Source organism: Chryseobacterium sp. Marseille-Q3244, from assembly GCF_940807095.1.
Lineage (GTDB): Bacteria > Bacteroidota > Bacteroidia > Flavobacteriales > Weeksellaceae > Chryseobacterium.
In genome coordinates this window covers 622843-669399 of sequence record NZ_CALNWX010000001.1, presented here as the reverse complement: position 1 = coordinate 669399, position 46557 = coordinate 622843, and the positions used below count along the sequence as shown (strand labels likewise).

Genomic DNA, 46557 nt, shown 5'->3' with positions numbered 1-46557 from the left:
TATAAAATTAGCTAATAAGCTATACTTTTAAACTAAATATTTATGCAGGAGATAACCTGCGGGATTTCAAATAAAGTGCGGTACGGTTCAGATAGGGAAAAAGAATAATCAACAGTAAAACACCTGCAAAAAACATTGACGATTCAGAATCTCTAAAAAGCGAAATCATCAACCTCACCGACCCAAAGACTAATGAAATAAAACACACATTTTGGTTTCGTTCTATTGAATCAACCGGGCAAGTGATCTATTCCGGAGTGTATGGCATCAGCAATTTACCGTCAGGAAAAACTTGCGTAAAGGCTGTATTTCCTTTACCCAATGGGAATGCAACCGTGTTGATGACTCCTAGCATCGGAAAAAGTGGGGAACTGATTTTAGATTCTTCAGGAAAAAAATTTGGGGATGCAGGTTTCTATTTTTTACTTAAAGATTCTAAAGGTGAATATTGGTCACAATTTATACGTTCTTTCCGTGATCGTCTCATTATTGGTTCCGAAAATGATATTATATCAGCAGAACAAACTTTAACACTTTGGCATTTCAAGGTTCTTACATTTATTTATAAAATTGAATTAAAGAAATAGGTTTATTGATCCAGAATTCTTCACTAAAGAAAAGAGTAGGAATCGAATACTATAACACAATTAGAAAGTAATTTTGCGTAAATTTGCAATTCATTAATTTTTAAATATAAATTTTAAACAAATGTCAAGAATTCTTACCGGCATTCAAGCCACCGGAACACCCCATCTTGGAAATTTATTAGGGGCAATTATTCCTGCGATCGAACTTTCAAAGCAGGAGGGAAATGAATCATTTTTATTTATTGCGAATCTTCATACGCTGACTCAGATTAAAGATGCGCAAACTTTAAGACAAAATACCTACGAGATTGCTGCGGCTTGGCTTGCTTGTGGATTAGATACCGAAAAAACATTTTTCTACAGACAAAGTGATATCGCTGAAACCTGTGAACTATCTTGGCATTTATCATGTTTTTTCCCTTATCAAAGATTAACATTAGCGCATTCATTTAAGGATAAAGCTGACAGACTTCAGGATGTAAATGCTGGTCTCTTTACCTACCCTATTTTAATGGCTGCCGATATTTTACTATATGATGCAGAGATAGTTCCTGTTGGGAAAGATCAGCTTCAGCATTTGGAAATTGCAAGAGATGTAGCTTCAAGGTTTAATAACCAAATGGGCGAAGTTTTTGTACTGCCACAATCTGAACTTCAGGAAGACACTAAATATGTTCCTGGAACGGATGGCCGTAAAATGTCAAAATCCATGGGAAATATCATTAACATCTTCTTACCTGAAAAAGAACTGAAAAAGCAGGTAATGAGTATTGAATCTGATTCTAAGTCTTTAGAAGATCCTAAAGATCCTGAAACAGATAAAACATTCCAGATTTATGAACTAATCGCTACCCCTGAGCAAACTGAGGAATTAAGAGCAAAATATCTTGCAGGAAACTTCGGATACGGACACGCTAAAAAAGAGCTTTTAGATCTTATTTTGGTTCGTTTTGAAAAGGAGAGAGAAACGTTCAATTATTATATGAACAATCTTGATGAGCTGGAAGCGAAACTTCAGCAAGGAGCTGAAAAGACAAAGCCTATCGCTATGGAAACTCTTAAAAGAGTAAGAACAAGCTTAGGATTTTAATCCTGAGTTTTAAACATACAAAGCCCTTCAATTGAAGGGCTTTTTTATTTCACATTACTTTTTATTTTTCATAAGAATAAAGTAGTGCATAGTATCTTCAAATTCGTAAGAAATGTCCCAACCTGGATACTGTTTAATGATTGTCTTGATAATGGATAGTCCTAAACCTGTAGAGGTATGGTCTGAACCCTGTTTATAAAAGCGGTTAAAAATTCTGGTTTTATCCAGCGATTCCTGCATTCCGCTATTTTGAAAGATAATTCTGTTGTTCTCAATAAAAATATTTAAAGTTCCCTCTTCATTATTATATTTAACAGCATTTTTAAGAAGGTTAGACAGGAGAATATCTGCAAGATCCTGATTAAAATCGGCTTTAAATACACCTTTTTCAATAATATTAACCTTTACATTTTTAAAGGCAATAAAATCTTCATAATTCTGCACAAGCTTATTAACCATAGCATTAAAATCAACGTCTGATATTGCATTGAACTGGCTGTTCTCAATTTTGGAAAGCATTAACAGAGATTTATTCAATCCTACCATTCTTCTCAGATCATTTTTAACTTCAGTGAGAAAGGTCAGGTTCTTTTTATCCAGATTTTCATTCTGAATCAAAAGGTCTATTTTATTAATAACAATCGCAAGCGGCGTTTGAAGCTCATGAGAAGCGTTTTCAATAAACTGTTTCTGCTGATAGAAAACAAGCTCATTACGCTCGATCATCTCATTGATTTCCACATTCAGCTCTTCAAATTCTTTGATTGAATAATTCTGCTCTTCCTGAGAAAAAGGAATTCCAAACTGATATTTTTTCAGTTTATCCAGAATCAAATAGAAAGGACGCATTGCTTTATTCAACAGATAACCATTAACTGCAACAATACTTATCACCAAAAAAATATAGAGAACAATTAAAGCCGTTGTAAGATCATAAATCAGTTCATCTTCTTCAACGGTTGAAGTTCTGATGACAAGCCTTTGATGATTTTTATACTGATCGATAAAATCCGCTTCCAATACCCGGTAAGGCTGGTCTTTATCATCATACTCCATATAATACATCTTATTATAAAGCCTGCTTTTATTCTTATATTCCCCTGCAGTAATCGGCATGATCTTAAATTCATTGAATCCAAAATCATTATTTTTCAACAACTGTGGATTAAGATATACAGCCTTGATAATCTGTATTTTTCTATCCTTAAGTCCATCATCTACATTATCATGTACCTCATCCAGAATATAGGCATAGAATAATCCGGCCCAAACGGCAATAATTACCAGCAGGATCATAATAAGGTACTTTATCGTATAATATTTTAAGGAAACCTTCATCAGACGAATTTATATCCTATCCCGTATACAGCTTGAAAATCGGCTTCAGCATTGAGCGTTTTCAGTTTTTTACGGAGATTTTTAATTTGTGAATAAATAAAATCAAGGCTGTCTGCCTGATCGATATAATCTCCCCAGATCGCTTCTGCAAGAGTGGTTTTCTGCAAAGTTTTTTCAGGATGAATGACAAAGTAATACAAAAGGTCATATTCTTTTCGGTTAAGTATCAACTCTTCATTTCCTATCTTAACATCTCTGTTTTCCGGATCAATACTGATATTTTTATATCTAATGACATTCTCACCATCCTGATTTTTTCTCCTTATTACAGACCTGATTCTCGCCATCAGCTCTGCAAGATGAAAAGGTTTTGCCAGATAATCATCGGCACCTATTTCCAGTCCTGTCACTTTATCATCCACAGAATCCTTGGCAGAAAGAATGATCACCGGGTCTTTTTTGTGCATTTTTTTGATTTCCCGTAACAAATCTATTCCATTTCCATCCGGCAGCATAATATCCAGAAGGATACAGTCATATTCATAGGAAATAATCTTTTCCAACCCGGAACTGTAATTCTCAGCCTGTTCTACAATGAAATGTTCTGCTTCCAGAAACTTCTGTACAGTATCCCTTAAGTCCGGTTCATCTTCTACTATTAAAATCTTCATAGGTTCTGCTGCTTGGATAGCTTATATCAAATATATAAAATTACAAAATAATAAGAGGAAAGTATAGGAACTGAGGATGAAACAATTAATATCCAAACATCGTCAGAATAAGAACCATTTGATAAATGATACAAAGCAGATCAATGATATATACATACCCTCTGTTCCCTTCTTTCCAACTTTCTTTCATAAATCATTAACTCATTTTCACATAACGTCCATCTTCATCGAAAATAAGGCATAAGCCATTCATCAGGTGAATTTTATAAGCATTATATTTTTTCTCAATAGAATCTATAACACTGCACGGATGGTGCTTGGTCATAAAAGACACAATACTCTTTCTAATCTTAGCGGAAGACGCTTTTCTTCCTTCACTGTTTATGATGCTCCAGTTTACCATAATCTTAAAATTTTATTGTTACTTTTAAATAATTTTAGTCATCAATTTTTTTAAAATTCCCATTTCTATCAAATTCAAGCTCCAATCCGTTGGAAAGTTCCGCTTTATAAGACCATCTCTTCTTTTCTATCTTAACGATGTAAGTGTTTGGGAAATTTCTGCTGCTGTAGTTTTTAATGGAGGCAGGAATAAAACCGTAAGGTATTTTTTGATGTTTACCATCTATTTCCTTCCAGTTTCCTTTACTATCAAATTCTGCCTTCATTCCGTTATTCAGATACACTTTATATTCGTCAATCCCATAGATTTCTCTGTCTTCAATAGCAGATGAAACTGGAATTCCTTTAAAATGACCCGCAAGAAAAGTTTTGATAGTCTTAGGTAATTGATTAGGGTTAATTGCTCTGTCTTGTGCTGAAATCAAACCTCCTATCAATAAGAAGATTAAAATAAATATCCCTGTGATTTTCTTTACATTTTTCATAAGATTTAATTTTTCTGTCATTATTATGGAGCAAAGTTCCAAATCAATTTGGGAAAGAATTGGGAAAAACTTAATGTGTATAAAATAAGAGGGTAAATTGAGTATGTGAAAGAAATGAGAATAATATATTTCACACTTCTATCATTTTACACCATTGTTGTCATTCTGACGTAAGGAAGAATCTCACTTTATAATATTCAATAGATTCTTCACCCCACTTCTGAACTACAGTTTGATTCAGAATGACAAACCGAAAACTATATTTTTATTATCAGTATATTTTAAACAGAAAAGCCATTAAGATGAACTTAATGGCTTTCATTTCAGACTGAATCGTCTTAAAATTTTATAAGTATTCCTTAATCTGTTGAAGATGGGTAATAGCCTTTAATCCGGCTTCTTTTTTATCTTCTTTATACACATCAAAGAAGATCGCTTCCATTCCGAAATCTCTTCCTCCCAATGCATCAGCAATCCAGTCATCACCAATCATGATACTCTCTTCCTTCTTAGCTTCAGAAAGCCCAAGGGAATATTCAAAAATCTTTGGATTCGGTTTCCTTACTCCCACCGCATCTGCACTGGTAATGGTTTCAAAATAAGGCGCAATTCCGGAAAGGGTACATTTTCTTTCTGTTACCTCCTGAAAGCCGTTAGAAATAATATGGAGTTTATAATTCTTAGACTTCAGATATTCAAGGACATCTTCTGCCCCTTCTACCAGTTCATTATGACTTACAATATTATCCAGGAAGTTTTCCTCAAAATAAAGGGAAAGCTCCTTATTGTCTACTCCAAAATGCATGAAGGAGTCATAAAAACGGTGTTCTCTCAAATACTCTTTGCCTATAATTCCATCTCTGATTTTCTCCCATAATTCTTCATTGATATCATGGTAAACAGCATGAAACTCTTCAAAGTCGATATTATACTTCGAATTGATTTCCTGTTTTTCGAAAAGTTCTTTGATGGCCAGATAGGCATTTCTGCGATGATCCCAGAGCGTATTGTCCAGGTCAAAAAAAACGTGCTGCATTTTCATACAGCACAAAGTTAATAATTTTAATTTTTTGTAATAGGATAATTCTTGCTCTTGCTTTTCACAATTTCAATACTTTTAGAAAAATTGAGCAGAAAATCGATGGTTTGTTTTTTAGGTTTCAAAGTTTTCACTTTTAAGGAGTCATTTTTTTTCATAAGCGAAGTATGTTTTCCTTAAAACGTGAAATTTCATAGAATATTATCTATCTGGTTAATATTATGTTATTTTCTTCCATGATTTTTCTCAGGTTTATCAACGCATATCTTACTCTCCCTAATGTGGTATTAATACTCATATCGGTATGATCGGCAATTTCCTTAAAACTCAATCCGTCAAAAAACCTTAATTTAATTACTTCTTGTTGATTTAAGGGAAGAAATTGTAACATCCTCAGTAGGTCTTCCTGGATCTGATTGGTCACCAGCTGATCTTCAATATTTTCAGAAGGCTCTCTGATCAGGTCAAAAATAGAATATTCGTCCGACTCAAAAGTAGTCTCCGAAACTTTAATGTTTTTGGCTTTTGATCTGAAATGATCGATGATAAGGTTGTGAGAGATTCTTTTAGCCCAAAGGATAAATTTACCCTCTTCGTTGTAACGTCCTTCTTTTAGCATCACAATAATTTTCATGAATGTATCCTGAAAAATATCATTGGCTAAATCTTCATCATTTATTTTGTAAAAAATGAATGTAAACAGTTCTCTCTGATGACGATGAATAAGGGTTGATAATGCGCCCTCGTCACCTTTCTGGTAAAGCGAAATTAGTAAACTATCCGATTTTGATTTCATAACTCTTCTCAATATAATATTTGCAGCCCAGCTATCGCCCAGATACATTATCTGGTTTTTGCTGTATATACAAAACAGTTCTTCAGAGTAGAGTCTCTTCGATAGGCGGTACAATTATATTATGGCGTAAATATAATAATTTTTTAATAACTGTTAAGCAATTATTAAATTTTCACTATAAAAATTTAAAAAAAATCATTTAAACATATCATGAATGAATACAGTAGGGATATTTAATGTAAAATTAATATTTAACCCTTTCATTTCTTTTCCATTTAATCTGGCATCTCCAATAGGAAAAGCATACCCTCCGGTAAGATCAAGCATACCAAATAAGGTAACCCCTATCTTGGGAGCAATATATTTGTTGGTTCCTTCCGCCCCCATTAAAAAGTAATAAGAGTGGTAGAAATCCACATTCTTTTCAAAATTAAGTAAAACGTCTGCCTGCAATTTCGGCATAATGGCAAACTTTGAATCTGCTACTCCCATTAAAGCAGAGCCGCCCAATCTGTAAATTACATCATCATTTTTAAGAAAAAGCAACTTCCCACCTACTTCTCCAAAGCTTTGATTCTGGTAGGTATATCCTACACTGATCATTTTATGCATGGTATATTGTGCTTTCACCAATGTACTTAGCAAAAACAGGGATAGAATGGCAACTGCAGTTCGAAAATTCATCATCTTTCAATTTATTAAGCTGTAAAATTAAAAAAAACTGCCTTATCAGAAGATAAAGCAGTTCATAATATTTAGTCTGGAGAAAAAATTAAATTCCGAAAGCGGCTTTAATTTCGTCAACTTTGTCTAGTTTTTCCCAAGTAAAGAACTCAAGCCCCTCCAACGTAAGCTCATTCTTATGACCTTTGTTGAATGTTTTGTCAGCTACATAATGCTCTTTACCCATATGTCCGTAAGAAGCCGTTTCCTGATAGATAGGGTTTCTTAATTTTAAGTTCTGCTCAATAGCGTAAGGTCTTAAATCGAAAATAGTAGACACTTTTTTAGCGATATCTCCATCGTGAAGATCAATTTTAGCCGTTCCATAAGTATTGATGTATAAACCACAAGGTTCAGCCACTCCAATCGCATAAGAAACCTGCACCAAAACTTCATCAGCAACACCAGCTGCTACAAGGTTTTTAGCAATATGTCTCGTTGCATACGCAGCACTTCTGTCTACTTTTGAAGGATCTTTTCCAGAGAAAGCACCTCCACCGTGAGCTCCTTTACCACCGTAAGTATCTACAATAATTTTTCTCCCTGTAAGACCTGTATCTCCGTGAGGACCACCGATTACAAATTTACCTGTAGGGTTGATGTGATATTTGATCTGATCGTTGAATAGAGCTTTGATTTCCTCAGTCTGCTGAGCAACCACTCTAGGAACAAGGATGTTCTTGATATCTTCACGGATTTTGTTCAGCATTTCTTCTTCTGTTCCGAAGTCATCGTGCTGAGTAGAAACTACGATAGAATCAATTCTGATTGGTTTATGATCGTCAGAGTACTCAATGGTTACCTGGCTTTTTGCATCAGGACGTAAGTAAGCAATCTCTTTATTTTCTCTTCTGATCGCAGAAAGTTCTTTAAGGATTGTGTGTGCTAAATCCAAAGCAAGAGGCATATAATTTGCCGTCTCGTTTGTAGCGTACCCAAACATCATTCCCTGATCACCAGCACCCTGAGCATTTGCCTTAGCTTCGAATGACTCATCATTTACGGCTCTGTCAACCCCTTGGTTGATATCCGGAGACTGCTCATGGATCGCAGAGATTACTCCACAAGAATCACCATTGAACATGTATTCACCTTTTGTATACCCAATTCCGTTGATTACTTCTCTGGCAATGGTCTGTACATCAAGGTAAGCATCAGATTTTACTTCTCCTGCCAGTACTACCTGTCCTGTTGTTACAAGAGTTTCACATGCTACTTTTGAACTTTTATCGTATGCTAAGAAATGATCGATTAATGCATCTGAGATTTGGTCGGCGATTTTATCCGGATGTCCTTCTGAAACTGATTCAGATGTAAATAAATAAGACATATTATTCTTTGTTTTTTAGATTAAAAAATAGTGATGAAGAAAAATAAGAATAAAATTGCCCAGAAAAAAGAATACTGTTTTAGCATATTTTTATAGAGGTTGCAATCAGGTCAAATTTTTCCTCGTTAATAAACGTCAGCAAATTTAAGCACTATTTTCGTAATACTCAAAATTTTTGTTTATTAATTATAATTTTCTTTAAATTAATGATTTATATCATTGTAAAGCCTCTTGATTACTGAGGCTTGATGCTTACAAATTCTTTCGGACTTTCGTGGTAATTCAACTTAAGCTCCAAAGAATTTTTGATAGAGTGCGCCAATTCATCAATGATCTTTTGCTTAAAGGTTGGCTTATAGTAAATAATACTGATTTCTCTGTAAGGGAAAGGCTTCTTGAATCTGAAAACATTCTTTTTCTGCTCTTCAGAAAGTTGACTTAACGCCAATTCCGGAAGAATACTGATCCCTCCTACTTTGTCTACCATATGTACCAAAGTCTGAATATTGGAAGCTAAGAAATCTAAATTTTTAGGCTTCAGGGTATTTTCTTTCAGATGGCAGATATTTTCGAACTGATTTCTCAAACAGTTTCCTTCTTCAAGCAACCAAACTTTTTCTACATTCAATTCTTCAGGAATAATGTAAGAGTTCTTTTTATTTGCTTCCGTATTGGAACTGTAGATCATTAACTCTTCATTGAATAAGAAATCCTGGTAAAACTCATCAGCGGTATCGTATGGCGTAGAAATAATTCCAGCATCCAATTCTCCTGCTTTCAAAGCTTTAATAATATTATCCGTTGTCATTTCCTTTACATTCATCTGGATCTTCGGATTCGTCTCTAGGAATTTGAAAATCTCAGTAGGCAAAATAAACGAAGAAACAGTTGGAATAATTCCAAGGTTAATGGTTCCACCTAAAATGTTATTCAACAGGTTGGCTTTGTTTTTTAGCTCATTGACAGATTCTATAATCACCTTCGCCTGATCGATGATCTGAAGACCTACATCTGTAGTACGGATCGGGTGTGTAGTTCTGTCGAAAACCTTCACATCCAATTCATCCTCAAATTTCTGTATCATGGCACTTAAGGTAGGCTGGGTAATGAAGCACGCCTGAGCCGCTTTTCCAAAATGTTTATACTTATCCACAGCGATAAGATACTCCAATTGTTGAATGTTCATTTGATTAATATTATCTATTACAAAGATATAACGTTTTTGTTATTAGCAATTAAAAATTCAAGTAAATTTGATAATTAGTACCTTTACACTTCGATTTAGAAAATACGAGAATAATTATTCAAATCATCAATATATGGATTCTAAAAAATTAACGTTAAGCAACGGCGCACCTTATTTTGAGCATCAGGATTCCCAGACGGTAGGACCAAGAGGCCCGGTATTGCTGCAAGACTTTGTCCTTCAGGAAAATCTTGCACATTTCGTTAGGGAAAGAATTCCTGAAAGAATTGTACACGCCAAAGGAAGCGGAGCGTATGGAACTTTTACCGTAACGCATGACATCAGCCAGTATACTAAGGCTAAATTATTTTCAAAAGTAGGAAACTCCTGCAGAATGTTTGCCCGTTTTTCTACCGTTGGTGGTGAAAAAGGAAGCGCAGATACAGCAAGAGACCCAAGAGGATTCGCACTGAAGTTTTATACGGAAGATGGAAACTGGGATCTGGTAGGAAATAACACACCGGTATTCTTTATTAAGGATGCCAAAAAATTCCCGGATTTTATTCATACCCAAAAAAGGGTTCCAAAAACCAATTTAAAAAGCGCCACAATGATGTGGGATTTCTGGAGTTTAAACCCGGAATCACTTCATCAGGTTCTTATACTTATGTCAGACAGAGGAACTCCTTATGGCTACAGACATATGCATGGCTTCGGATCTCATACTTTCTCCATGATTAATGATAAAAATGAAAGAGTATGGGTAAAATTCCACTTCAAAACAAAACAAGGGGTGAAAAACTTCACCGATGGGGATGCAGTGAAAATGGCAGGAGAAAACCCGGACTTTGCGCAGGAAGATCTTTGCAATGCTATCGAAAATGGAGATTTTCCGAAATGGACCATGTACATCCAGGTCATGACTGAGGAACAGGCAAAAGATTTCAGATGGAATCCTTTTGATGTCACAAAGGTTTGGTTCCATGATGACTTCCCTTTGATTGAAGTAGGAGAAATGGAATTGAATGAAGTTCCTGTCAACTATTTTGCTCATGTTGAACAATCTACATTCTCACCAAGCAGTCTGATCAACGGAATTAGTTTTTCTCCGGACAAAATGCTTCAGGGAAGATTATTCTCTTACCCAGACGCCCACCGATACAGAGTAGGTGTAAACGCTCACCAATTAGAAGTAAACAGATGTCCTTTTGCTGTCAATAATTATCAGAGAGATGGTTATATGGCAGATTCCAGCCAGTATCAGGATAAACCGAATTATTATCCCAATAGTTTTGATGACATCAACCCCGATGTTTCTTACAAAAACTATGAATATGAATTAGATAGCGCTCATGTTGCCAACTACAACAGAAATGATAACGACAGCGATCATTATACGCAACCGGGGCTTCTTTATTCTAAAGCAATGAATGCAGAAGACAGGAATAATCTGATCCAAAATATCGTAGGCAGCATGAAGGGAATCAGTGGACCTAAAAGAGAGGAAATTATCAACAGACAATTATGTCACTTTTTCCGCGCCAACATTGAGCTTGGCATGAAAGTAGCTTCACAACTAAATATCAATATCGATGCAAATATGATGAATCACTCGAAATAATCATATTGAACAATAAATTAAAAAAAAGGAAAAAAAAATAATATTTTTTCCTTTTTTTTGTAAAAAATTCATAATTTGCAAGGGATGATATTTTAAAGTGGAAAAATGAGTTACGAAAATATATTATTAAAAAAGGAAGATAAATTATCTATCATTACCATAAACAGACCTGAGAGTTTAAATGCATTAAATGCAAAGACTATTCAGGAGATCAGTACCGCATTGGATGAGCTTAATTCTGATACTTCCTGCAGGGTAATTATCCTTACAGGTAGCGGAGAAAAATCATTTGTAGCTGGAGCTGATATCAAGGAGTTCAGTGACTTCGGACAGGAAAAAGCTGAGGAACTTGCAAGAAACGGACAAAATACATTGTTCAACAAAATTGAAAACCTATCCAAACCTGTCATTGCTGCCGTCAACGGTTTTGCATTAGGAGGAGGTTTAGAGCTTGCCATGGCATGCCACATCAGATATGCATCGGAAAACGCCCGATTAGGACTTCCTGAAGTAACACTGGGATTAATTCCAGGATACGGAGGAACCCAAAGGCTTCCCAAACTTGTCGGAAAAGGTATTGCCAACGAAATGATCTTCTCTGCCAAAATGGTCCCTGCTCAAAAAGCAAAAGAGATTGGATTGGTCAATGAAGTATACCCTATTGAAGAATTATTAACCAAAACGAAAGAATTAGCGAGTACTATTGCCCATAATTCACCAATGGCAATATCGAAGGCGATCAACGCCGTAAATTTATCGGATACGGAGAAAGGTTTTGAAACTGAAATTAAATATTTTGGAGAACTTTTCGAAATGGAAGATAAGAAAGAAGGAGTAGCTGCTTTCCTAGAGAAAAGAAAGCCGAGCTTCTAATCTTTCTAAAAGATTTTAATCCAAATTATTTCGAAAACTAATGCTGCGGTATGAATAAGTTTGATAAAGCTTATCTAAAAATGGCCCAGGAATGGGCGCAACTCTCCTACTGTAAGAGAAAACAAGTAGGGGCTCTTATCGTAAAAGATAGGATGATTATTTCAGATGGTTACAACGGAACTCCTATGGGGTTCGAAAACTGCTGTGAAGATGGAGAGGGAAAAACGCACTGGTATGTATTGCATGCTGAAGCCAACGCAATTTTAAAGCTGGCAGCTTCAACACAATCTGCAAAAGGAGCAACGTTATATTTAACATTGTCACCCTGCAAGGAATGCAGTAAGCTGATCCTGCAGGCAGGTATTACAAGACTGGTGTATATTAATGAGTATTCGGACGACGATGGAATATCGTTCCTGAGAGGCCATAATATTGAAATAGAACAAATATCGGAATGTGAACTAAAAAAATAAGCACAAATGACTTGGGATGAAAAGATCAAAGATTTTGAAATATTTCTTCGTTTCGAAAGAAATTTTTCAGACAACACGCTCGACGCCTATGTTCGGGACATTAAGAAACTAAAAGATTACGCAGAAGAAGATCTGGCAAACATCGGTCCAGATTCTATCGGATACGAAAACCTGCAGGAATACATTTTCAATCTTTCCAAACAGAAATTCAGTGAGAGATCACAGGCAAGATGGATATCTTCCATCAAAGCCTTCTTTAAATTTCTACTGGAAGATGAATATCGTGAAGACAACCCTGCAGCGTTACTTGAAGGCCCTAAACTGGGACTATACCTGCCGGATACGTTAAGCCTGCCGGATATTAATAAAATCATTGCTGCCATTGAGGTCAATACAGATCTCGGAAAAAGAAACCAGTGTATTATAGAGGTACTGTATGGTTGCGGACTCCGTGTATCTGAACTTATTGATCTGAAAATCTCCAATATCAACTTCAAGGAGCAATATATTAAGGTACACGGAAAGGGAAATAAAACCCGCTTTGTGCCTTTAGCAGATTACACTGCTGAGCTTCTGGAAAGTTATATTAAGGAGGTACGCTCTAAAGGAAAGATCAATAAGAAATATGAAGATACTCTGTTTTTGAACAGCCGTGGAACTTCCATGTCAAGAGTGATCGTATTTCTTATTATTAAAGAACTCACTGATAAAGCAGGCGTTAATAAGAAGATTTCTCCGCATACCTTCAGGCATTCTTTTGCGACTCATTTATTACAGAATGGAGCGGATCTCCGTTATATCCAGGAAATGTTGGGTCACTCCAGCATTACCACGACAGAGATCTATACTCATCTGAAGACAGAAGAGTTAAGGGATGTGATCTTAAGTTATCACCCGAGAAATATGAATATTACTCAGTGAAGCTAAAGGTTTATCTGACCTTTGAAAAATAATTATAGACAGATGAAAGTATTGAAATATTGCCCAAGCTGTGGCAAAGAGACCTTACATTGGGATGATGAAAAGAAATGGAGCTGCCCCGAATGTGGTTTTACCCTGTACAACAACGTAGCAGGCGCTGTAGCGGTTGTTATAAGATGTGGCGATGAAGTTTACCTTACCAGACGAAACAGAGATCCTAAAAAAGGAAAACTGGATCTTGCCGGAGGTTTTGTTGACCCTAAAGAAAGTGCAGAGGAAACCTGTAAAAGAGAACTTTTTGAAGAGCTTCAGCTTGATATTGATATTTCTAACCTGAAATACCTTACCAGTCTTCCGAATATCTATCAGTATAAAGAAATTGATTATAATACCATTGATCTCTTTTATGAATATACTATTTCGGAGAAATTTGAGGTAAATCTTGAGCTTTCAGAGATCTCGGAAGCGGTATGGATTCCTTTACAGGAACTTGACCTTAATGAGATTGCTTTTGATTCTCAAAAGAGATTTTTTGAAAGTTATCTGAATAAATAATTTTTGTAATATATGCTCCCGCAGATTTTGCAAATGAGGCAGATTACCGGATTCTATCCACCTGCTAAGTTTGTAAAATCTGCGGGAGTTTTTTTATAACTAAAAACAATTTTCCCACAGATTTCACGAATTACACAGATGCATTTTGCATAAACTCTGTGATGATCTGTGGAATCTGTGGGAATTATATTTTTAATTAATAGGTTTTCGATTTCAGCATTTCATCAAAATACTGAATAAGCAAAGTTCTTTCTGCTTCTGATAAATTAGCTTCTTTATGGTAGACAATATATCCTGGAAACGGCATTGTCTTGTGTTTAAGAGCTTCCATAGACCTGTCGAGCATATTCTCTTTTAATTCCTTATTGTAGGTTCCCCAAACAGAAAAATTAAGATGCTGACGTCCATCATTCACATGACTTTTCACAGACCATGAAATAGGTGCTATATAAGCATACTTTGGATAAACCGTCTCGTTTGAATGACAGTCATAACAAGCATTTTTAAGAAGCGTACGCACTTTTTCCGGACTGTTCTTCATCTGAACAAAATTCACTTTAGAATCAACCGGTTGATTTACTGTATCAATTGGAAAAAACTGGATAAGAGCAAACGCCACCAGGGTCCAAAAAATTATTTTCTTTGCCGTCTTCATAAATCTATTTAACCGGAGTTATGACTGCATTTGCAGATTTTAACTCTTTTTTACTTTCCTGTATCACAGCTTTCTCTTTCTCTTCGGAAACCGGAGGAGTAACCGGTACGGTTGGAGCCGTTGTCCCTTTAGGATTATCCAGTGTCCTGGTATCTTTCAGGTCCCATTCTTCTCTTGTTTCCCATAAGGCTTTTATCAAAGCTTTTTTATAGAAAACATAGGCATCCTCTGCAAAAGTTTCACTGGCGAAATCAGCTTCCCCCCAATACTTATCATTATTATTATCCACCAATATTCTGACTACATATTCTTCTGGTTTCAGAATATCAAATTTCACTTTATCTCCTTTGGTATATTTCTGATACACCACTTTATCTGAGGAATCCAGTAACTGAATCCAATAGTTAGAAGCAGGAGCATTGGTAAGAGTGAATTCAAGGCTTCCGAATTGTTCTATTTTATCAACAGTAAAATCGAAACGCTTGGATTGAGTATTTTTTGTATAAAAAGAAGAAACGGTTTCTTTAGGAATGGTAAGCTGATAATCTTTTCCACTGATAAAATCGGAATTCACCTGAATCTGATAAGGATTAGTCTCTGAAATCTTAGCAGTAAACGGCAGAGTATTCAAAGAGTCTCCTTTAATAGCTAATTTCCACTTTGAAGGATCAATCTTTTCAATAAAGTAGTTGGATGAAATTTTAAAATCAGATTTTGGAGCTAATGAACCACCTCCATTATCACTGAAAACATCCATCGCATTTTTCTTATTATACTTATAGAATAGAGAAACTGAATAAACCGTATCTTTTTTCGGACCAATATTATGGCTGAATAATAGTTTTTCGTTCGCTTCCTGCCCTATATCATTCTTCACTGCATCAAACCAGATCCTAACGGAGTCTGATTTTGGTGTGTGGGTTACTTTTATATCTTTAAGCTTATCATTGAGTGACTGAACTTTTACTTCATCAGGATGGCCTTCAAACGTCATAAGAATTCCACCAGCAATCTCCTTCATATCCGAATACTTCAAAGGCTTTTTTGATGGATAAACACTTAAATTTAAACCTGAAATTGATTTTTCAACATCAATAGTTTCTTTTTTAAATCCTATTTTCTCTTTTCCCGGATCATATACAGAGTTTCCGTTTTCATCTTCAAAAGCAATGATCTTATATTTTCCCGGAGAAAGATAATTCAGCTCATAATATCCGTCATCATCAACCTTGGTGATATAATAGGGTTTTTGCTTATAGTTCATCGTATCTTTTACCTGATATAATCCCACGACCAGCTTATTTTCATTAGTCCCGGTTTTCTTTTTGATCTGCATGGCATCCTTTACTTCACCACTGATGTACAGATCATCCAACTTATCTCCTGTAGAGAAAGCAAAATTAAAATACCGGAGAATATTGGACTCATTATTATCCGCAATAGAATTTCCAAAGTTGAAATTATAGGTGGTGTTGGCCTGAAGGGTATCCGTCCACTGAATAAGAACAAATTTATTGGCGATATTCGATGGAAGAATGCGCTTGATATTCTTGATGGGTGGAGAAATAATAAGATTTTTATTGATGTCCTTTAGAGTCACGTATTCATCAAAATCCAGACGAAGTTCGTGGATATCTCTTTTGACGTTGATCCTCGTGGTATCAATGTTTGAACTTAAAAACTTTGGCGCTAAAGTATCTTTTGGGCCACCCACAGGCGATCCCACTCTTGCACATGAATGCACAAGAAAGCTGATAACGAATAATAAAAGAAACCTTTTCATGAAAATGTTTAAGCAAAAGTAAACATTATTCTCCAAAAACTTCGTGTCCGTTATTCAAAGTATCCTTATTGTCATTCATTACAGAATGAAGCTTATCCTTCTGTAAAGGGAAATCCTCAAATAATCCTGATAATGCAAGTGCTGTATAAACTTTACCCGAATATTTATTTCCAATGGCTACAATAGTAACTTTAGATTTTAAAAGGTGGGCAAATACGGAATTGGTTCCATGCCACCATCCATTATGATAGGTCAGCTTTTCACCGTTATCAAATATTTTCATTCTAAAACCAAGACCATAATTGTTCATTCCTGCTTTTTCATTGCTGTATGGCGCAAATACCATCTGCATAAGCTCAGGTTTCAGAAAGTCCTTCGAATACATTGCTTTTGAAAAATTAAGCAGGTCTCTCGGTGTGGTATAGACATTTTTGTCTCCATAGATCAGATCTAATCTATCCAGTGGATATAATTTGTTCCCACCATAGTAGAATGATTGTGAAGCCGTTGGGATATCTTTTTCCTGGAAAATATAAGAATGGGTCATTTTCAGCGGTGTGAATACCATTTCTTTCATCGCCTGTGGAAAAGGAGTTTGAGTTACTTTTTCAATCAGCAAAGCCAATAAGGCAAAGTTTGTATTACAATACATAAACCCAGTATCGGTATCTCTAGCCAGATCCGGTTTATATTTGATAATCATATTCAAAACATCCTGATTGGTAATAAACTGCTTGGAAAGCTCTGCCGGTGCAGGCTGTATTTTGGTAATAAAGTATTCGTATTTAGGCAATCCGCTTCTTTGGTCCAATAACGTCTGAACCGTTACATTTGGATAAGGAAATCCTGGAAAGAATTGGGTAAGATGATCGGTAAGTTTTATTTTTCCGGCTTCTATAAGCTTCATCATAGCCATGGCCGTTAATGTTTTTGAAACCGAAGCTACATGTAATGGTGTATTTTTATCAATAGGCATCTGGTTACCTTCTCTTCCGAAGCCTCTATAGTTTTCATATAAAATTTCGTCACCTTTTGCCACTAAGATTCCCCCGCTAAGATCCCCGCCTTCCCATACTTTTTTATAGTACTGATCTATATAACCTGTGAGTGATTCCTTATTGGAAAGCTGTCCATCTGCTTTTGTAAACACATTTCCCAGATCTACATTCCCATAGTTCGGAAGATTGGTGGTATTTTCAGCTGAAACCTCTTTGGATTCAGATTTATTTTTACAGGATAAAAGGGATAAAGCAACCGTTACAGCAAGTACTAAATTACGCATCTTCATAAGATTCAAAAATGAGCGGCAATTTAGTAAAAGTCGAAAGTAAATGATAAATATGAAGGTGACATTATGAATAATTTAACATAATGAACATCAAGTATAAAAAACAAAAAGGAATAAATTAATATTTTATTCTACAGGTTTAATGGCGGTCCTGCCTGTCCTATCACTCTTCCCCCAAAAGTGATAAGATTATAAAGATTCAAAATTGCAATGTGCAAATCATCCTGATTACAAATATATTCATCAATCGTTCCGTATACGGTATAATCTGAGATATTAAATCCCTCTTCAATATCATTGTAGTAAATCACTTTTCTTCCGATTAATCCTACAACCCAAAATCCACCTCCTTCTTTTCCATATTCTTCTTCAGTCCATTTTTCGGGATCTATTTTAATTAAATCCCAGAAATTCAGAAGATCACCATGCAAATCATTTTCTGTGGAATGAATCATATCAAATATTTCTTCAACTGTTATAGGAGTCCAGATCATCACTTTATGATTAATTTATTGGTCTAAAAGTAAGGAATAACAATGTAAGAGAATGTATCTAGCAATAAGAATTTACAATCTTATCTACAATAAACTGAGCTAATTTTTCTTTACTCTGATGCGTCCAGCCAGCAATATGTGGAGTAACTATTGCTTTTTCTGATCCCAGCAGATATTGTAAATCTTCATTTTCAATTTCAAGGTGCTCAAAAGAGGACTTTTCATATTCCAATACATCTAAACAGGCTCCTTTTACTTTACCCGACCTCAACGCTTCTACTAAACTTTTAGTTTGTACGTTTTTTCCTCTTGCCGTATTGACAAAATAGAAATCATTTTTCATCTCAGAAATAAATGTTTCATCAATAAGATAACGAGTTTCAGAAGTTAAGGGAATATGTAAGCTCAACACTTCGGCAGATTCCTTTAGCTCTTCTAAAGTGACTTGAGTAGCAAACTCATCTTCCAATCCCGGAAGAATATCATGGAAAATCACTTTACATCCAAAACCAGAAAGTCTTTTAGCCGTAGCCTTCCCCATATTTCCGTATCCGATTAAACCTACAGTCTTCCCAAGTAATTCATCACCTCTGTTTTCTTCACGTTTCCAAATCCCATTCTTCACTTCCTGAGAGGCGATGAAAAGCCTGTTCATAATGATCAACAACATTCCTACTACATGTTCTGCGACTGAATCTCTGTTTCCTTCCGGAGAATTAATTAATTGAATGCCTAATTTTTCAGCGACAGGAATATCAATATTTTCCATACCAGCACCTACCCTTGCAATAAACTTCAGATTTTGAGCCTGCTCAAGAAAATTTTTATCTAAAGGAATACGGCTTCTGATGATAATACCATCATAGTTTTTGATCTTATTACAAACCTCATCATAAGGAGAAGTAAAGTCTTCTTCCAATATAAAGCCTTTAGCTAAAAGCTGTTCGGTGATGAGTGGGTGATTTTTATCTAAAAGGAGAATTTTCATAGTTTAAACACAAATGTCAAGAATTGATTTCACAAAATAACACCATCATCATTTCAGAGAAAGGTGTCTGTAATTGTATTAAATGGATATAAAAACAAAATGCTTTTAATTTGGATATTCCAGTATTAAAAGCATTTTAAAGTCTTATTTTTTATCTTTTTTTGAAGATTGTGGTTCTTCCGGCTCCTGGAATAATTTCTTAAGTTCCACAGATTCCAAAGGTTTCATTCTTCCGGAAAGAATTAATGAAAGTTCTTTTCTACGGAAAGCCGCTGCATATCTTTCTTTTTCATCTTCTGTTTCAGGAACCATATCCGGAATTGGAATAGGACGGTTGAATTCATCTACTGCAACGAAGGTATAAATTCCAGAATTGGTATGAATTTTTTTCTGATTAATCGGATCATCAGACCATACATCCACATATACCTCCATAGAAGTAGAGAATGCTCTGGAAACTTTAGATTCCAGCACAACAACTCCCCCTTCAGGAATCGGATGATTGAATGAAACGTGGTTTACAGATGCTGTTACTACTCTTCTTTCACAGTGTCTAGCTGCAGAAATGGAAGCACATCTGTCCATTTTTGCTAAAAGTTCACCACCAAATAGGTTTCTTAGAGAGTTAGTTTCGTTCGGAAGAACGATATTGGTCATAATGGTCAGGGATTCTGACGCTGTTTTTATTTTTGCCATTTATTCTTAGTGTTTTTTGGAGCAGCCGGAACTTGTTTAGTAGTTTTTCCGGCAGGTTTTGCCAATGAATCTTTCTTCAGGGAATCTGAAACCGGAGGTTCAGGAGTATGAACCATTACTTTCACGGTATCTTTTACAATTCTATGGGTAGAAGTCTGTACAGAAACTTTGTTAAAGGATTTCTTTCCAAAGAGAAGTTCCTTTTGGGTAAATGCGAAGTATACAATACCTAGAATCGGAATTATCAACAGAAAGAACCAAAGAATGGTCTTCTTAAACTTATAATCCTTTTCGCGATTTTCTGAAGTATTTACTTTCTCTCCATTATTAATGTCGGAGAACCTGATCTCTTCTAATCCGAAAAAATCCGGACGTCCTGCTTCTACTCTTTTTCCTTTGAAATGAGTATGTCCTTCTTCAGTAAAGATGGTTCCCAGATTTTGAATGTCAAGAACCTGTTCTGCCTGAAGCTTTTTCTTCCAAAAATCAGTCTGTATCTTCAGATCACTTCTGGAAGCCTCTACAGACATTTGTTTTTCTTTAGCAATATAAACGGTAAGATCTTCAGCCTGTACTTCATAGTCAATTGTAAATTCAATCTGACTTGCAGGAGGCAGGATACTTCCGTTTTCTGAATTGATAATTGCCTTAGAATTTTTCAGAGAAAACACCCCAAAGCCTGGAACCGTGACAGTTCCAAATTGTTTTAAATATTCTAAAATGTATGCTGAAATATTCATTTGGCAGCAAATTTATAACTTTTTCATGACTTTTTGAAGATATTTAACGCATATAAAAAAAGACTGCCGAAGCAGCCTTTTGAGTATTTCATATTAAAATAGGTTCACTATTCATGATCTCTAATCTCTTTCAGGGTAAATTTACAATTCACTTATTTACATTCAGTTCTTTCAATCTATTGAATTTTCCAACTGATTCCAAACATGAAGTTTGTTCCTGCCTGTGCAAAGTAAAGTGGACCTCCATCTTCACTCACAGAACCATTATTCACATACTTTTTATTAAACAGGTTGTTTACCAATAGTTTTAATGCAATATCATTGTTCCCAATTTTAAACTGATACTGTGCATTAAAATCTGTCAGTAAATAATCTTTAAGCTCTAGATTTTTGTCTTCCGTATTATCCAGGTACTGCTTTCCAACATACTGGTTCATTAAGGCAAACTGGAAATTTTTATTTGGATTAAACTTTATGCCCAAATTAGCAATCATATTCGGAGAAAATGAAATTTGAGTATTTCCTAAACTTACAGGTGTTTTTCCAATTTCAATATTAAAATCCTGATTTCTGTTCTGGCTTAAGGTAAAGTTACCGGAAACCTCCCATTGTTTTGAAAGCTTTGCCAAAGCACCAATCTCCACACCACGTCTGTAACTCTTTCCTGAATTGCTACGGATAAATGCCCCCACACTGTTAAGTTGCCCATTCAAAACCAACTGATTCACATAATACATGTAATAAACATTCGCTGTCAGGGATAAAAATCCAAACTGCTTTTCCAAACCGGCTTCAAAATCATGAAGCTTTTCAGGCTTCACATCATTGTTAGCCATAATATCTGCTCTATTCGGTTCTCTATGAGCATGAGCATAAGACAAGAATATCTTTCCACCCTCTATTTTATAATTCACCCCCGCTTTAGGATTGAAGAACAGCCAGTTTTTATCCAGGTCAGCACCATCATCGTCTCCAGCCATGATGACCTTAGTATTATAGTTAATGCTTCTAAGCTGTAAATCTCCAAAGAACTCAAAATTATCCATTCTGTATAAGGCCTTGGCAAAACCAGAAACTTCATTCTTTACAGAACGATTTCTGTAATATTCACTTTCATGGATCTGTGGATAAAAAACTCCGGTAACGTTTCCGTAATGTCTTCCATAGTACTGATTGGCTACTGCTCCAAAGTTCAGGTCAAGATTTTCAAACTTCCCATAAAGCGTAGAAACAACTCCATAGAAATCATTATTTAACCATTTTTTTCGGATAAAATCTGATTTGGTAATCGTTACCCCATTCTCGATAATATTAGGCAGTTGATATTTAGAGAAAGAGCTTGCTTGCTTATAGTTTTCGTAATATCCCTTTCCTTTCGTGTAGTGGAAAGTTGTTTCAAGATTCCAACGGTCATTGAATTTCTGTTCCCAAAGTAACTGATAATGATTCTGTCTGTAGTTATCCGTTTCATTATCATAGAATCCGGTAATATTCCCATTAGCATCCACAATTTTACCCGAATTGTTGAATCTTGGATTGGTTTCCCACATTTCTCTGCTGATTCCGTTCCATGCCTGATATGTTTTTTCTTTCCCACCAAAAGCCATTAAACGCAATTTGGTTTTTCCTTCTTCAAATAAGGCAGTAAAGTTGTAAGAATGCAGATCAGAAGAAGCTCTGTCTATATATCCATCCGAATGAATATTGCTGTACCTTCCCATTACGGAAAGACGGTTCTTCCAGAATTTCCCGGAACCTACCTCAGCCGAATATTTATAGGTATTAAAAGAACCATAACTATCATCGGTTTTAAAATAAAATTTCTCTTCCGGCTCCCTTGAAATCACATTGATACTTGCTCCAAAAGCTGAAACTCCGTTATTGGAAGTTCCAACTCCTCTCTGAATTACAATCTGTGATGCCGAGCTCGTTAAATCCGGAACATTCACAAAAAAAGTCCCCTGACTTTCTGAGTCATTATAAGGAACTCCGTTCATCATCACGTTAATGGCTGTTCCGGAGACCCCACGAATTCTAAAACCAGTATATCCTACTCCGTTTCCGGCGTCCGAGGTCGAAATTATTGAAGTTTGATTTTTCAAAAGAATAGGGAGATCCTGTCCCAGATTTTTACCATCTAAATCTTTCTGAACGTTGATGATTTCCTTAGCAACAGGAAGTCTTTTGGTAAAGTTAACCGCTTCTATTTCCCTGATCTTCAGAGAATCTGTATTTTGAGCCTGCATAAAGGCTACAGAGCCTACACTAAGCCCTAAAAAAAATAATCCTTTCATTCTATAAATCTTTAACATTTAATGAATAAAAGGGGATCGATAAGATATTATACAAATTCAACCCTCAGTAGAGTTGATGTCCCTAAACAGCATTACCTGTTCCAGGTTCAGTGGGTATAATCTCAGCCTGCTAAAGCACCCCTTTATTTCAGCCGCGAAATTACGAAAAATATACGAGATGCAGGTTTTCGTGGTACAGGATTCGAGGTTTAAGGTTACAAATTATAGTAAAGGCGATTATCAGAAGGTTTATTGTATAAAAAAATTAGAGTTATAAATAATGAATCACTATTATTGATCAATAGTATTCATTGTTTATGTTCTAGTATGTTTTGTTACTCGCGTCTACATAATAATAGTTTTTGCCATCTTTTGTCACTTCAAACATCTTCCCTAATTTCCAGCTGAAGTTTCTTTTAATGTTTGAATATTCGAAAGGAATGATAATTTTATTATTGACATCAATCACGCCGAATTTATCATTGTTTGAAGCCACAATCATCGGATCTGCAACATCATCTCCTTCCATAATGTAGAGATACTGATATTGCGGATAGATCTGATACTGGCGATAGTCTGCAGCATTCACGAATTTTGATTTTTCAATAATTCCATAGAAACCATTCAGGACATAGGCTTGAAAAAGTTGTTGCTTATACTCTTCAAACTTACATTTTCCTAAATCCGAATCTTTAAACTGATACACTCTTTTTCCGGAGTGGTCTACTCGATAAGAAATCATATTTTTTTCTACAGTTGCATAGTCTTTTGTTCCAAATTTTCTAACTTTTTCATTCGGCGAATTCAAAAGATTACAGTCTTCATAAAAAAATACAGCAATATGGTATTCAGGTTGAATGATGAATTTTCTGTTTTGATTGACATACCCGAAGCTATCCCCTTTCTTTTTAGGGATCAGAAGGGGAAGATCTTTGTTGAGAACGACAAGATCAGGATTATGCCTGGCTACGGCATTTTTCTCCTTTTTCACAGCGGATTTTGTAACATTTTTCGCTATAGGTTTCTTCACAGATTTAGCCTGAGAGAAAATAGAAATCGAAATAAAAATGCACAAAACATTCAGGATATTTTTCATATTCACCATTTGACTGCAAAATTACGACCAAAAATAGAAATTATCAAATTCATATTTATAAAGAATCTAAATAATTTCATTCTCATAAAATCGTAAAATTTCGTAATTTTGGGGAACATTTTGAATTGTTTAATAATTTAAAAAACTTTTAAAAAAGAGTGTAGATTATGCTGACTTTATTGGATTAATGTTGCATCCCATGCGAGATCTCAAAATGTCATTAATTGTATTTATACAGACCAGTAAAGAAGCAGCGAAATATTCTACCTTTTAATATTGAAAGACTTCTATTATGAATATTTATAAGGATTACATCAAAGAGATTGAAGAAAGAAAAGACCAGGGGCTTCATCCAAAGCCAATTGATGGTGCTGAATTACTAAGCGAAATCATTGCACAAATCAAAGACTCAGGTAATGCAGATCGAACGGACTCTCTTAAATTTTTCATCTACAATACCCTACCAGGAACTACAAGTGCAGCAGGTGTAAAAGCTAAATTTTTAAAAGAGATCATTCTAGGTGAATCCGTAGTAGAAGAAATCTCTCAGACTTTTGCTTTCGAATTATTATCTCACATGAAAGGAGGTAAATCAATCGAAGTATTATTAGACTTAGCTTTAGGTAATGATGCTGCTATTGCTCAGCAAGCTGCAGAAGTTCTTAAAACACAGGTTTTCCTTTATGAAGCGGATACCAACCGTTTAAAAGAAGCATATAACAACGGAAATGCAATTGCTAAAGAAATTTTAGAAAGCTATGCACAAGCTGAATTCTTTACTAAACTTCCTGAAGTCGCTGAAGAAATCAAAGTCGTTACTTTTATTGCTGGTGAAGGAGACATTTCTACTGATTTACTTTCTCCGGGTAACCAGGCACACTCAAGATCAGACCGTGAGCTTCACGGTAAATGTATGATTACTCCTGCAGCTCAGGAAGAAATCAAAGCTTTACAGGCACAACATCCTGATGCAAGCGTTATGCTTATCGCTGAAAAAGGAACCATGGGTGTAGGTTCATCCAGAATGTCTGGGGTGAACAATGTGGCTTTATGGACTGGTAAACAAGCTAGCCCTTATGTTCCATTTGTAAATATCGCTCCAATTGTAGGAGGAACAAACGGTATTTCTCCAATCTTCCTTACTACTGTTGACGTTACCGGAGGGATCGGTGTTGACCTTAAGAACTGGGTGAAGAAAGTAGATGAAAACGGAAATCCTGTTCGTAACGAAAATGGTGATATCGTTCTTGAAGAAGCTTATTCAGTAGCTACAGGAACTGTATTAACGATTAATACAAAAGAAAAGAAATTATATAACGGTGATCAGGAACTGATTGACCTTACCAAGTCTTTCACGCCACAAAAGATGGAATTCATCAAAGCTGGTGGATCTTACGCCATCGTATTTGGTAAGAAACTACAGACATTCGCAGCTCAGACTTTAGGTGTTGAGGCTCCGGTTGTTTTTGCTCCATCTAAAGAAATTTCTCACGAAGGACAAGGTCTTACAGCTGTTGAAAAAATCTTCAACAGAAATGCTGTAGGTACTACACCAGGAAAAGTATTACATGCTGGTTCTGATGTACGTGTACAGGTAAACATCGTTGGATCTCAGGATACGACAGGTCTTATGACTTCTCAGGAGCTTGAATCAATGGCTGCTACTGTAATCTCTCCAGTGGTAGACGGTGCTTACCAATCAGGTTGTCACACGGCTTCGGTTTGGGATAAAAAAGCACAGGCTAACATTCCTAAGCTAATGAAATTCATGAACGATTTCGGATTAATCACGGCTCGTGACCCGAAAGGTGAATACCACTCAATGACTGACGTTATTCACAAAGTTCTTAACGATATCACTGTAGACGAATGGGCAATCATCATTGGTGGTGACTCTCACACAAGAATGTCTAAAGGAGTTGCTTTCGGAGCTGACTCAGGAACAGTTGCACTTGCATTAGCTACAGGTGAGGCATCTATGCCAATTCCTGAATCTGTAAAAGTAACGTTCAAAGGTGAAATGAAGCCTCACATGGATTTCCGTGACGTGGTACATGCTACTCAGGCTCAGATGTTGAAGCAATTCGGAGGAGAAAACGTATTCCAGGGAAGAATCATTGAGGTTCACATCGGAACACTTCCTGCTGACCAGGCATTTACCTTTACAGACTGGACCGCTGAAATGAAGGCTAAAGCATCTATCAACATTTCTGAAGATAACACCCTAATCGAATCATTGGAAATTGCTAAAGGCAGAATCCAGATCATGATCGACAAGGGAATGGATAACCATAACAAAGTTCTTCAGGGATTAATTGACAAAGCAAATAAGAGAATTGAAGAGATCAGATCTGGTGAAAAACCAGCACTGACTCCTGATGCAAATGCTAAATATTACGCTGAAGTGGTTGTAGATCTTGATGTCATCGTAGAACCTATGATTGCTGACCCGGATGTAAACAATGATGATGTATCTAAGAGATATACTCACGATACTATCAGAGATCTTTCTTACTATGGTGGTGAGAAAAAAGTAGATCTTGGTTTCGTAGGATCTTGTATGGTTCACAAAGGAGACCTTAAGATTGTTTCTCAGATGTTGAAAAATCTTGAAAAACAAAATGGTAAAGTAGAATTTAGCGCACCACTGGTTGTTGCTGCTCCTACTTATAATATCATTGATGAGTTAAAAGCTGAAGGTGACTGGGAATTATTAGAAAAATATTCAGGTTTTGAATTTAATGACAACGCTCCTAAAGGTGAGGCTCGTACAGAATATGAAAATGTAATGTATCTTGAGCGTCCTGGATGTAACCTTTGTATGGGTAACCAGGAAAAGGCAGCAAAAGGAGATACTGTTTTAGCTACTTCAACCCGTCTTTTCCAAGGAAGAGTAGTAGAAGATTCTGAACGTAAAAAAGGAGAATCTCTATTGGCTTCAACTCCGGTTGTTGTTCTTTCTGCCATCATCGGAAGAATCCCGAGCATTGAGGAATACAAAGCAGCAGTTGAAGGGATTGACCTGACAACTTTTGTACCTTCTATTAAGGAATTAACAAGTACAAGCGCTCACTAACAGCATTGATAAATTAGTCGCAAGACTATTGAAAATTATATAAATGAAAGATTTTAGTCCTTTTAGGATTTAAAATCTTTCATTTTTTTTGTTTAGAATCGTTCTATTTTAAGTTAAATACGATTTTTTTCCGAGAAAATCGAGAAAATAGAATCTATTTTTTCTTAAATTGAAAGTTATAAAATCTCTTGGTTTTATATTCAGAATCAGCCTATTCATAGATTATAGGAACGTTTTTTGATGTATAAAAAATGGTTTTTCTTTTTTCAAACAGGAGAAAAGGAAACATTAATGGAAAAAGAACAAAACTAAATACGATATGACTTTTGATATTGATATGATCAAAAAGGTGTATGAGCGCTATCCTGAGAGAATTGCTTCGGCAAGACAAATCGTGGGAAAACCTCTTACCCTTTCAGAAAAAATTCTTTACACCCACCTTTGGGAAGGAAATGCTACACAGGCATATGAAAGAGGAAACTCTTATGTAGATTTTGCACCGGACAGAGTAGCCATGCAGGATGCAACAGCACAAATGGCGCTTTTACAGTTCATGCAGGCTGGAAAAACCAAAGTAGCTGTTCCTTCTACGGCTCATGCGGATCACCTGATCCAGGCGAAAGTAGGTGCTGATAAAGATCTACAGGAAGGTATTAACAAAAACTCTGAGGTGTTCAACTTCTTAAGTTCTGTATGTGATAAATACGGAATCGGATTCTGGAAGCCGGGAGCAGGGATCATTCACCAGGTGGTATTGGAAAACTATGCTTTCCCTGGAGGAATGATGATTGGAACTGACTCTCACACCGTAAACGCCGGCGGACTAGGAATGGTTGCTATTGGAGTAGGGGGCGCTGATGCGGTAGACGTAATGGCAGGAATGGCCTGGGAACTTAAAATGCCTAAACTTATCGGGGTTAAGTTAACCGGTAAAATGAACGGCTGGACTTCTGCTAAAGATGTGATCTTAAAAGTAGCAGGAATTCTTACTGTAAAAGGAGGTACGGGATGTATTGTAGAATACTTCGGTGAAGGGGCAGAATCTCTTTCTGCAACAGGTAAAGGTACCATCTGTAATATGGGTGCTGAAATCGGAGCTACCACTTCTACTTTCGGTTACGATGATTCAATGAGAAGATATCTGGCTGCTACTGGAAGACAGGATGTAGTGGATGCTGCTGATAAAATAGCTGAACACCTAACAGGTGATACTGAAGTATATGCCAACCCTGAACAATATTTCGATCAATTAATTGAAATAAACCTTTCTGAGCTGACTCCACACTTAAACGGACCTTTCACTCCGGACTTAGCGACTCCAGTTGCTGAATTCAGAGCTAAAGCTGAGGCTAACGGATGGCCATTAGAAGTGGAATGGGCACTTATTGGTTCTTGTACCAACTCTTCGTATGAAGATTTATCAAGAGCTGCTTCTATTGTAGAAGATGCAGTATCCAAAGGAGTAAAGCCTAAAGCAATCTTAGGAATTAACCCAGGTTCTGAGCAGGTGAAATTCACAGCAGAAAGAGACGGATTCTTAGATTCCTTCAGAAAATTTGAAAATGCAAGAATCTTTACCAATGCTTGTGGACCATGTATCGGACAATGGGACAGAGAAGGGGCAGAAAAAGGAGAGAAAAACTCTATTATTCACTCTTTTAACAGAAACTTTGCGAAAAGAGCTGATGGTAACCCCAATACTCATGCATTTGTAGCGTCTCCAGAAATGGTAGCAGCTGTTGCGATCTCCGGGAGACTGGATTTCAATCCGATTACTGATACTTTAACAAACCAAGCAGGTGAACAGGTAAAACTTAACGAGCCTAAAGGGTTCGAATTACCTGCAAAAGGATTTGCTGTGGACGACAACGGATATCAGGCTCCTTCAGAAGATGGATCAAGTGTTGTTGTTAACGTAAGTCCTACTTCAGACCGACTTCAATTATTAGAGGAATTCCCGGCTTGGGATGGTAAAAATATTACCGGGGCTAAAGTATTGATCAAAGCTTTCGGAAAATGTACGACCGACCATATTTCTATGGCTGGGCCATGGTTGAAATACAGAGGTCATCTTGACAATATTTCCAACAACATGCTGATCGGAGCTGTAAATGCTTACAATATGGAAACCAACCACGTTAAAAATGAATTAACGGGTGAATATGGTGAAGTTCCTGCTGTACAAAGAGCTTACAAAGCTGCAGGTGTTCCAACTATTGTTGTAGGAGACCAAAACTATGGGGAAGGGTCTTCAAGAGAGCACGCTGCTATGGAGCCTAGACACCTTGGTGTAAAGGCGGTACTAGTAAAATCATTTGCGAGAATCCACGAAACTAACCTTAAAAAACAAGGGATGTTAGGGATCACTTTTGCTAATGAGGCTGATTATGACAAGATTCAGGAAGATGACACTGTTAATTTCTTAGATCTTGACCAGTTTGCTCCAGAAAAGCAATTAACACTAGAGTTCGTTCACAAAGACGGAACAAAAGATATCATTATGGCTAACCATACTTATAACGATCAACAGATTGATTGGTTCAAAGCTGGTTCTGCCCTAAACTTGATTAAACAACAAGAGAAATAAGAATTAATTGTTAGATCGGTTAATAAAAAGACGGCTTCTATTGAAGTCGTCTTTTTTGTTTTTATTACTGAATATTATTATCAAATTTCAATGGGAATGGACTTTTCCGCTTTCAGAATTAATAAAAATACTATTGGATATAGTCAAAACCTAACATCTGCTTAATCTCCGAAATCTGCGTGAGAATAAATTTTTTAAATTTCTCGAAGATCTTACAGATTTTTAATGATTGGATCCTTTTCCCTAGCTTATTTCAATCTCTCTAATAAATTAGCTCTATAACTATCCCCTATTGGAATTTCCTGCTCTGATAGTACCAACTTTTTAGTCCCGATACTTTTAATTTTATCCAGATTAATGATAAAAGACTTATGAATTCTTACAAATTTATCCGAAAGCTGGTTTTCCATAGATTTAAGCGTATCCAGAACAATATATTCTTCTCTGTCTGTTCGGATATTCACATAGTCTTTAATACTTTCAATATAAAGGATCTCATTAAAATTGATACGATGCTGCTGCCCTGAGGATTTAACGAAAAAATGAGCATCTTCCTCCCGAAAAGAAAACCGTTCCTGAGCTTTCATAGCACTTTTCAGAAATCTTTCAAAAGATATGGGTTTGAGAAGGTAGTCAACGATATTATGTTCATAGCCTTCCAAGGCGTATTCAGAATAGGCAGTTGTTAAAATATACTTTTGTTTCGCCCCTACAATCTTCATAAAATTGATTCCTGTAAGCTCCGGCATCTGGATATCCAGAAAGATAAGGTCTGAATCATTATTCTGAATATATTCTAATGCCTCAATGGGGTTTTCTGTGGAAAAAACCAGTTCAAGAAAAGGAATTTTCTGCATGTATTGTTCAAGAAGTGAAATAGCCAGAGGCTCGTCATCAACGATGATACATTTTATTTTATTCATCCCGCAAATCAATTTTTAAATCTACAATAAATTCCGTTTCCGAATCGTGTATGTTCAGCTCATGTTTCGGGTACAGGATTTCCAGTCTTTTCTTCACATTCTGAATTCCAATTCCTGAGCTGGAATCTTTCATTTTATCCTTCTTAAAATTTAAAAGATAAAAATGCAATACTTTATCCTGATCGGAAATTTTCAACTCGAATCCTTTGCCACGAAAATCACCATGTTTAAAAGCATTTTCTACAAAGGGCACCAAAAGCATAGGTGAAATATTCAAATGAGGGTCATGAATATTTTTTTCCACCAGAATAAGTTCCGGGTTTCTAAGCCTCAACTTTTCCAGTTCAATTAAACTGTCGATATAACCAATTTCCTGATCCAGAGTAATAGAGTCTTTTTCAAGATCTTTTGTGCTGTATCTCAACAACTGTCCGAGTTCTTCAATTGCAGGTAATGCTTTCTCTGATTTCTGATAGACTAATGAATAAATATTATTTAAGGTATTAAAGATAAAGTGAGGATTGATCTGGGTTTTCAGAGCTTTCAGTTCTGCATTTTTCTTTTCTTCCACAAGCTGAAGCCTTTCTTCATCAAGCGAAGAATATATCTTAAACAAACAGAAAACCGTACTGATGAAGATAGACGTTACACTATTATAAATATTATCAAAAAAATAATACGCAAATCCCGTTCCTTCAGGATAATTAAGGATTCCGAAAAAATGTTTCAACACTATTTCTTCAGTAAAATAACGTACTAAAACAAAGCAGGTTACACTGATAAAAAAACCAAGAATAGTCTTATACAGCCTCTTAATGTCAAAAAACCGGTAAACAATAAAAAAGTAATTGAAATAAAAACATATAAAACTGGTCATAAAGTAAGTCAGTCCCAAGATAAGATACTCTTTATGATAAATAAAATAAGGAACAATAATAGTCCCCACAAAATACATCATCCAATAGAAGATATGCAGAAAAAGCAATTGTTTTTGTTTCATATGTTAGCTATTCATAATTTTTTAAAAGCTATATGCAATCGCGTCATCTTCATCAGTGTTTGCATTTACAAATTATGGCGATTTCATAGTACAAAAATAGCTGATCAACCTCATCAAAAGTACGGTTTTCGATAAACCTGCTCATTTTATCGATGAAAATAAGTTCACAGATTAAATTTCCCCCTTTATCTAAAGGCCATTTCAGAGCAAAATCATTGCTAATACCTTTGCTTCAGAAAATAATAAAACAGAACCTGATACACTCATGAAACAGCATATTCTTCTTATCACCACTTTATTAAGCTCTTTTGCGGTAGGACAAACGAAAGATTCAGCCAATCAGGTAAAAACTATTGAAATGGTTACAGTAAACGGTAAGAGAGCTTTAGTAGAGCGTAAAGTAGACCGTCTTGTTTATAATGTTCAAAACTCTATGTTATCCAACGGGAGCAGCGGAGCTGAAGTACTGGCAAGCACTCCCTTACTGAAAGTAGATGAAGACAAAGGAATTATTTCAATTGCCGGAAAAAATGGTGTTTCAGTAATGGTGAATGACAGAATGCTTAATCTTTCGGGAGCTGAACTTACGAATTACCTGAGAAATCTTCGTTCAGAAAATATTTTAAAAATTGAAGTAATTACTACTCCACCTGCAAAGTATGAGGCCCAGGGAAACAGCGGAATCATCAACATTGTATTAAAAAAGAATGTAGATCTTGGCTGGAGCGGTTATTTAAACACTTATTATAATCAAAGAACTTATGGTGGTTTTGGCGGTTCATCAGGAATCAACTATCAGGATAAAAAGATAAAAGCCACAGTAAAGTTTCAGGGATTTGATACGGCAAAACGTTCGGTAGAAAACTTTCAGATTGTAGGAAAAGAATCGTCTTTCAGCAGAGATGAAAGAAGGGATATGTATAAAGGTCTTGGACTTAATGCTAATGTTGATTATTCTCTTTCTGATAAATCTTCTGTAGGATTCATCTATGATATCACAAAAGGAGATCTTGATATGGATATTTATTCTACACAAAATTATTTCAGCGGAAATACCCCAACTCTATTAACAGAAACAGATTCTAAACACCGTTCCACTTTTACCACTCAAATGCTGAACACTTATTTCGATCATAAATTTGGCGACCATAAACTAAGCCTTGGATATAATTATTATGGAAATGTTCCGGATACCCAGGTCAATTTTATCACAACAGATCTTTCAGACAAGTCTAAAGAAACGGTTCGAAATCTGTCTGCTGTAGATTATAAAATTTCATCCGCCCAGGCAGATTTTACCTTAAATTTTAAAAAGCTGCAGGTAGAAACCGGAGCCAAATACAACCAGTTCTCCAACAATTCAAACATTGAATATTTTGATCTGAAAAATAATAATTATGAAATTGACCTGGGCAAAACCAATCAGTTTGAATACAATGAAAAAAATTATGCAGCCTATATCAGTGCCAGTAAAGACTTTGGTGAAAAATGGTCCGCTAAGGCAGGGCTCCGTTATGAATATGTTCAGACCAGCAGCTTCTCTCCTACCACACAGTTACTGACTGAAAACAACTATGGAAAGTTTTTTCCAACTGCTTATATTTCATATAAAGCCAATAGCAGCAGCCAGTTCAGTCTAAACTATTCCAGAAGAATTAGCCGTCCGAATTTCAATGCTTTAAATCCGTTTAGATGGTATTCTAATCCTCGTAGCTATTCTACAGGAAACCCGGAATTGCAGCCATCATTCAATGATAATATTGAGCTTAATTATATTTTCAAAAATAAGTTTTCTGCCAATCTGTATTATCAGAAAACAACCAATAATTATGGCCAGATATTATTTCTTAATGAAAAATCTGTTACCAGCAGCTATTATAATTACTACAATCAGGATACTTATGGTATCAATTTCAATTACACAGATACCTTCTTTAAATTCTGGGAAACCAATATCTCTACTTCTTTTAGTTATAATGAAACACAAGTTACAAGATTCAACCTTATCCCAAAGAGTGGGCAAGCATTTTATTATTCTTTGAAAAATACTTTTCAGCTTAATAAGGCTAAAACATTTTTCCTGTTTGTGAATTATTGGGAATCATTACCGTCCAGGGATGGAAATACCTATCAGAAAAATATGGGGAGCCTGGATACCGGATTAAAAATGAGCTTTATGGAAAAAACATTACAGGTAAACGTTTCCGTAACCGACATTTTTAGACAGGGCAGATTCATAGGAGATGCTTATTATACTGATAATACCCAGTCATTTAATAATTATTGGGATGCCAGAAAACTGAATGTAAGTGTGACCTATAATTTTGGAAATCAGAAAGTAAAATCCAATACAAGGGCTGTTGATTTTGAAGAAAAACAAAGGGCTCAATAACTTAAAAAACTTTTAACCTTCTCTATATAAAAACTAATAACCATGAAAGTTTTAATTAACCAAGAGAGTTAAAAGGTTGAAGGCTGGAAGAAAGAAGCTGGAAATTAATTTTAGTCAGAATAATAACTGATTATAACCCTAAAACAATCTTTAAAAAAGGTAAAAAACACAATAATTTTAGGTCTTATAACTTTCAGCTACCAGCTTCAAATTCATTGGTTCAAATAAAAGGTTCTTTGACAGATAACATTGATTATTTTTTGTAGCTCAAAAATATCTTCTACAACTAAATAATGGATCATTGGTTTCTAAGAAATATGTAAAATTCTCTAAGTATCTGTAACAAAGTCTCTTTTTTAGCGTCTAACCGGATAGTAGTAAAAAACATTATGAAAAAAACTCTATTCGCTATATCACTGGTAAGCTCAATATTCGCTTTTTCTCAGGAAAAAAACAATAATAGCACCAAAGAAAAACAGATTGACGGCATTGTGATCACCAAAACTAAAAAAGCCGTTGAACAAAAAGCTGACCGTACAATTTTTGATTTTTCTGAACAACCCCAGCTAAATAACGGAAACGTGCTGGAAGGAATTAAAAAACTTCCGGGGCTTGTAGCCACAGACATCGCAGGGATGATGTATCAGGGAAAAATGCTGGAAGTATACCTCAACGGAAGACCTTTGAACATTACATCTAATGATCTTACTGCTTTCCTTGAAGGAATGCCGGCCAACTCTGTAGAAAGAATTGAAGTAATTACCCAACCGGGCGCTGAGTATCCTGCCACTTCTGGAGGTGCGATTATGAATATCATCACTAATAAAAACGCCAATAAATATTTAACGGCTACTTATTCAGGGAATTATTCTTTCACTAATTATGATCAATACAGAAGCAGAACGACCAATTCTGTTAATTTAAATGCAAGAAATAAATATTTCGGATGGCAGCTGAATGTAGGACAAAATTACCGTGAAAGTATGCTGAATGGCCAGCAGGATGAACTTTTAACAAGTCATACCGACAGATACGCACGTGGGTATTTTGCGAAGTCAGGATTAAGTTTTGATCTGGGACAGGACAGATTATTATTAAACTACGATATTTATCACAATAATAATGACAACTACACCTTAAGTGACGGGCATGGAGATTTACCTTTCAAGAGGGATCTGAATGATTTAAGAGAAGCTTTTTATAATTCTTCGGATGTTGCCCATACCAATACTTTAAGACAGGAAGCAGTAGTAACCTACCAGAAACGCTTTGCTGACAAATCTCAAAAACTTGATTTCCAATTTGGTTACACCAGATCAGATAATAAATTCTCTCAGGATAATTACTTCCAGGATGGTACATTTGTAGACTACCCCAATGTACCTCTTGATAGCCCGACTAATGGTTTAAAAGATATTCTGAACAATAAATCTGTAATGAATATCGCCAATTTCAAAGTAGATTATGCACAGCCTATCAAGCTTCTTGATGGCGGAAAAGTAAGCTTTGGAGGATTGTATGAAAAACAGAATTACGATACAAAAAGTTTTGGTTTAACCAATCTTGAATACCAGAGACAAACGGCTTCTACTTATCTTGAATTTCAGGCAAAACTGAAAAAATTTGATTTCACATTGGGTACCCGTGCTGAAAATTATGATATTTCAGGAGTTACAAGGTATTTTGATAAAGACAAAAAGTTGAAGGAAGCTGATCTGATCCCTTTCAATAAGTTTAAGTTTTTCCCGAATGCCAGTGTACAATATAGCATGATGAATCAGGTTTATATTGCTGCAAACTACAACCGGAAAATAAGTTTACCGAGCATTTCTGCCCTGAACCCGAATAACGTAACATTCTCCGGACCCAGTACGGAAGTAAATGGTAACCCGAATCTACAGCCTACTATCTTTGATAATTATGAGATAAAAATATCAGCTTTTGATTATGCTTTTATCGGGTATAGTGTAAGCTCTGCAAGCAATCAGGTAGCTCAGATCATCAGAAAAGACGGAAGAAAACTTTTCAATGAACAGGTGAATATTTCGAATATGAAAATTCACAACTTTAATATTGGATTGCCGGTTCCTTTTATGCTTTTCACCAAACCTTTAAAGGATGTCATGAAGTTTAATTTTAATCCCGATAAAATTAATTTCATGTACTTATATGCCGGATATCAGAAACATGACATTGACAATCTGAATAATAAAGGGTTCTGGATCTTCAATATTATGACCCAGATCATTTTGCCTAAAGATATCAAGCTGACGGCTAATTACAGCTATCTGACTCCAAAGGCAGGATATTTCTACTTTACCGCTGAGAAACCATTCAACAACTCACTGGATATTACCCTGACGAAGAAATTTATGAATAATCGTCTGACACTGTCTGTTTTTGCCAATGATATTTTCAACGGACAGATGATGCAGGTACGTTCTAATCCACCGTCAGGAAACCCGGTAATGATCAGCAGTAAATATGACACCAGAAACTTTGGACTTTCCATTAATTATAAAATCCCGACAAAAAATAAACTGGCAAAAGAGGATCCGAATATCCTGAACCAGACGAAAAAAGAGGATAACGGCGGAGTTATACAGCAACCACAGCAATAGATTAAATAATTAATAACCAAAAATGAGGCAGTGATACGATTACTGCCTCATTTTTTATTTTTATTGATTTTATAATAAGTTATATATCACGTAGATTTAGCTGATAATGCAGATTTTTTTACCAAACATCACCCGCCAGAATCTGTGAAATCTGTGTGATCCGCGAGAAATAAAAACATCCTCAGAGCATCATCTAAAAATCTAACGTTTGAAATCTCCAGTTCAGCGTATCAATCAATGTTAATTTATTAAGATTGACAGGAAGGTTGGTAATTATTTTCAAAGTTTGAAGTGCCATCATACTGCCTACAATTCCCGGTAAAGCACCTAAAACTCCCAAACTATCACAATCCGGCATTTTCTCATCAACAGGTGGTTCAGGAAACAGATCCCTTAAGTTTTTACTTCCTTTATGATTGAATATGGCCAGCTGTCCGGAAAATCCTAAGATACTTCCGTACACCAATGTTTTCTCCAATGCTACACAGGTATCATTTACCAGATATCTTGTTGAGAAATTGTCTGATCCATCTACAATAATATCGTATTGGGAAAGAATTTGTGAAGCATTGACTGCGTCAATCTTTTGCTCAATTCCTATTACTTTTACCTGATGATTAAGGGTATTCACAAATTTCTCAGCACTTTTGATTTTCAATGTTCCTATTTCATTTTCATTATGAATGATCTGGCGATTCAGATTATGAAGCTCCACCTGGTCAAAATCTGCTATTCCAATGGTTCCTACTCCTGCTGCTGACAGATATTGGATCACTGGGCTCCCCAACCCGCCGGCACCTATAACAAGTACTTTTGATGCCATTATTTTCTTTTGTCCTTCCAATCCTATTTCATCAATAAAGATTTGGCGACTGTATCTTTTAAAAATATCTTCGCTTTGCATATTAAACAATCATCATTGAAATTTAAACTCCACTGTAAACGGAATCCCAATCCTTCATCACAGGATCATACCCTGCTTTTTTAATCATATTCTTTATTTCCTCCATGCTTCTTTCATCACTGGTTTCAAACTGTTCCAATGATTCTTTATCTACAGCATATCCGCCCGGATTGGTTTTTGAACCCGCACTCATCGTGGTAGCTCCCAATGTTACAATATGGTTTCTAAAGGTTTCATTCTCCCTGGTGGAGATTGATATCTCAAGATCTTCATTCCAGATTCTGTAGGCACAGATCAGTTGTAGCAAATCCTTATCTTCCATAACAAAATTAGGTTCAATAATTCCTTCTGCCGGCCTCAGTCGCGGAAATGATACTGAAAACTTACTCTTCCAATACTGTTTCTGTAAATAATCAATATGAAGTGCGTTGAAGAAACTGTCTACACGCCAATCTTCCAATCCTAATAAAACTCCTAGCCCCATTTTATGAATTCCTGCTCTTCCGATTCTGTCCGGAGTATCTAAACGAAAATGAAAATTGGATTTTTTACCTTTCGGGTGATATTCTTTATAGACTTCTTGGTGATAGGTTTCCTGATAGACCAACACCGAATGTACACCCTCCTCATGAAGAAGTTTGTATTCTGCCTCCTCTAAAGGCTGTACTTCAATAGAAATATTGGAAAAATGGGGCTTCAGTAGACGAACGGCATTCTGGAAATAGGGAACACCTACTATTTTATTGGCTTCCCCACTCACCAGAAGAACATGGTTAACTCTCATCGACTTTAAAACAGAAGATTCTATCATCAGCTCTGTATTAGAAAGTGTTTTTCTCTTGAGATTGTTATCCAGACTGAATCCGCAGTACGTACAGATATTCTGACATTCGTTGCTCAGATACAACGGAGCATACAACTGAATGGTCTTCCCAAAACGTTTCTGAGTAAGAGCTCTTGTCATAGTAGCCATAAGTTCCAACTCTTGTGAAGCTGCCGGTGAAAGCAGGTTCAGAAAGTCATCCAATGTTTTATGTATTTTCTGGAGACTGTTTCGAACCTCGAAGATTGTTACTTTTTCAAGTCTGGCTTTTATCTCATCCCATTGGTACTCCTCGAAAACCTCCTTAAAACTATTCATTATTCTGATTTTTATTCAAACAAAAACGAAGTTAATGGGCTTGATGCTTCAGCATGATTTGCTATTGCTCCCAATCCTGATTCAAAGGCTCTTCTTCCGGCAATCACCCCTTCTTTAAAAGCCACAGCCATGTTCACCGGATTTCGTGCTACTGCAATGGCGGTATTAACCAAAACGGCATCGGCTCCCATTTCCATAGCTTTTGCTGCATCAGAAGGTGCTCCTATTCCCGCATCTACCACCACAGGAACCTTGCTTTGACTGATGATAATTTCCAGGAAGTCCAGGGTTCTAAGTCCTTTGTTGGTTCCAATAGGTGCTCCTAAAGGCATTACCACTGCTGTTCCTGCATCTTCAAGACGTTTGCATAAAACAGGATCTGCATGAATATAAGGCATTACTACAAAACCTAATTTCGTCAATTCTTCGGTAGCATATAGTGTTTCAATAGGATCTGGCAATAAATATTTCGGATCCGGATGAATTTCCAGCTTTACCCAGTTCGTTTCTAAAGCTTCTCTGGCTAATTGTGCTGCTAAAACGGCTTCTTTTGCTGTTCTAGCTCCTGAAGTATTGGGCAAAAGATGAACATTTGTGCCTTTTAATGAGCCCAGAAGATCATCTTCTTGTGATTGGGCATCAATTCTCTTTAAAGCCATCGTAACCATATTGGATTCTGATGCCACCACAGAGGCTGCCATATCTTCAAGACTTCCGAATTTTCCTGTTCCTAAAAATAATCTCGATTCAAAGATTCTGTCTGCTATTATTAATTTTTGATTATGCATATATCATTGCTTTTTTAAATTCATTAATGATGGACGGCTGGTTAGTAATCTGACCTGAAACCGCTACTCCGTATATCCCGATCTGCTGTAAAAGCTGGATATCTTCAAGATTTACTCCTCCAATGGCAAATATTTTAGGAATCTCCATTGATTTTTCCTGAAGCTGGTCTATAATTTCCTGATAGCCTTCAAACCCAATAATAGGGCTGAGCTTTTCTTTTGTAGAAGTGAATCTTAATGGCCCCAAACCAATATAATCACATGATTCATTTATTCTTTGAAGGACATCTGAAATGGTATTCGCGGTTCCACCAATGATTTTATGTTCACCTAAAATGAGCCTGGCTTCATCAGTAGAACCATCGCTTAACCCTAGATGAACTCCATCCACATCTATTGTCTTTGCCAGCTGAACGTTATCATTAATAATACAAATAGACTGATATTCTGAACAAAGCTGCTTTGAAGCTTCACAAAGGTTTATTAATTCATTTTCAGGTGCATTTTTCCAACGGACTTGCACCCATTTTATCCCATTATCTAAAGCTTTACGGATATTCTGTTCCTGCTCCTGCCTTGTATTTCCTTGTGATATGTATTGTAATTTTTCCATATTGACTATGAATGTCTTCCCAATAAAGAGGGATTGCTTTTTAAAAATTGTTCGGTATATAATTCTCTTTTTTTATAAGGTGTTTCCAGAATTTATCTTTTGCAAACTCTCGTGCAATGGCTGGGGATAAGCCTCATACTGAAGCAGGCTTTGATAGTAGATAATTACAAAAGGACCTTGTCCCTGCATTTTCTAAAAACATGTATAGGTTCATCACTCTCCCAAATTGCGCCTAATAAAGCCACACCATTCACTCCAAGATCAAAGACTTCCTGAATACGATGAGAATCAATTCCTCCCAAAGCAATCAGTTTTACATCCGGATTATTTCTTTGTTTTAAACTTTCAATAACTGTTGAATCAATTCCATATCCTTTTTTGGAAATACTTGGAAAGAATGGACTTATGAAAGCATATTCCCATTCTTTTTCCAGAGCATTATAAGTAGTGATCTCATGAACAGAAGTTGAAATCGTATTACCATTTATAAAAGGTTTGTATCTTCTTACTTTTCGGTCTTCTTCTCTAAAGTGTAATCTTGAAATTCCATAGTTTTTTCCAAGCTCATAATGATTATGCAGTACCAATTGAGCATAAAATGAAGGATCAATACTATCAATAAATTCAGTCATTTCTTGTAGGCTGGTCCAAGGTTTTCTGATATGAAGCAAATCAAGCCCATCATGAAACATTTGATTGATAATCTCTGATTCATTCGGAACTATGGTTTCAGGAGTGATGACGAGAATCATATATAAATTTCCTTTCCTTTTTCAATAAACTCTTGTGATTTGTCAAACATTCCTTTCTCTGCAGACTCACGAATTTCCTGTGTGATTTTCATAGAGCAGAATTTTGGCCCGCACATCGAACAGAAATGGGCAATTTTAGCTCCATCAGCAGGAAGTGTTTCATCATGATAAGCTCTGGCGGTATCCGGATCTAACGAAAGGTTGAACTGATCTTCCCATCTGAATTCGAATCTCGCTTTACTTAATGCGTTGTCTCTGTATTGCGATCCCGGATGTCCTTTTGCCAAATCCGCAGCATGGGCTGCTAATTTGTAAGTAATTACCCCTACTTTTACATCGTCTTTATTCGGAAGACCTAAATGTTCTTTCGGGGTTACATAGCAAAGCATTGCACATCCAAACCATCCGATCATTGCTGCTCCAATTCCTGAAGTGATATGATCATAGCCTGGTGCAATATCTGTAGTTAGGGGACCTAAAGTATAGAAAGGTGCTTCATCACATACTTCCAATTGTTTCTCCATGTTTTCTTTGATCATGTGCATCGGAACGTGCCCAGGGCCTTCAATCATCACCTGTACGTTGTGCTTCCAGGCAATTTTTGTTAGTTCGCCTAATGTTTCCAGCTCTGCAAACTGAGCCGCATCATTGGCATCAGCAATAGATCCAGGACGTAAACCGTCTCCTAATGAAAAAGCCACATCATACTTCTTCATGATCTCGCAAATCTCCTCAAAATGAGTGTATAAAAAGTTTTCCTTATGATGATACAAGCACCATTTGGCCATAATAGAACCCCCTCTGGAAACGATTCCCGTTACTCTGTTTGCTGTCAGGTGAATATATCTTAATAAAACTCCGGCATGGATGGTAAAATAAGAAACACCCTGTTCTGCTTGTTCTATCAAGGTATCTTTAAAAACTTCCCAGGTTAAATCTTCAGGTACTCCTTTTACCTTTTCAAGCGCCTGATAAATCGGAACAGTACCAATTGGAACCGGACTATTTCTGATAATCCATTCTCTGGTTTCATGAATATTCTTTCCTGTAGAAAGATCCATAATGGTATCTGCACCCCATCGGCAAGCCCAGACTGCTTTTTCCACTTCTTCATCAATACTTGACGAAACCGCACTGTTTCCGATATTCGCATTGATTTTTACCAGAAAATTTCGTCCAATAATCATCGGTTCACTTTCCGGATGATTGATATTATTCGGGATAATAGCTCTTCCTGCAGCAATTTCATCCCTTACAAACTCTGGAGTAATTTTGCTTTTTGGAGTATTCGCTCCAAAGCTGTTTCCGATATGCTGGCAAGCCATTTCTTTTGGAACCGTCGCAAGCTGTTCTATTCTTTGGTTTTCTCTGATCGCAATGTATTCCATTTCAGGAGTAATGATTCCCTGTTTTGCATAATAAAGTTGAGTCAGTTCCTTACCATCCTGAGCAACTTTAGGTTTATGATCGTAAGAAAAACGCAATTCATCAAGCTTTGGATCTGCCAGTCGGGCTTTCCCATATTCAGATGTAATTCCTTCCAGAATCGTAACATCTTCTCTGTCCAGAATCCATTGTTCTCTTATTCTTGGAAGTCCTTTCTGAATATCAATGATTGCATTTTCATCGGTATAAGGTCCTGATGTATCATAGATTGTTACCGGAGCATTTTCTTCAAAATCTCCATTAGTCAGCTTAGTAGGGCTAAGTTGTATTTCACGCATTGCTACATTGATAGGATGAATTTTTCCTTCAACATAAATTTTCTTTGAGTTCGGAAATGGCGAACATGTAATTGAATGAGCCATAAATATGGGTATTAAGTATGAGAATTATCCGCCCTGAGTGGCAGTAATGATTAAAATTGAATCTTGATTGTTAAGAGGAGTTTCCGCCCAGGCTGACAGCGGAACAATACGATTGTTGAGTGCTACGGCAATACCTTTCTTTTTTCCAGGTAATTCCATAGCCAATAATGCTTCCAGGTTCTCAGGAAGTACATCAAATGTTTTTCGGGTGTGGTTGATTATAAGTTCCATTCCTAATGATTTAAATATACTTTAGGAATGGCTATTATTGTACAATAGAATGTACAGCAAAAGTCATCTACTTTTCCCTACGCTGGTATAATCCAGATCAGGTTCAAAGGGTAAAGTCTCAGTCTGTAAAAACAGACACCCCTAAAGTGTGGGACGAAGTTAGCTATTTTTTCAGAATGGGCAAAATCAAATTTTCAGGAAACAAAAAATCCATCTCAACTTTGGAGATGGATCTTATTAATATTTATTCAAAATGCATTAATAGAAAAGCTTTAAGCTGCCATTGGTATTATATTGATTAGTCCAATTTGATTGATTCAGAAAAAATTCGGAGCTATAAGGTTGATATTCTTTTGAAATTCTTCTCTGAGGATTATTTTTTGATAATGAAAAGTAGAAATAATCTTCAAAAATTCCCAAATTCTTAAATGGATTTTGTGCAGAATCAAAATTATCAAATGTAATTTCGTTCGTAATGTATGCATCAATATTATTATGCTTTTCAGTTTTAGTTGCCTTTTCTAAATTTCCTGAATTATTATAAATAAACTTTTCTACATACGTCAAAATATAATCTTGTGGGTCAGTTGGATCGTATGGAACGTTAGGATATTGAGTTAAGATCTCCATTAACTTTCCTGAAGCGTCATAAGTATAGGTCAAATACTTATCCATATATGAATTATTAACCTCTGGAATAACTAATTTAATAACTCTACCTTGATTATCAAATTCAAACCTTCTTTCCTTCAATTGAACATTGAAACTAGGGTCAGAGCTATAGTTTTTCATAATTGCTGTATTTCCTGTATACGTTATCATTGTATACACTGATTTTGAATAAGCATAAGAAAACCCCGTGCTTCCAGAAAGTTCCAACTTTCCTCCTACTTTTTTACTAACTCTTCCCTGAGAATCATATTCGAAAATATAATTTTGTTCCAATTCATTAAACACAGGTGATAAAACAGGATAATTCCACGAGATTTTGCTTGTATTTTCAGTAACCGTCTGTTGTGAATTATCAATAGGCATTTCATCATTGTCTGAACAAGATGCCATAACCAGCAATGTGGCTAATAAAAGTGATTTGAATTTCATGTTATAGTTTATGATATGGTTATTCTTCACAAGCTCTCCAAACCGCATCATTCTGCGGAACAGGAGCTATGATTTCTATGTTTTCTTTAGTAACAGGATGAATAAATTCCAGTTTCCTTGCATGAAGATTAATTCCTCCATCCGGATTCGAACGTGGAGATCCATATTTTAAATCTCCTTTGATCGGAACCCCTGTTTTAGATAACTGAGCTCTGATCTGGTGATGTCTTCCTGTTTCAAGATCTATTTCAAGAAGAAGATAATTATCTAAAGTCTTGATAACATTATAGGTCAGGATTGCTTCCTTAGCTCCTTCAGTAGCTTTTGGAAAAACAATCGCTTTGTTATTTTTTTCATTCTTCTTTAAATAATGAACCAATCTTTGGCTTTGTGGAATCATCTCTTTTCCCACTACTGCCCAATACGTCTTTTTAACTTCACGATTCTTCACCATCTGGGTAAGGCGGGAAAGTGCTTTTGAAGTTTTAGCATAAATGACCAAGCCTGAAGTAGGGCGGTCTATACGATGAACCAAGCCGAGAAAAACATTTCCCGGCTTAGCATCTCTTATCTTTATAAAATTCTTAATAGATTCTAATAGTGATTCATCACCGGTCTTATCGCCTTGTACAAGCTGTCCGACTTTTTTGTTCACTACAAGAAGATGGTTATCTTCATATACAATCTGCTCCTTCATTCAATCTATCTGTTACGGTTTCTATTTGACATTGAAAGAATAATCCCTGCCAAAAGACCAATTGTTTTAAGTCCTGCAATCACTGGACTATCCGGCAACAAAGCTCCAATTACACAAACTCCTGCTGCGGCATACATCGCATACATAAAGTTTTTATTGGTCAGCATAGGTGCCTGAATAAAGAAACTTGCACCTATCAGAACATAGAATACTTTTCTGGAAAGCAAGTGATTGATTTCAGGTGAAAATAAATTGAACCAGCCTATAGCAAGACAGATTAATGCTGCAATAGATAATATTCCCTGGGCAGATTGTTGTTGATTTTGCATGAATTAATTTTAATAACTTTCGTTTTGGTTAGGGAACTCTACGCTCTTCACATCTTTTACATATTGAGAAACCGCTCCTGTAATTTCTGTGTAAAGGTCTAGGTATCTTCTCAAAAACTTTGGGCTGAAACCTTTGTTCATTCCCACCATATCATGATACACTAAAACCTGACCATCACAGTCTGCTCCGGCACCAATTCCTATTGTAGGAATAGAAATACTCTCAGTCACTTTTTTAGCTAATTCCGCAGGAATTTTTTCCAATACAACAGAAAAGCATCCCAGTTCTTCTAAAAGCTGAGCATCAGCAATCAGCTTTTCAGCTTCTGCCTCTTCTTTTGCTCTTACTTTATACGTTCCGAATTTATAAATAGACTGTGGAGTTAATCCTAAGTGTCCCATTACAGGAATTCCTGCATTGATTATTTTCTTAATAGATTTTGAAATTTCTTTTCCACCTTCAATTTTCACCGCATGAGCACCTCCCTCTTTCATCATTCTTACCGCAGACTCTAATGCTTTTTCAGGATTACTCTGATACGTTCCGAATGGTAAATCTGCTACCACTAGAGCTCTGTCGGTTCCTCTTACCACACTTTGAGCATGGTAGATCATTTGGTCTAATGTAATAGGTAATGTAGTTTCAAAACCTGCCATTACATTCGCTGCAGAGTCTCCAATCAAAATAGCATCTACTCCACCTGCATCTACCATCTTTGCCGTGGTAAAATCATAAGCAGTAAGCATTGTTATTTTTTCCTTGTCGAATTTCATTTTGCGCAAGGTTTCAGTCGTAACTTTTTTAATTTCAGAGTGAACAGACATAATTTATCTATTTTTTAAAAGTTAAAAAGTCGGCCATTCAGCCGACTTAAGTTTTTATGATTTTTATAAAACTACGTGACCGAGTTTCATGAGTTTATCGTGATTTAGAATCTTGATATTTCGTCCGTCAACTTCGATCAGGCTATCCTGTTTGAATTCTGAGATCAGACGGATGGCACTTTCTGTAGCTGTACCGATAATATTGGCAATTTCTTCTCTTGTTAACGAGATTTTGATAAATCCTTCCGGATCTACGCCTAATTTCTGTTCCAGAAGCAGCAATATTTCAGCCAGCCTTTCTCTTACCGTTTTCTGGGCAAGGAACGTAATAGTATTGGAAGATTCTCCTAATTCGTAAGAAATTTTCTGAAGCATTACGAAAGACAGTTGCGGATCCACCTCCAGAAGATACATAAAGATATCTGCTGGTAAGAAGACACACTCAATGTCTGTCATGGCTTCTGCTTTGGCTTGGAAGTTTTCCCCGCAAAGCAAAGAACGATAGCCGATAATATCCCCTTCTTTGATAAATCTTAAAATCTGATCTTTTCCAAATGCACCTGATTTTGAAAGTTTAGCGGCCCCTTTTTCAAGCACGAAAACCCCTTTTGGAGTCTCTCCGTCTTCAAAAATAGTATCGTGTTT

At 36.1% G+C, this 46557-nt stretch carries 43 protein-coding genes and 1 riboswitch (1 of these 44 only partly in view); of the genes, 11 read left to right on the top strand and 32 right to left on the bottom strand.

Annotation, left to right across the window (positions count from 1 at the left end):
• Window positions 1–242: 242 nt before the first annotated feature.
• Both NBX25_RS03080 and trpS read left to right on the top strand, forming a co-directional pair.
• Window positions 243–587 (top strand): hypothetical protein, encoded by a 345-nt coding sequence (locus NBX25_RS03080; RefSeq protein ID WP_250252785.1) that lies wholly within the window; start codon window positions 243–245, stop codon window positions 585–587.
• A gap of 121 nt (window positions 588–708) precedes the next feature.
• Window positions 709–1677, top strand: a complete 969-nt coding sequence (gene trpS / locus NBX25_RS03075; protein WP_123909771.1) for a tryptophan--tRNA ligase — start codon at window positions 709–711, stop codon at window positions 1675–1677.
• Window positions 1678–1731: 54 nt separating this feature from the next.
• Here the strand turns inward: trpS and NBX25_RS03070 are convergent, their stop codons facing one another.
• The 9 genes from NBX25_RS03070 to NBX25_RS03030 all read right to left on the bottom strand — a co-directional run bounded on the left by NBX25_RS03070 (window position 1732) and on the right by NBX25_RS03030 (window position 9647).
• Window positions 1732–3015: a sensor histidine kinase gene (locus NBX25_RS03070; RefSeq protein ID WP_250252781.1), complete on the bottom strand. Its 1284-nt coding sequence runs from the start codon at window positions 3013–3015 to the stop codon at window positions 1732–1734.
• Complete coding sequence (locus NBX25_RS03065) at window positions 3015–3686, bottom strand: response regulator transcription factor (RefSeq protein WP_250252780.1); 672 nt, start codon at window positions 3684–3686, stop codon at window positions 3015–3017. Before NBX25_RS03065 ends, NBX25_RS03070 begins: the two co-directional genes overlap by 1 nt.
• 196 nt (window positions 3687–3882) lie before the next feature.
• Window positions 3883–4089 carry a hypothetical protein gene (locus tag NBX25_RS03060; protein ID WP_250252779.1) on the bottom strand — a complete coding sequence of 69 codons (207 nt, stop codon included), beginning with the start codon at window positions 4087–4089 and terminating at the stop codon, window positions 3883–3885.
• A 34-nt stretch (window positions 4090–4123) separates the two neighbouring features.
• Window positions 4124–4573 carry a PepSY-like domain-containing protein gene (locus tag NBX25_RS03055; protein ID WP_250252778.1) on the bottom strand — a complete coding sequence of 150 codons (450 nt, stop codon included), beginning with the start codon at window positions 4571–4573 and terminating at the stop codon, window positions 4124–4126.
• Between the two features lie 346 nt (window positions 4574–4919).
• Window positions 4920–5615, bottom strand: a complete 696-nt coding sequence (locus tag NBX25_RS03050; protein ID WP_123909766.1) for a YjjG family noncanonical pyrimidine nucleotidase — start codon at window positions 5613–5615, stop codon at window positions 4920–4922.
• A 202-nt stretch (window positions 5616–5817) separates the two neighbouring features.
• Window positions 5818–6408, bottom strand: a complete 591-nt coding sequence (locus NBX25_RS03045) for an RNA polymerase sigma factor (RefSeq protein WP_123858146.1) — start codon at window positions 6406–6408, stop codon at window positions 5818–5820.
• A gap of 195 nt (window positions 6409–6603) precedes the next feature.
• Window positions 6604–7095, bottom strand: coding sequence for a hypothetical protein (locus tag NBX25_RS03040; RefSeq protein ID WP_123909765.1), 492 nt, complete (start codon window positions 7093–7095; stop codon window positions 6604–6606).
• 85 nt (window positions 7096–7180) lie between these two features.
• Entirely contained in the window at window positions 7181–8461 is a 1281-nt protein-coding gene (gene metK / locus NBX25_RS03035) for a methionine adenosyltransferase (RefSeq protein ID WP_123909764.1), read from the bottom strand.
• Window positions 8462–8696: 235 nt separating this feature from the next.
• Complete coding sequence (locus tag NBX25_RS03030) at window positions 8697–9647, bottom strand: LysR substrate-binding domain-containing protein (RefSeq protein ID WP_123858149.1); 951 nt, start codon at window positions 9645–9647, stop codon at window positions 8697–8699.
• 133 nt (window positions 9648–9780) lie between these two features.
• Here NBX25_RS03030 and NBX25_RS03025 point away from each other — a divergent pair, with 133 nt between their 5' ends.
• The 5 genes from NBX25_RS03025 (at window position 9781) to NBX25_RS03005 (ending at window position 14090) form a co-directional block, all read left to right on the top strand.
• Window positions 9781–11268: a catalase gene (locus tag NBX25_RS03025; RefSeq protein WP_123909763.1), complete on the top strand. Its 1488-nt coding sequence runs from the start codon at window positions 9781–9783 to the stop codon at window positions 11266–11268.
• 105 nt (window positions 11269–11373) lie between these two features.
• A complete protein-coding gene (locus tag NBX25_RS03020) occupies window positions 11374–12141 on the top strand; it encodes an enoyl-CoA hydratase/isomerase family protein (RefSeq protein ID WP_123909762.1) in 768 nt (255 codons plus the stop codon).
• Between the two features lie 50 nt (window positions 12142–12191).
• Window positions 12192–12614, top strand: a complete 423-nt coding sequence (locus NBX25_RS03015; RefSeq protein WP_123858152.1) for a deoxycytidylate deaminase — start codon at window positions 12192–12194, stop codon at window positions 12612–12614.
• Window positions 12615–12620: 6 nt separating this feature from the next.
• The gene (xerD, locus tag NBX25_RS03010) at window positions 12621–13535 is read left to right on the top strand and encodes a site-specific tyrosine recombinase XerD (RefSeq protein ID WP_123909761.1); all 915 of its coding nucleotides are present in this window, start codon (window positions 12621–12623) and stop codon (window positions 13533–13535) included.
• Window positions 13536–13577: 42 nt separating this feature from the next.
• Window positions 13578–14090 carry an NUDIX hydrolase gene (locus NBX25_RS03005; RefSeq protein WP_123909760.1) on the top strand — a complete coding sequence of 171 codons (513 nt, stop codon included), beginning with the start codon at window positions 13578–13580 and terminating at the stop codon, window positions 14088–14090.
• Between the two features lie 196 nt (window positions 14091–14286).
• Here NBX25_RS03005 and NBX25_RS03000 read toward each other — a convergent pair whose 3' ends face one another.
• The 9 genes from NBX25_RS03000 to NBX25_RS02960 all read right to left on the bottom strand — a co-directional run bounded on the left by NBX25_RS03000 (window position 14287) and on the right by NBX25_RS02960 (window position 24124).
• Entirely contained in the window at window positions 14287–14745 is a 459-nt protein-coding gene (locus NBX25_RS03000; RefSeq protein ID WP_123909759.1) for a heme-binding domain-containing protein, read from the bottom strand.
• Window positions 14746–14749: 4 nt separating this feature from the next.
• Complete coding sequence (locus NBX25_RS02995) at window positions 14750–16528, bottom strand: Ig-like domain-containing domain (protein ID WP_123909758.1); 1779 nt, start codon at window positions 16526–16528, stop codon at window positions 14750–14752.
• A 25-nt stretch (window positions 16529–16553) separates the two neighbouring features.
• On the bottom strand, window positions 16554–17816 hold the full coding sequence (locus NBX25_RS02990) for a serine hydrolase domain-containing protein (protein WP_250252776.1): 1263 nt from the start codon (window positions 17814–17816) through the stop codon (window positions 16554–16556).
• 131 nt (window positions 17817–17947) lie between these two features.
• The gene (locus tag NBX25_RS02985; RefSeq protein WP_250252775.1) at window positions 17948–18271 is read right to left on the bottom strand and encodes a hypothetical protein; all 324 of its coding nucleotides are present in this window, start codon (window positions 18269–18271) and stop codon (window positions 17948–17950) included.
• 97 nt (window positions 18272–18368) lie between these two features.
• Window positions 18369–19298 (bottom strand): 2-hydroxyacid dehydrogenase, encoded by a 930-nt coding sequence (locus NBX25_RS02980; RefSeq protein WP_250252774.1) that lies wholly within the window; start codon window positions 19296–19298, stop codon window positions 18369–18371.
• A gap of 144 nt (window positions 19299–19442) precedes the next feature.
• The gene (locus NBX25_RS02975; RefSeq protein WP_115969889.1) at window positions 19443–19994 is read right to left on the bottom strand and encodes an acyl-CoA thioesterase; all 552 of its coding nucleotides are present in this window, start codon (window positions 19992–19994) and stop codon (window positions 19443–19445) included.
• Window positions 19982–20734 carry an HU domain-containing protein gene (locus tag NBX25_RS02970; protein ID WP_250252773.1) on the bottom strand — a complete coding sequence of 251 codons (753 nt, stop codon included), beginning with the start codon at window positions 20732–20734 and terminating at the stop codon, window positions 19982–19984. Before NBX25_RS02970 ends, NBX25_RS02975 begins: the two co-directional genes overlap by 13 nt.
• A gap of 176 nt (window positions 20735–20910) precedes the next feature.
• Window positions 20911–23028 (bottom strand): TonB-dependent receptor, encoded by a 2118-nt coding sequence (locus NBX25_RS02965; RefSeq protein ID WP_250252772.1) that lies wholly within the window; start codon window positions 23026–23028, stop codon window positions 20911–20913.
• Between the two features lie 322 nt (window positions 23029–23350).
• Window positions 23351–24124, bottom strand: coding sequence for a WG repeat-containing protein (locus NBX25_RS02960; protein ID WP_250252771.1), 774 nt, complete (start codon window positions 24122–24124; stop codon window positions 23351–23353).
• Window positions 24125–24416: 292 nt separating this feature from the next.
• Between NBX25_RS02960 and NBX25_RS02955 the strand changes: the two genes are divergently transcribed.
• Complete coding sequence (locus tag NBX25_RS02955) at window positions 24417–27200, top strand: bifunctional aconitate hydratase 2/2-methylisocitrate dehydratase (RefSeq protein ID WP_250252770.1); 2784 nt, start codon at window positions 24417–24419, stop codon at window positions 27198–27200.
• 319 nt (window positions 27201–27519) lie between these two features.
• Window positions 27520–29787, top strand: a complete 2268-nt coding sequence (locus tag NBX25_RS02950; protein ID WP_250252768.1) for an aconitate hydratase — start codon at window positions 27520–27522, stop codon at window positions 29785–29787.
• A 248-nt stretch (window positions 29788–30035) separates the two neighbouring features.
• On the opposite strand, the gene NBX25_RS02945 is transcribed toward NBX25_RS02950, so the two are convergent.
• Window positions 30036–30710, bottom strand: a complete 675-nt coding sequence (locus NBX25_RS02945; protein ID WP_250252766.1) for a LytR/AlgR family response regulator transcription factor — start codon at window positions 30708–30710, stop codon at window positions 30036–30038.
• On the bottom strand, window positions 30703–31710 hold the full coding sequence (locus tag NBX25_RS02940) for a sensor histidine kinase (RefSeq protein ID WP_250252765.1): 1008 nt from the start codon (window positions 31708–31710) through the stop codon (window positions 30703–30705). Before NBX25_RS02940 ends, NBX25_RS02945 begins: the two co-directional genes overlap by 8 nt.
• Before the next feature lie 265 nt (window positions 31711–31975).
• Here NBX25_RS02940 and NBX25_RS02935 point away from each other — a divergent pair, with 265 nt between their 5' ends.
• Both NBX25_RS02935 and NBX25_RS02930 read left to right on the top strand, forming a co-directional pair.
• On the top strand, window positions 31976–34102 hold the full coding sequence (locus NBX25_RS02935) for a TonB-dependent receptor domain-containing protein (protein ID WP_250252762.1): 2127 nt from the start codon (window positions 31976–31978) through the stop codon (window positions 34100–34102).
• Between the two features lie 389 nt (window positions 34103–34491).
• Complete coding sequence (locus NBX25_RS02930) at window positions 34492–36723, top strand: outer membrane beta-barrel protein (RefSeq protein WP_123909746.1); 2232 nt, start codon at window positions 34492–34494, stop codon at window positions 36721–36723.
• Window positions 36724–36916: 193 nt separating this feature from the next.
• Here NBX25_RS02930 and NBX25_RS02925 read toward each other — a convergent pair whose 3' ends face one another.
• The 12 genes from NBX25_RS02925 to NBX25_RS02870 form a co-directional block, all read right to left on the bottom strand.
• Window positions 36917–37627 carry a HesA/MoeB/ThiF family protein gene (locus NBX25_RS02925; RefSeq protein ID WP_250252760.1) on the bottom strand — a complete coding sequence of 237 codons (711 nt, stop codon included), beginning with the start codon at window positions 37625–37627 and terminating at the stop codon, window positions 36917–36919.
• Between the two features lie 22 nt (window positions 37628–37649).
• Entirely contained in the window at window positions 37650–38768 is a 1119-nt protein-coding gene (gene thiH / locus NBX25_RS02920; protein WP_250252758.1) for a 2-iminoacetate synthase ThiH, read from the bottom strand.
• 11 nt (window positions 38769–38779) lie between these two features.
• Window positions 38780–39556: a thiazole synthase gene (locus NBX25_RS02915; protein ID WP_250252757.1), complete on the bottom strand. Its 777-nt coding sequence runs from the start codon at window positions 39554–39556 to the stop codon at window positions 38780–38782.
• Window positions 39549–40169 (bottom strand): thiamine phosphate synthase, encoded by a 621-nt coding sequence (locus NBX25_RS02910; protein WP_250252753.1) that lies wholly within the window; start codon window positions 40167–40169, stop codon window positions 39549–39551. The genes NBX25_RS02915 and NBX25_RS02910 overlap by 8 nt, the downstream gene beginning before the upstream one ends.
• Before the next feature lie 164 nt (window positions 40170–40333).
• On the bottom strand, window positions 40334–40921 hold the full coding sequence (locus tag NBX25_RS02905) for a thiamine phosphate synthase (RefSeq protein WP_250252751.1): 588 nt from the start codon (window positions 40919–40921) through the stop codon (window positions 40334–40336).
• Window positions 40918–42729 (bottom strand): phosphomethylpyrimidine synthase ThiC, encoded by a 1812-nt coding sequence (gene thiC / locus NBX25_RS02900; RefSeq protein ID WP_250252750.1) that lies wholly within the window; start codon window positions 42727–42729, stop codon window positions 40918–40920. The genes NBX25_RS02905 and thiC overlap by 4 nt, the downstream gene beginning before the upstream one ends.
• A 24-nt stretch (window positions 42730–42753) precedes the next feature.
• On the bottom strand, window positions 42754–42960 hold the full coding sequence (thiS, locus tag NBX25_RS02895) for a sulfur carrier protein ThiS (protein WP_123858171.1): 207 nt from the start codon (window positions 42958–42960) through the stop codon (window positions 42754–42756).
• Between the two features lie 57 nt (window positions 42961–43017).
• A riboswitch (TPP riboswitch) is annotated at window positions 43018–43113 on the bottom strand.
• Between the two features lie 105 nt (window positions 43114–43218).
• Window positions 43219–44061 (bottom strand): hypothetical protein, encoded by an 843-nt coding sequence (locus NBX25_RS02890; protein WP_250252748.1) that lies wholly within the window; start codon window positions 44059–44061, stop codon window positions 43219–43221.
• 19 nt (window positions 44062–44080) lie between these two features.
• Entirely contained in the window at window positions 44081–44758 is a 678-nt protein-coding gene (locus NBX25_RS02885; RefSeq protein ID WP_123909738.1) for an RluA family pseudouridine synthase, read from the bottom strand.
• Between the two features lie 5 nt (window positions 44759–44763).
• Window positions 44764–45087 (bottom strand): hypothetical protein, encoded by a 324-nt coding sequence (locus NBX25_RS02880; RefSeq protein WP_250252746.1) that lies wholly within the window; start codon window positions 45085–45087, stop codon window positions 44764–44766.
• Between the two features lie 9 nt (window positions 45088–45096).
• Window positions 45097–45912 carry a 3-methyl-2-oxobutanoate hydroxymethyltransferase gene (panB, locus tag NBX25_RS02875; RefSeq protein ID WP_123909736.1) on the bottom strand — a complete coding sequence of 272 codons (816 nt, stop codon included), beginning with the start codon at window positions 45910–45912 and terminating at the stop codon, window positions 45097–45099.
• A gap of 63 nt (window positions 45913–45975) precedes the next feature.
• Window positions 45976–46557: the 3' portion of a Crp/Fnr family transcriptional regulator gene (locus NBX25_RS02870; RefSeq protein ID WP_065400912.1), read on the bottom strand. The gene runs 132 nt beyond the window's last position; only the last 582 of its 714 coding nucleotides appear in the window; its start codon lies off the right edge, out of view; it ends in the stop codon at window positions 45976–45978.

What these genes read in the sequence shown, in the direction of transcription:
- trpS (WP_123909771.1), top strand. Translation starts at nt 709, where the DNA reads ATGTCAAGAATTCTTACCGGCATTCAAGCCACCGGAACACCCCATCTT.
- NBX25_RS03070 (WP_250252781.1), bottom strand. Translation starts at nt 3,015, where the DNA reads ATGAAGGTTTCCTTAAAATATTATACGATAAAGTACCTTATTATGATC.
- NBX25_RS03065 (WP_250252780.1), bottom strand. Translation starts at nt 3,686, where the DNA reads ATGAAGATTTTAATAGTAGAAGATGAACCGGACTTAAGGGATACTGTA.
- NBX25_RS03060 (WP_250252779.1), bottom strand. Translation starts at nt 4,089, where the DNA reads ATGGTAAACTGGAGCATCATAAACAGTGAAGGAAGAAAAGCGTCTTCC.
- NBX25_RS03055 (WP_250252778.1), bottom strand. Translation starts at nt 4,573, where the DNA reads ATGAAAAATGTAAAGAAAATCACAGGGATATTTATTTTAATCTTCTTA.
- NBX25_RS03050 (WP_123909766.1), bottom strand. Translation starts at nt 5,615, where the DNA reads ATGAAAATGCAGCACGTTTTTTTTGACCTGGACAATACGCTCTGGGAT.
- NBX25_RS03045 (WP_123858146.1), bottom strand. Translation starts at nt 6,408, where the DNA reads ATGAAATCAAAATCGGATAGTTTACTAATTTCGCTTTACCAGAAAGGT.
- NBX25_RS03040 (WP_123909765.1), bottom strand. Translation starts at nt 7,095, where the DNA reads ATGATGAATTTTCGAACTGCAGTTGCCATTCTATCCCTGTTTTTGCTA.
- metK (WP_123909764.1), bottom strand. Translation starts at nt 8,461, where the DNA reads ATGTCTTATTTATTTACATCTGAATCAGTTTCAGAAGGACATCCGGAT.
- NBX25_RS03030 (WP_123858149.1), bottom strand. Translation starts at nt 9,647, where the DNA reads ATGAACATTCAACAATTGGAGTATCTTATCGCTGTGGATAAGTATAAA.
- NBX25_RS03025 (WP_123909763.1), top strand. Translation starts at nt 9,781, where the DNA reads ATGGATTCTAAAAAATTAACGTTAAGCAACGGCGCACCTTATTTTGAG.
- NBX25_RS03020 (WP_123909762.1), top strand. Translation starts at nt 11,374, where the DNA reads ATGAGTTACGAAAATATATTATTAAAAAAGGAAGATAAATTATCTATC.
- NBX25_RS03015 (WP_123858152.1), top strand. Translation starts at nt 12,192, where the DNA reads ATGAATAAGTTTGATAAAGCTTATCTAAAAATGGCCCAGGAATGGGCG.
- xerD (WP_123909761.1), top strand. Translation starts at nt 12,621, where the DNA reads ATGACTTGGGATGAAAAGATCAAAGATTTTGAAATATTTCTTCGTTTC.
- NBX25_RS03005 (WP_123909760.1), top strand. Translation starts at nt 13,578, where the DNA reads ATGAAAGTATTGAAATATTGCCCAAGCTGTGGCAAAGAGACCTTACAT.
- NBX25_RS03000 (WP_123909759.1), bottom strand. Translation starts at nt 14,745, where the DNA reads ATGAAGACGGCAAAGAAAATAATTTTTTGGACCCTGGTGGCGTTTGCT.
- NBX25_RS02995 (WP_123909758.1), bottom strand. Translation starts at nt 16,528, where the DNA reads ATGAAAAGGTTTCTTTTATTATTCGTTATCAGCTTTCTTGTGCATTCA.
- NBX25_RS02990 (WP_250252776.1), bottom strand. Translation starts at nt 17,816, where the DNA reads ATGAAGATGCGTAATTTAGTACTTGCTGTAACGGTTGCTTTATCCCTT.
- NBX25_RS02985 (WP_250252775.1), bottom strand. Translation starts at nt 18,271, where the DNA reads ATGATTCATTCCACAGAAAATGATTTGCATGGTGATCTTCTGAATTTC.
- NBX25_RS02980 (WP_250252774.1), bottom strand. Translation starts at nt 19,298, where the DNA reads ATGAAAATTCTCCTTTTAGATAAAAATCACCCACTCATCACCGAACAG.
- NBX25_RS02975 (WP_115969889.1), bottom strand. Translation starts at nt 19,994, where the DNA reads ATGGCAAAAATAAAAACAGCGTCAGAATCCCTGACCATTATGACCAAT.
- NBX25_RS02970 (WP_250252773.1), bottom strand. Translation starts at nt 20,734, where the DNA reads ATGAATATTTCAGCATACATTTTAGAATATTTAAAACAATTTGGAACT.
- NBX25_RS02965 (WP_250252772.1), bottom strand. Translation starts at nt 23,028, where the DNA reads ATGAAAGGATTATTTTTTTTAGGGCTTAGTGTAGGCTCTGTAGCCTTT.
- NBX25_RS02960 (WP_250252771.1), bottom strand. Translation starts at nt 24,124, where the DNA reads ATGAAAAATATCCTGAATGTTTTGTGCATTTTTATTTCGATTTCTATT.
- NBX25_RS02955 (WP_250252770.1), top strand. Translation starts at nt 24,417, where the DNA reads ATGAATATTTATAAGGATTACATCAAAGAGATTGAAGAAAGAAAAGAC.
- NBX25_RS02950 (WP_250252768.1), top strand. Translation starts at nt 27,520, where the DNA reads ATGACTTTTGATATTGATATGATCAAAAAGGTGTATGAGCGCTATCCT.
- NBX25_RS02945 (WP_250252766.1), bottom strand. Translation starts at nt 30,710, where the DNA reads ATGAATAAAATAAAATGTATCATCGTTGATGACGAGCCTCTGGCTATT.
- NBX25_RS02940 (WP_250252765.1), bottom strand. Translation starts at nt 31,710, where the DNA reads ATGAAACAAAAACAATTGCTTTTTCTGCATATCTTCTATTGGATGATG.
- NBX25_RS02935 (WP_250252762.1), top strand. Translation starts at nt 31,976, where the DNA reads ATGAAACAGCATATTCTTCTTATCACCACTTTATTAAGCTCTTTTGCG.
- NBX25_RS02930 (WP_123909746.1), top strand. Translation starts at nt 34,492, where the DNA reads ATGAAAAAAACTCTATTCGCTATATCACTGGTAAGCTCAATATTCGCT.
- NBX25_RS02925 (WP_250252760.1), bottom strand. Translation starts at nt 37,627, where the DNA reads ATGCAAAGCGAAGATATTTTTAAAAGATACAGTCGCCAAATCTTTATT.
- thiH (WP_250252758.1), bottom strand. Translation starts at nt 38,768, where the DNA reads ATGAATAGTTTTAAGGAGGTTTTCGAGGAGTACCAATGGGATGAGATA.
- NBX25_RS02915 (WP_250252757.1), bottom strand. Translation starts at nt 39,556, where the DNA reads ATGCATAATCAAAAATTAATAATAGCAGACAGAATCTTTGAATCGAGA.
- NBX25_RS02910 (WP_250252753.1), bottom strand. Translation starts at nt 40,169, where the DNA reads ATGGAAAAATTACAATACATATCACAAGGAAATACAAGGCAGGAGCAG.
- NBX25_RS02905 (WP_250252751.1), bottom strand. Translation starts at nt 40,921, where the DNA reads ATGATTCTCGTCATCACTCCTGAAACCATAGTTCCGAATGAATCAGAG.
- thiC (WP_250252750.1), bottom strand. Translation starts at nt 42,729, where the DNA reads ATGGCTCATTCAATTACATGTTCGCCATTTCCGAACTCAAAGAAAATT.
- thiS (WP_123858171.1), bottom strand. Translation starts at nt 42,960, where the DNA reads ATGGAACTTATAATCAACCACACCCGAAAAACATTTGATGTACTTCCT.
- NBX25_RS02890 (WP_250252748.1), bottom strand. Translation starts at nt 44,061, where the DNA reads ATGAAATTCAAATCACTTTTATTAGCCACATTGCTGGTTATGGCATCT.
- NBX25_RS02885 (WP_123909738.1), bottom strand. Translation starts at nt 44,758, where the DNA reads ATGAAGGAGCAGATTGTATATGAAGATAACCATCTTCTTGTAGTGAAC.
- NBX25_RS02880 (WP_250252746.1), bottom strand. Translation starts at nt 45,087, where the DNA reads ATGCAAAATCAACAACAATCTGCCCAGGGAATATTATCTATTGCAGCA.
- panB (WP_123909736.1), bottom strand. Translation starts at nt 45,912, where the DNA reads ATGTCTGTTCACTCTGAAATTAAAAAAGTTACGACTGAAACCTTGCGC.